Here is a 55,760-nt window from a genome sequence, read left to right as displayed (position 1 = left end):
CCGCTCCTCGGAGGCGCCTTTCTCGTGCGCGTCGCGGCTGGCGATGGCATGGGCGAGCATGGCGTAGAGCTCGCCGGCAAAGCGGCGGTCCTGCGGGCTGAACAGCCGCCGTCCGGACTGGGCATGGGAGAGCTTCAACGGGGACAGGCCGGGCAGGACCGGCAGCAGCAAGGCAAGGCCGTCCTCGGCGATGGCCGGCTTCTCCGGCGCCGGGCCGGCCGCGGCGGAAATCTGCAACGGGCGGAACGCGTCGCGCAGGACCTGGCGCCAGCGGCTTTCCCGGTCGGCCTCGCGGGCGAGGGCGACATCGACGATCTGGCCGAACAGCTCCTCGCGGTCGATCTCCCGCCGGCGCATCAGCCGCCGCGACAGCCAGTCGCGGAACGGCAGGTAGAGGATCGCCACCACCAGCAGCGACAGGGCGAAGGCCTCGGGACGATCCATCGCCACGAAGGAGATCAGCGCCGCATCGACGAGGACGAGCAGCAGGACCGCGCCGAAATAGGACAGGATCGAGAAGGCCCAGCCTTCCAGCTCGAACAGGCGGTAGCGGGCGACACCGGCGGCGACGCCGAGGAACAGCATGCCGAACAGGATGAAGGCATAGCCTTGCGAGATCGTCGGCTGCATGCCGAAGAGGTTCGGCATGAGCACGACGGTGACGAAGGTGCCGGCGCACAGGCCGACCGACAGGGCGAACCAGCGGATCGCCGCGCGCGCAGCCGGGTCCTCGCGGCTGGCCCGGTATTGCAGCAGCGCGCCGAGCAGGATGCCGGCCATCAGGATGACCGTCGGCAGGTGATAGCCGCCGGCAGGGCCGGAAAAGCCGAGCCAGGCGGTGTCCATCACCCAGATCACGCCGTAGACGGCCGGCAGCAGCCAGAGGGCGGAGACGGGCACGAGGCGGCGCGGATAGGACAGGAACAGTGCCACCATGGCGACACCGAATGCCAGCGCGCCGAAATGGTTGGTCGCCGAAAGCGCGTGAAACAACCCGCCGGGCAGGGCGAGCTCGCGCGAGGAATAGACGGCGGCGGGAAAGGCGGCGACGAGAATGCCCAGCCCCGCAAGCGCCAGGAGCTGCGCCGACAGCTCGCCCCGGCGCAGGCTCCACACCCAGGCGCCCACGATCACGCTGACGAGGCCGGTGACGATCTGCACCCAGAAGGCGGGCGGAAGGCTGGATAGCGGCCGTCCGCTTGCAGCCGTCACCTCGACGCGCGCGGGCGAGGCGCCTTCGGTCTCCAGCACCACGCTGTCACCGGACAGCGCCGCATGCAGCGCGCTCTGCCGCTCGAAGAAGCGCTGCAGGGCGTCGTAGCTCTCCGCAACATCCGGCTCCTCGACCAGATCGTTCGCTTCCAGCCCGATGCCGCCGACCGCCGCCAGAGGCGTGCCGGGCTGCAGGGCGCCGGCCGGGCCATCCGGCGCGACGGTTTCGATCTGCACCAGACCGGCCTGCGGATCGGGCGAAAGACCGAGCCCGAGCCAGGGCTGGTTCAGCGCGGTGACCAGCACGAGGACTGCGGCGGCGAGACCGGCCGTCGCAGCGAGGGCCAGCACCGTGAAGGGGGTCAGTCTCTTGAGCACCTGATTTACGTCTCCGCGCAAAGGTTTATCACGCTGGCCCCGCCTGTCGCTCACCTGTTCAGGTGATGCCGCGCCGCCGCGTACTGCATTAGCTTGTCTGGGAATTTTTCCATGGAATGCGTGTAAGAGGGTACGTTGGCAATGAGGGTTGGGAAATACAAGGGACTTTTTCAGTCTACTGCGCTGGCGTCCCTGTCACTTGCGGCAGCCAGTCCGATTGCCGCACAGGAAGTTGCCGACATCAGCATGTTGAGCCCTGCGCATGTGATCCGGTTGTTCTACGGCGACCCGGATGAGCCCGGCTTCAGCACCGGCCTGACCGACCCCGCGCGCATCGGCGGAATGACGGCAGACGGCGGCACCTTCGTCGGCACGGTGTATCGCAGCTACGGAAGCAGCATCACCAGCGGCTTCGTGTGGACCGGAGACGAGGGCGTGACGCCGCTGGGCGGAGCGGTCGCCCGGCCGCTGGAAGGCAGCCAGTCCTACTCGGCCAACGGCATTTCCGCAGATGGAGGCGTCGTCGTCGGCCGTGCGGGCCGCGGCGTGGTCGGTAGCGAAATGGGACTGCATGCCTATCGCTGGACGCAGTCGGGCGGGTTCGAAACGCTCGGGACGATCGAAGGCAACACCAATCCGTTCTCCGACGCGACGGCGGTTTCCGGCGACGGAAGCGTCATCGTCGGCTATGTCGGCGCGAATGGCGGCGAGGCGTTCCGCTGGACCGAAAGCGGCGGCATGCAGAGCCTCGGCTGGCTCGACGGCCGCGACACGTATGGCAACGACCAGGCGACGGCCGCCTCCTATGACGGCTCGGTGATCGTCGGCGCGGCCCTGTCGAGCACCAACAGGTTCCAGGCCTTCCGCTGGGCCGAGGACACCGGCATGGTGGCGCTGCCGACGCTGTCGGCGCGCAATGCCAGCAACAACACGGCGGCGGCGACCGGCGTGTCCTGGGACGGCAGCGTCATCGTCGGCCATTCGGTGAGCGACTACACCAACCGCGCCGTGCGCTGGGTGGGCGGCGAGATTTTCGAGTTGGGCGATCTGTCCAGCCCGAGCGGCCAGCCGCTGACCAACCAGCTCTCCCAGGCTCTCGGGATTTCCGGCAACGGGGAGGTGATCGTCGGTCAGGCGTATCAGGGCGACAGCACGTTCCACGGGTTCCGCTGGACGGAAGAGGGCGGCATGCTGACCGTCGAGGACTGGCTGCGGGCCAGCGGCGCGACGATCGCGTCGAATTATCCCGGCGGATCAAACATCACCGCGACGGCGGCGGCGACGAACGAGGACGGCTCGATCGTCATCGGCCTGACCCAGGACGACGAGGTCTATATCGCGCGCGGTAATGGTACGGGTCCGACCGGCACCGGCGGCACGGGGGGCACCGGCGGTACGGGTGGAACCGGCGGTACCGGTGGCACGGGTGGAACCGGCGGGACCGGAGGCACTGGCGGAACCGGTGGCACGGGTGGCACTGGCGGAACGGGTGGTACCGGTGGCACGGGTGGCACGGGTGGTACCGGAGGCACGGGCGGAACCGGCGGCACGGGCGGAACCGGCGGCACCGGTGGGACTGGCGGCACAGGTGGAACCGGTGGGACTGGCGGCACGGGCCTCATCACTCTGCAGTCGCTGGGCAGCAGCCTGGGCTCGGCCGGCGCCACCAACACCATGGCCGTCAAGTCCATGGGCGTGATCGTCAACGGCGCGGGATCGCGTCCGCTCGACCGGCGCGCGCCGGAGGGCAAGTTCACCATGTGGGTGGGCGGCGACTGGGGCCGTGACGACCATGGCAGCCGCGACGGCAGCCTGGGTCTCGGCGAGATCGGCGTCGGCTACAATTTCGGTCCGGTGCAGCTGAACGGTGTGGCCGGCTATACCGGCGCCGAGCAGACGACGGTGCTGGGCGGCTCCAGCGAGGTGCAGGCCGGTTACGTCAAGCTGGAGGCGATCGGCCAGATCACCGGCGACGCGAACAGCGGCCTGTGGGGCGTCATGACCGGCACCGGCCTTTGGGGCAATGCCGACATCGCCCGCAACTACCTGTCCGGCGGCCTGGTCGACACCTCCACCGGCTCGACGGATGTGGAAGGTTACGGCGTCCGCGCCCGCCTGCAGTGGGAGAATCTGATCCCGCATATTTCTCCCTATGGCGAGCTGTCCTATGCCCGCACCTGCCTCGGTGCCTACACGGAGACGGGCGGTGCCTTCCCGGCGGCGTTCAACAGCCTGTGCGATGCGAGCACCGAAGTCCGCTACGGCTTCGACGCCCGCTATCCGCTGATGGAGCAGTTCCGGCTGATCGGCACGCTGGAGGGCGTTCACCGCTTCGAGAGCAGCGGGTCGAACGTCACCGGCCAGGTGGTTGGTCTCGGCGCGTTCAACCTGGGTGCGGCGAAGTACCAGCAGGACTGGCTGCGGGCCGGCGCCGGCTTCGAGGTCGACGTCTCGGGCTCGACGCTGTCGGTGATGGGCAACGCCACCACCAAGGGCGAGGCCGCGAGCGCGTGGGTCGCCGCCAACTGGCGCGTGACGTTCTGATCAACCAGCCACACTAGCCGGGCCGGACATTCGCCCCGGCCCGGACCTCACGAAAACCAAGGCGCCGCCGTCCCCTTGAATGGGGGCGGCGGCGGTTTGCAATCAAGTGCTTGACGCTCCCTCGGGGAGACCCTCCATAATTCCCCCAAAATGACCCTCAAGATGCCGGCGGACGAGATCGGCGGCCTGCCGCTGGCGGCGGTTCGCCTCCCGAACCGGTTGTTTGCGCGGGCGCGCATTCCGCCGGCCGGCTTGTTTCAACAAAGCTCAAACAGCGCCATTGGCGACGGGATTTTTGTCAGGTATGCAACCATATAGGGAATGCTGTCGGGGCGGATTGGGGACTGCTTGTGGCACGGTTTGATGCATTGAACAGGCTGTGGGAGGGCGTGCGCGCCTCCAGCCACGATTTTCGCAGCACGACCAATGTGTTTCCGCCGCTGGACCGCGAAAAGATCGCCGTCGATCTGGAGTTGAGGACGCAAGGCGCGGCGCGCGGCAGGCAGGACGAGCCTCCGGCCCTGTCGCAGTCGCTCGACGAGGTGGAGCAGTCGATCGTCACGCGCGTCGAGGAAGAGAAGCTGACCGCCTACCAGGTGCTGGAAGACCAGTTCCAGACCTATGACGAGCGCCTGCGCAATCTCGATTTCGACGACCAGTTCAGCCTGATCCGGCAGGCGAACACGACCAGCCTGTCCGACTTCAAGGCCGAGGTGAAGACCGGCGCCAACGAGCTGCACGGCCTGCGCAAGGGGCTGAAGATCGCCGAGGACGAGCTGGCGCATTTCAAGGAGCAGCACAAGCTGCGGCGGGCGGCGCGCCTGTCGAGCGGTGCGTGGTACTTCCTGAAAATCGCTCTCGTCGTCCTGCTGCTGCTGATCGAGACGATCTTCAACGGCAATTTCCTCGCGGTCGGCAGCCAGCGGGGCCTGCTCGGCGGCGTGCTGGAAGCCTTCACCTTCGCCTTCCTGAACATCACCTTCGCGCTGCTGTTCGGCCTGTTGTGGGTGCGGTTCATCACCCATCGGAACATCCTGCTGAAACTGTTCGGCCTGATCGGCATCGGGGCGTATTTCGCCTTCGCGGTGATCATCAACCTTGCGCTCGCGCATTACCGCGAGCTGGCGGAAGGCAGTGGCCTGGCGGAAGCCGGCCGCGAAGTGGTGACGCGGCTGGCGAGCGATCCCTTCGTGCTGACGCAGCTCAACTCCTGGACGCTGTTCGGCGTCGGCCTGCTGTTCTCCATCATCGCCTTCCTCGACGGGCTGTTCTGGACGGACCCGTATGTGGGCTTCGCCAGCGTGCAGAAGCGGCTGAACGCAGCGCGCGACGACTATGCCGGCGAAGTGGAGGAGCGGGTGGAGCTGCTCCGCGACGTGCGCGAGGAGCACAACGCCAAGGTCCAGGACATCATCCGCGACCTCAGCCAGCGACGGCGCGAGGCGGCCGCGATCATCGAGCACAGGGCGCGCCTCGGGAAGCTCTTCCAGGAACATCAGAACCATCTGGAGAGAACCGCCAACGAATTGCTGACCGTCTATCGCGAAGCCAACCGGAAGACCCGCACGGCGCCGGAGCCGGCGCATTTCTCCGAGAGTTTCGTGCTGGAGCGTGCAACGGTCTCTCCGCCGTCGATGGACGAGAGCCACGCCGAGCGGCTGTCCCGCAAGATCGAACAGGCCCAGGAAGAGCTGTCGGGCCAGATCGCCAATATCGGCCAGGCCTTCGAAGAGGCGATGGCGCAGTATCACCAGCTGGACGACATCGCACCGGAGGCCCGCAATGGCGCGACGCAGACGTCGTAAGTCGTCGGCAGGCTCGCTCGGGCTCGTCGCCGGCGGCGTTGCAGCGCTTCTGGTCTCGGCGGGGATCGTCGCCGGGATGGGCTATCTCTATCTGCGCGAGGCCGAGCGGCCGGTGCTGGACGAACAGACGCTATGTCCGGTGACCGGGCCGACCAGCGCAACGGCGGTGCTGCTCGATACCACCGACCCGATCTCGACGACGACGGCCATCGACCTGCGCAACGAGTTCCAGAAGCTGGTCGAGGGAATCCCCGCCGGCGGGTTGATGGAGGTCTATCTGCTGACGGAGCGGGAAGGCGAGTTGACGCGCACCTTCTCGGGCTGCAACCCGGGGGCGGGCGACAGCGTCGACGAGTGGACCAGCAATCCGCGAATGGTCCAGAAGCGCTGGGAAGAGGGCTTCCAGAAGCCGCTGGACCAGATCGGCAGCACGCTGGGAACCGCGAGCGGGGCGGAGCGCTCGCCCATCATGGCGGCGATCCAGGCCATCAAGCTGACCGTCTTCGCCCGTCTCGACGAGCGCATGCCGAAACGCCTGATCGTCGCGTCCGACATGCTGGAGCATACCGACGCCTTCTCGGTCTATCGCAACGGGCTGGACAACGACGCCTATCGGGGCAGCAGTGCCCACGACCGCTTCCGCACGAATCTGGAGGGCATCGACGTCCGGTTCCTGGCGTTCCAGAGGGAGGGCGGCCGGTTCCCGATGACCGAGCTCGCCTCGTTCTGGAAGATCTGGATCGAAACCAACCGGGGCACGTTCGCAGGCTTCGTGCGGCTGGAGGGCATGTAACATGGCGCGCCGCAACGGGGCCGGACGGTTCGTCCGCGACCAGGGACCGGTCTTCCTCTTCGTCCTGGTGACGCTGGGCGGCATGGCGTTCATCTGGACGGCCAAGCTGTGGCAGCTGGAGACCTGGTTCGTGACGAGCGTGCCGATCCTGCTGATGGGCACCTATTTCCTCGTCTCGCTCATCGCCAGCGGCCTGCGGCTGCACAACGAGCAGGCCGGCGACAACCTCTATTACATGGGCTTCCTGTTCACGCTGTGCAGCCTCGGCGTTTCGCTCTACCGCTTCGGTGCGGAGGCGAGCATCGACGACATCGTGCGCAATTTCGGCGTCGCCATTTCCTCGACCATCGCCGGCATCGCGCTGCGGATCTTCTTCAACCAGATGCGGCGCGATCCGATCGACATCGAGCGCAGCGTGCGCCACGAGCTGGCGGAAATGACGCGGCGCGTGCGCACCGAGCTGGATACGTCGGCGCGCGAATTCGCCAACCATCGCCGGGTCAGCAACCAGATGCTGTCGGAGGGTTTCGAGGAGATCGCCCGGCAGGCCGAGACGAACGGCGAGATGATCCGCCAGGCCATCGACGCGCTGTCGAAGGATGCGATCAAGCCGATCCAGCAGGCGGCGGAGAAAATGGCGAATGTGCTGCAGGCCCATCATGAGCAGGTGGCCCGGCAGGCGGCCGCGTCGAACGAGGCGGTCGACACGGCGACGCGGCGGCTTGAGGAGACCGCCGGCAAGGTCAACGGCGTGGTCGAGGGGCTCGGACGCACCGTCGACAATCTGAGGCAGCGCCTCGACGGGCTGCGCTCGCCCGACCAGGTCATCGAGATGAAGCTGCAGCCGATGCTGAAGACGGTGCAGAAGTCGGTCGATGCCCAGGTGGAGACGATGAACGCGCAGCTGAAGCTGAGCACCGCGCAGGCGGAGAAGATGGAGAGCGCGCTGACGCCCATCGCCGAGGCGGCAGCTGCGCTGAAGGCCTCCGCCGAGTTGATGGAGAAGGCCTCCGCTGCGAGCCTTGAGAGCAAGGCGGCGGTCGATCGGCTGGTCGAGCGTCTGGACAGGCAGGAAGAGAAGCAGCCGGAAACGGCAGAGACAACGCCGCAGGTGCGGGCCGAGATCGCCGCGGTCCAGCCGATTGGCCGCGGATGGGAGGAGGTCGTGGAGGCGCCCGCCGCGCCGCAGGCGGACGAGCCGCACGGCCCGCAGGCGCCGGATGCCGCAGCGGATGCCGCGCCGGGCGCGCCGAGGGATGGGCCGTCCGCAGAGGCGCCGGGCGGGAGCTGGTTTCTCCGTCTGACGGGCAGGTAGGTCGCCGATGAGCAGCGCCAAGCTCGAGCACAAGGGCTACAACCGGGGTCTGATCCTCGGCCTGACGATGGCCGAATCGATGATCCTGCTGGTGTTCTGCCTGCTGCTCGTCGCCGCTGCGATCATCCTTGCCGAGCGGGAGAAACGGCAGGCGGCGGAAGTGCAGGTGGCGGAACTGCGCGAGCAGCTGGCCGATGTCCGCCGCGACAGGGACGACCTGGGGCGCCGGCTGGCGCTGGTCGCCAATCCGTCGGACCGGGCGGCCGTCGAGGAGGAGTGGCGCGAGCTGGTCAGCGCGCGCGAAGCCCGGCTGCAGATGGACAAACAGGGCATCGCGGTGGAGGAGCTTGCCGATCTGGCGACGGCGCGCGAACTGCTGCGCGCCGGCGGCTACGACCTGCAATCCGTCGACAAGCTGATGGAGCGCCTCGCCGAGCTGCAACAGAAATTGCAGGAGAGAGCCGAGAGCGGCGAGCAGCCGCATCAATGGCCGCCGATCATCAGCCTGAGCGATGCCGACGACTACAGTTTCGAGATCGGCAGCGCCGAGCTGACGCCGTCCTTCGAGCAGTCGCTGAGGGGCGACATCACCCGGACCATCGCGGAAAGCCTCGATGAATACAACGTCGATATCGTCGAGGTGATCGGCCATACCGACGAGCAGCGGATCGCGCGCAAGGAAAGCAATTTCGACCAGACGGTGCTGGATGTGCTGGCGCGGCGGAAGGCGGTCGACACCATCGTGCCCGGCGACAATGCCGGGCTGGGGCTCGCTAGGGCCATCGCCGTTGCCAATGTGCTGCGCTCGGAGCCGGCGCTGTCGGGCATGACGGTGCTGCCGCTGTCGGCCGGCCAGTTGATCATGCCCGGCGACCGGCTGACCAGCGGGGAAGCCGGCGACATGCGCGAGCGGCGGCGGATCGAAATCCGCATCCGCCGGCGCGATACGTCGGACGCGCCCTGATCCGCGGCTGATCCGCAGCCGGCGCGTGGCCGGCATCTTGAGAAAACCCAGCAGCTACAGGCACCTGGCACCGACGCAAGGTCCTTGCCGGTGATCGGCGAGTGGTCCGATGGACAGACCAAGCCCCCGGTCGCCGCATCCCGGCTCCCCGAGTAACACTGCCGACGGCATGCAGGTTCGCCTGCGGGCTGCGGTCCTGCATTCGTGCTCCGACCGGCTGGCCCTGCAGGCGAGCAGAGCGAAGGACGAGGGGAAGGATGATCTACGAGGAACGCACCTACTCGCTGGTGCCGGGCAAGGTCGGCGACTACCTGGAGCGGTTCGAACGGGACGGCCTCGCCATCCAGACGCGCTTTCTGGGCGACCTGAAGGGCTATTTCACCACCGAATCCGGTGCGCTCAACCAGGTGGTCCATATCTGGCGGTTCGAGAGCTTCGAGGACCGGGCGCGGCGCCGCGCACAGCTGTGGAGCGATCCGGAGTGGATCGCCTATGCGGACGGCGTGCTGCCGCTGATCACCAGCATGGAAAACCGGTTTCTGCAGCCCACGCGCTTCTCGCCGATGACCTGAAGACACTTTGGCAGGACATACGAATGTACGCTTCATTTGACGGAAAGACCGCAATCGTCACCGGCGGCGCGAGCGGGATCGGGCTTGCCTGCCTGCAGGTACTGGCGCAGGAGGGGGCGAAGCTCGTCTGCCTCGACAAGAGCCTGCCCGATGCGGCGGCGCTGCCGAAGGGGACCCGCTTCGCCGAGATCGACGTGTGCGACCGCGCGGCGATGGAGGAGCTGGCAGGAACGCTGGCCGGCGAGGGGCTGGCGGCGGATTACCTCGTCAACTGCGCCGGCATCGTGCAATCGCCGCACCGTCCGGCCGAGCTGACCAGCGAAGTGTTCCGCCGGGTGCTGTCGGTCGATCTGGAAGGCACGTTCAACGCCTGCGCCGTCTTCGGCACGCAGATGGCCGAGCGCCGGGCCGGCGCCATCGTCAACATCGCTTCCGTCGCGGGCATGCGCTCGATGCCGCTGCATTCCTACTCGCCGGCCAAGGCGGGCGTCATCTCGCTGACCGAATGCCTTGCCGCCGAATGGGGCCGCGCGGGCGTGCGCGTCAACACGATCTCGCCCGGCTACACGCTGACGGCGGCGCTGCAGTCGCAGATCGACCTCGGCAACCGCGACCCGAAGCGGCTCGCCGACAATACCTGCCTCGGCGAGATCATCCGCCCGGATGACATCGCCTCGGCGGTGGTGTTCCTGCTGTCGGAGAAGGCGTCGATGATCACCGGCATCAACCTGCCGGTAGATGCCGGCTGGCTGGCGGCCGGGTCCTGGCACACGTTCGGCGGCGTGCGCGACAGTGCGTCCTGAGCGGAACGGCGGAGCGACGGCGTGAGCGCGATCTGGGATTTCAGCGGCCGCAGGGTGCTGGTGACGGGCGGGGCGAGCGGCCTCGGACTTGCCGGGGCGCAGGCCTTTGCAAGGGCGGGTGCGCGGATCGCCATCGCCGACCTCAACCGCGAGGCGGCCGATGCGGCCGCCGCGGCGCTGGGCGAGGGGCATCTGGCGCTTGGCGGCGACGTCTCGCATGAGGGCGACGTCGAGGCGATGGTGGAGGTGGCCGAGCGCGAACTCGGCGGGATCGACATTCTGGTCAACTGCGCCGGCATTCCCGACGTCTTCAAGCCGACGGTCGAGCAGGACTATGCGCAGTTCCGCAAGCTGGTCGAGATCCATCTCGGCGGCACCTATCTGGTGACCAAGACGGTGGGCCGCGGCATGCTGGCGCGCGGCCGGGGAGCGGTGCTGAACATCAGCTCCATCGGCGGGGTGATGGGCCTGTCGCCGCGCAACGCCTACAGCGCCGCCAAGGCGGGCATCTCGATGCTGACGCGCACGCTCGCCTGCGAGTGGGCGTCGAAGGGCGTACGGGTCAACTGCATCGCGCCCGGCTACATCGTCACGCCGTTCTTCGAGCGGCTGGTGGCGGAAGGAAAGCTCGACGCGGAGCGGATCGTGCGGCGCACGCCGATGGGCCGGCTCGGCCATGCCTCGGAGCTGGTCGACGCGATGCTGTATCTGTGTTCCGACAACGCCTCTTATGTCGCCGGCGTCACGCTGCAGGTGGACGGAGGTTACATGTCCTGGGGCGCCGCCTCGGACGCCTATGCCGGCCCCATCGACGACGGCCTCTCGCCGTCATAAAATCCCGGCAACAGCGCAGCCCGCCGTCGCCCTCAGGCGCCAGACGCGGCAAGGGCGGGCTGGCGCGAGGCCTGGATGATCTCCGGCCATTTCTGCCCGACGATGGCGCCCGCCTCCAGCACATGCTCGCGCATCAGCATTTCCGCCCGCGTGCCCTGGCGCGCGAGGATCGCCTCGACGATCCGCTCGTGGTCGAACTGGGACCGGCGCACCACATCGCGCGAGCCCCAGTAGACGATGCGGTTCGAGGTGAAGGGCATCTCGTGGCAGGAGGCGACGAAATCGGGAAGCTTGGGATTGCCCGATGCCTCCAGGATCGCCGCATGGAAGGTCGCGTTCATGTCCTGGTAGGGGGCATGGTCGGCCGGGTTCAACTGTTCCGCATCGGTGAGGGCGCGGCCCATCTCCACGCACTCGACGAGGATGTCGCGCACCTCCGGGGAGACGCCGTATTCGGCGGCCAGCCGGCAGGCGAGACCCTCCAGCGTGGCGCGGATCTCGTAGCCTGCAAGCACGTCCTCGACGCGGATCTCCCGAACCCAGTAGCCGCGATTCTGCTCGTACTTGACCAGCCCCAGCTTGGTGAGGGTGCGCAGGGCGGTGGCGGCGGGCGTGCGCGAGACCGACATCAGCCGGGCGACGCTGGTCTCGGTCAGCCGGGCGCCCGGCTCGATCTCCCGCGACACGATGAGATCGCGCAGTCTGGCGACGACCGCGTCGGACAAGGTTGGCAGGTTCTGGTCGATCTGGCGCATCTGGCTGTCCCCGTTTGACGGGAGTATAACCTGTTTTGCCCTTATTGCATGCAATTGGTCTTCTTCTCTGGCCAGAGCCTCCCTTGTATGTCAGTTGATGACAAAGCATGCGTTTAATTGCATACAATGACGCCGGAAACCCCGGATCGCGAATTCGTTGGGAGGACCATATGAAGAAGCTGGCAGTATCTCTCGCACTGGCCGCGGCGGCCGTCGCCGCGCCGGCGGCGGCGGACCAGACCGTCACCACGAGCGTCTGGCTCGGCCCGCAGCACCCTGTCGTGTCGGGCGGCTACCAGCCCTTCGTCGACACGGTCGGCAGCAATGAAGAGGCCGGGCTCGATTTCAACCTGCTGCTGGGCGGCTCGCTGCTCGGCCCGAAGGCGACGCTGTCGGGCGTGCGCGACGGGGTGGCCGACATCGGCTTCGTGGTCATGTCCTACCATCCGGCGGAGTTTCCGCATGGGGCGCTGTTCGGCGATCTCGCCATGCGCGCCCGCGGTCCCTATACGACGGCGGCCGCCGTCACCGAGCTGACCATGCTGCATTGTGCGCCGTGCCAGGACGAGTTCAAGCGCAACGGCGTCGTCTATACCGGCAGCTACTCGACCACGCCCTACTACATCATCGCCAAGAAGGAACTGACGACGCCGGAGGACCTGAAGGGCCTGCGCATGCGCACGCCGGGCGGCGCCTGGGACCGCTGGGCGACGGCGGTCGGCGGCGTTCCGGTCAACGTGCCGGCGAGCGAAGTCTACGAGGCGATCTCGCGCAACATCGTCGATGTCGGCCTGCTGCCGATCGGCGACTTCAAGTCCTACAACCTGTTCGACGTCGCGACCCACGCCACGATGATGAGCGTCGGCACGTTCTATTCGAACATCACGATGGCGCTCAATCCCGACTTCTGGGGCGGGCTGAGCCCGGAGCAGCGCCGGGTGATCCTCGACAATGCCGCCCTTGCGGTGGTCGGTGTCGCGGACGCCTACGTCAAGGCGGACGTGGAGGCCGAAGCCACGGCGCGCGAGGCGGGCGTGCAGTTCGTCGAGCCGTCCGAGGCGCTGGTCGCGCAGATGAACGACTTCCGCGAGAAGGATCTGGAGACCGTCCTCCAGCTCGCCCGCGACCGCTACAAGGTCGAGGACCCGGAAGCCTTGATCAAGACCTTCAACGAGCTGCTCGACAAGTATGACGGGCTGTTCGAAGGCAAGCGGGACGACCTGCCGGCGATGCTCGCCATCGTGAAGCAGGAAATCTACGACAAGGTCGACGTGGACAGCTACGGCTTCTGAGGCCGCAAGGACCTGAACGAGGCGAACGGAACCGTGCCGATGGTGCAAAGACTGGATACCCTGCTTGCAGCCATCGGTGCGGCTGCCGCCGCCCTGATGATGCTGCACGTGGTGGCGGAGATCTTCTGCCGCAACGTGCTCGGCATCACGCTTCCCGCGACGCTGGAAATCGTCTCGCTCTACTACATGCCGGCGCTGATCTTCCTGCCGCTGGCGAGCGTCGAACGGCTCGCCGGGCACATCGATGTCAGCTTCGTGCAGGAGGCCTTTCCCGCGCCCGTGCGCCGCGTGACGGAGGTGGCCGCGCTGACCGCCTGCGGTCTCGTCTATGGCGCGATGGGATGGGTCGGCCTGCAGGAGGCCCTGGCCAAGTTCCGCATCCGCGAATTCCTGATGGGCGAGGTGGCCGTGCCGCTGTGGCCCGGCCGCTTCCTCGTGCCCATCGGCTGTTTCGCCATCGCGCTGGTGATCGCCGTCAAGCTCGCGACCCTCTTCCGCTCCCGCAAGAACGACGCAAGATGAGCCCTCTCGAAATCGGTTATGCAGGCGTTCTGGCGCTCGTCCTGCTGATTTTCCTTCGCGTGCCCGTTGCCATCGCCCTGATCCTGCCGTCCATCGTCGGCGTGTGGGCGATCATCGGCTCGCGGGCGTCCTGGGGCCTGCTGCGCTCGACCCCTTACGAGATCGGCGGGAACTGGTCGCTCAGCTCGATCCCGATGTTCCTGCTGATGGGCTATGTCTGCTACCACGCCCGCCTGACCGACGGGTTGTTCAGGGCCTCGCGCGCCTGGCTGAGCGCGCTCCCGGGCGGGCTCGGCATCTCGACCATCGCGGGCGCGGCCGTCTTCTCCGCCGTGTCCGGCTCCACCACCGCCTGCGCCGCCGCGATGGGGCGCATCGCCGTGCCGGAGATGATCAAGGAGCGCTACAATCCGGGCTTCGCCGCCTCGATCTGCGCGGTCGGCGGCACGCTGGGCTCGATGATCCCGCCCAGCATCGTCATGATCATCTACGGCACCTTCGCGGAGGTGCCCATCGGCCAGCTGTTCATCGCCGGCATCGTGCCGGGGCTGCTGAGTGCGGCGATGTTTTCGCTCGTCATCATCCTGATTTCCTGGCTGCGGCCGGACATCTGCCCGCCGAGCAACAGCACGGTCACCTGGGGCGACCGGTTCCGGGCGCTGGGCGACACATGGCCGGTGGTGCTGCTGATCGCCGGCGTGCTGGGCGGCATCTTCACCGGCACGTTCAGCGCCACGGAGGCGGGTGCGGTCGGCGCCTTCTTTGCCATCGTCATCGCCCTGGTGCGCGGCAACCTGACCGGAGCGATCCTGTCGACCGCGATGATCGAGACCGCGCGGATGACCGCGACGATCCTGATCATCGCCATCGGTGCTGCCCTGTTCACGCGGTTCTTGGCGTTGTCGGGCGTTGCGACGCATTTCTCCGAGCTCGCGATCCTCTACGCGACGAGCCCGCTGGTGCTGGTGATCGGCGTCGCGCTGGTCTACCTGCTGCTCGGCATGTTCCTCGACCCGCTCGGCATCATGCTGCTGACGTTGCCCCTGCTGCTGCCGGCGTTCAACGCGGTCGGGATCGACCTGATCTGGATGGGCATCCTGGTGGTGAAATTCCTGGAGATCGGGCTGATCACGCCGCCGGTGGGGCTGAACCTCTTCGTGATGCAGGCCATCGTCGGGCGGGAAGCGTCCATCGACCGGATCGCCAAGGTGCTGGTGTGGTTCATCCTCGCGGACCTTTGCACGATGGCACTCCTGATCGCCTTCCCGTCCATCGTCGTCTTCCTGCCGAGCCTGCTGGGGTAGGCGCGATGGCGGCGCGCCGGCAAAGGACGGGAAGGCTGGTCACACGAGATGACCAATCCGCCGGCCGGCGCGCAGGCGAGGAGCTGCCTCGCCCGCAAGCTATTGAAGTATTTAAGAAAAAGACGGCGCGAGCAGAACGCGTCCGCCACGGCCAGGTTGTACCCGTCGGTTTGATTCCCGGGGGGTTATAGGACAGGGTTCTAACGGCCCGAGGGGCCCGGTCGCCGCGCAGACGGTGGCCGGGAGAGGAACCCGAGGGCAAGTCCGGACCCCCGCGGGGGCAGGGCCGGTCAGACTGTCGGGAGGAAGTTTGGCATGAACGAAATGCTGGATCTGAAGCTGGTTCTCCTGCGCGGAGAAAGCCAGGGTCCCATCGAGATGGACGGGCTCGGCCGCTCCAGCCGGCTGCGCATGCAGTTGCAGAAGAAGTCGGAGCTTTCGGACCGCCTGGCGGTCAACCTGCTCGGGCTGATCGCCGACGGGCGCCTTGCCCCCGGCGCACGCATTCCGCCCGAACGACAGATCGCCGAAACCCTGTCCGTCAGCCGGATCTGCGTGCGCTCGGCGCTCGACCGGCTGAAGGAGAACGGCTACATCGAGTCCGTGCAAGGGGCCGGCACGCGGGTCGTGCGCTCGTCGGAAAAGCTCGACCAGCTCTATGCGGCCAATCTGGAAAACGTCAACGACCTCGGCAATTTCTGCGCCTATCTCGACGAGTTCCTGGCCGAGTGGGTGGACCTTTCGGAACAGGCCGAGGAGGTCGCCACGATCCTGCAGCCGCTGCTGGCGGTCGCGCGGTCCTCGCGCCGGTTCGATCCGGAGACCGAGTACCGGGTGCGCTGCCAGCTGGCGCGCGCCTCGCGCAGCCCGGGCCTCGAGCTGCTGCTGCGCCGGATGGCACGGGGCTATCGCTGCTATTACAACTCGGTGCCGCCCATCGACCGCATCTCCGACCGGCTGGCGGAGGCTGCCGGTGCCATGGTCGCGGCGGCGCGCGCGGGCGAGAAGGCCGCACTGATCCTCGCGATGCGCGACTACAACAGCATCCTGCGCTCGGCGGTGATCGCGGGAGCGGGCGGCCCGGCGCGGCGTGCAGCCGACACCGAGCTGGTGCTGCGGGAGCTGAACGCCCACCAGCCCGAGAAGCTGAGCGACATCATCGCCCGCGAGATCGCCGGCATGCTGGCCCGCGCCGAAGGGCGCGAGGAGGACGTGCTGATCGGCGAGCGCCGGCTGGCGGATGTCTTCGGCGTCAGCCGCGTGTCGATCCGCCATGCGCTGCAGAAACTGAAGGAGGACGGCATCGTCACCTCGCGCGAGCGCTTCTGGACGCGGGCGGCCAAGGGCGACGAGGACGCGGTGAGGGAAGCGCGCGACAGCTTCGAGGCCAGCGTTCGCGAGTTCAAGCTGCTGTGCAACCTGCGGCACTTCCAGGAAGTTTGGGCGGCACGGCGCGCGGCGCGGCATGCGAGCGAGAAGGACAAGGCGGACCTGCGGCGGATCCTTGCCGAGATGCGCCGGCCGATCGACTCGCTCGACCGGTCCATCGATCTCGATCTCAACCTGCACCTCACCATCGCCCGCTCGGCCGGCAGCGCGCTGCATTTCTTCGTCAACGAGGTGCTGCGCGGCACGGTGACGAACTACTTCGTCTACACACTGAAGAACCCGGACCTGCGGGGGCCGCGCGAGGTGCTGCTGAAGCAGCACGAGGCCATCGTCTCGGCGATCCTCGCCGGCGACGAGGACGGCGCGCGCGACGCGATGGAGCGCCATGTGCGCTTCTTCCAGAACAATTACGACGCCTACATGGTGAGTTCGTCGGCGGCCTGAACCGGGCCGTCGACCGCAGCCGAAAACGAAAAACCGGACCCGCGAGGGTCCGGTTTTTGCGTTTGTGCCAAGGCGAGAAGGCGGTCTCCGGAGACCGCCCGTTGGTGAGTTACTTGCCGGTGAAGACCGGCTGGCGCTTGGCGAGGAATGCCTCGACGGCCTCGCGGTGGTCGGCGGTGTTGTTGGACAGGGCCTCGTAGGCGACGCCCGGATCCATCACCGCACCGACGATGCGTCGCAGCTCCAGGTTGGCGAGGGTCTTGGTCCAGCGGATCGCCTTGGTGGCGCCATTCGCCAGCTTGTCGGCGAAGGCATCGACGCGGGCGTCCAGTTCTTCCGGCTCGACCACGTGGTTGATCAGGCCGATGCGCTCTGCCTCCGTTGCCGGCATCAGGTCGCCGGTCATGAGATACTCCTTGGCGCGGGCGTAACCGATCAGCTGGGGCCACAGGGCCGGGCCGCCGTCGCCGGCGACGAAGCCGATGGAGACGTGCGGGTCGCCGATCTTTGCCCGGGACGAGGCGAAGATGACGTCGCACAGCAGCGCCAGCGTGGCGCCGAGGCCGGTCGCGTGGCCGTTGACCTTGGCGATCAGCGGCTTTTCCAGCTCCAGCATGGAGAAGGCGATGCGCTTGGCCTCGCGGGCGGTCTGCTCGAACATTTCCGGCTTGGCGATGGCATCGCGCATCCACGGAATGTCGCCGCCGGCGGAGAAGGCGCGACCGGCGCCGGTCAGGATGATGATGTCGCTGTCGGGGTCGACGGCGACATCGTAGAACACATGCGCCAGCTCCTCGTGCAGCACGGTGTCGGCCGCGTTGAGGAAGTCCGGGCGGTTCATGGTGATGGTCAGCTTGCGCCCGTCGCGGCTGATCTTCAGCGTTTCGTAGCGTTCCTCGAGGGGGTAGGTCTTCATGCTGGGGGTCCCGTTTCAGTGAAAGGAGGCCGGCTTTGCCATGGGCGTGCCGGCGAGGGTCTCGATGGGACGGCGCGCGCCGCCGAACAGGGCCGCGTCCGTCTGCAGACGGCGATAGATACGGCCGAGCTTGTATTCCTCGGTGACGGCGATGCCGCCGGTGATCTGGATGAGCCGGCCGACCGCCCGGACGACGTCGCTGGCGTGGAAGAGGCGGGCATGCGCGACGGCCTGCGGCACCGGAGTGCCGCCGGCAGAAAGAGCGCTGACCATCGCCATGTGCAGGGAGCGGAACTTCTCCAGCTCGCAATAGACGTCCGCGATGGTGTGCTCGACCGCCTGGAACGAGGCGAGCGGCTGCCGGAACTGCTGGCGCGTCTGCACGTAGTCGGCGGTCATCTCGAAGGCGGCCTCGAAGGCGCCGAGCCCCTCGCTGGCCGCACCGCACAGGAGAAGCGCCTCGAGCTCCGCGGCGATGTCGCAGGCCTCGCGCCCCGCGAAGAGGACCGTCATGTCGCCGGTGTCGGCTGCATCGAGGTCGATGCGGGCGGCGGTGCGCCCATCCAGCAGCGGGGCCGGATGGATGCGAAGGCCGGCGGTGCCGCGCTCGGCAAGGCAGAGGCTCGCACTCTCGCCAGAGCCTGCGAGGAACAGGACATGGGTCGCCCGGTCGGCGCCCGGCACCAGGGCCGAGCGGCCCGTGACCCTGCCGTCGGCACCGAGCGAGAAGCCGGTGTCGCCCTGTCCGGCAAGCGCGAAGCGCGCGCGTCCCTCCAGCAGGTCCGGCATCAGGGCCGCGATGGCAGGTGCGCCCTGCGCGAGGCGCGGCGCGACGAGAATGTCGGTCGCAGCGGTCTCGACGAGCAGCGCCCGCCCGGCCTCCTGCAGGACCAGACAGCACTGGTGCAAGTCGGCGCCGAGGCCGCCGCTGTCCTCCTCAAGGCCCATGCCCGGCCAGCCGGCCTCGACAAAGGCGCGCCAGCTGTCGGCCGCATCGGCCCGCGTCTCTTCGCGTTCGCGGGCGAACTCGCGGGCGCTGGCGCGCAGCAGGCTGTCGGTCTCGCTCTGGTCGTGGGAGCGGCGCATGGTCGTCATCCTTTGAAAACGGTCTTGGCGATGATGGTCTTCTGGATCTCGTTGGTGCCCGCGTAGATGGTCACGACCCGGCGGAAGAGATGCTTCTCGGCCCAGTAGGCGCCGTAGCCGTCGTTGTCGTTGGCGAGCGGCAGGCCGGTGGCGACCGCTTCCTCACCGAGCACCTCCATGGCGAGCTCGCTGATCGCCTGCTGAAGCTGCGAGCCGATCACCTTGAGAATGGAGGCCTTGGCGCCGGGATCGCGCCCGTCCGTCTCGTCGGCGAGCACGCGAAGCACGGTGATTTCCAAGGCGGCGAGGTCCGTCTCGATGCGGGCGACCTGCTCGCGCCAGGCGACCGGGATCTCGCCCTTCTCCGCCTCGATGCGCGCGCGCAGGAGGTCGAATTCGCGCCGCGACTTGTGGATCTGGGCGTTGTTGGTGCGCTCGTTGTTGAGCAGGAACTTGGCGTAGGTCCAGCCCTGGTCGACCTCGCCGATCAGGGCCGTGGCGTCGAGCTCCACATCGTCGAGGAAGACGGAGTTGACCGAGTGGGCGCCGTCGATGGTGATAACCGGCTGGACGGTGATGCCGGGCGCATCCATCGGCACGACGAACAGAGAGAGGCCGGCCTGCGGTTTCACCTCCATGTTGGTGCGGGCCAGGAGGATCATGTGGTCGGCGAAGTGGCCCTCGCTGGTCCAGGCCTTCTGGCCGTTGACGATCCACTTGTCGCCGGACCTGCGGGCGGTGGTGCGCAGGCGGGCGAGATCGGACCCCGCATCCGGCTCCGAATAGCCCTGGCACCAGAACTCCTCGCCCGACAGGATGCCCGGCAGGTAGCGCTCCTTCTGCTCCGGCGAGCCGAAGCTGAAGATCGTCGGACCGACGAGATAGATGCCGAAGACGCTGATCGGCGGGGCGTCGGCGCGGGCAAGTTCGGACTCGAAGATGAAGCGCTGGATCGGCGTCCAGCCGGGTCCGCCATATTCCTTCGGCCAGTGATGGGCGGACCATCCGCGCGAATGCAGGATCGCGTTCCACTCCGCCATCACCTCGCGGGGCATGTGCAGGTGCGAGCGGGTGTGCCGGGCCAGATGCTCCGGCAACATCGCGGCGATTTCGGCGCGCACGGTCTCGCGGAATGCGCGCTCCTCGGCGGTGAAGAAGTCATCCATCGGCGTGATGTCCTGTGCGTGTTCGTCGGGGGCAATGGATGCCATTGGCCCGCGTCGGCACAAGGCCGGCGCTGGTGTGGGACGCGGACCAATCGCGGCGTGCTTAAGAGGCCTCGGCCAGCACGAAGGGGGCGAGCGCCCGCCGGTGCGCCTCGTCGAGCGGGCGGGCGCGCCGGGCAACGCCGTCGCCGAGCACGGTCACCGAGGTGGCCGTCGCGGCGATCCGCTCCCCGACGAGCAGATGCTGCTGCATGGCGATGGAGCTGCGCCCGATCCGCGTGATGGCGGTGCCGACGCGCGGTTCGTCGAACATGCGCACCTCCTGCAGGAAGTGCATCTCCAGCATCACCAGCGCGAAATAGTCGCTCGGCTCCACCACGGGCCGCAGGTGGCGCCGCAGCAGCACGTAGCGCCCGTCGTCGAACCACGAGCAGATCACCGAGTTGGTGACGTGATCGTTGGGATCGAGGTCCGCATGGCGGACGATGGCGCCCTGCCACATGGGATAGTCGGGAAGCGGTCCGGCGCTCATGGCACGAGCACGATGGCGCCGGCGGTGCGGCCTGCCTCGAGCTTGGCATGGGCGGCGGCGACATTGGACAGGGCGAAGCGCTCGCCGATGCGCGGGCGCATGTTGCCGCTCAGCACCTGCGCGAACATTTCGTCGGCGGCGCCTTGCAGGTCCTTGCAGGTGCGCAGATGCGCGAAGACGCCGGGAACGGAGACGGTGAGCGAGCGCTGCGGGCCCAGATCGGCCAGCGCCACGCTGTCGAGCGGCTTTCCGACCTGGCCGAGATTGATCGCATGGCCGAACGGCTTCAGGCAGCCGAGCGAGCGGGTGAGGATGTCGCCGCCGAGACCTTCGTATACCGCATCGACGCCCTCGCCGCCGGTGAGTTCGTCGACCGCGGCAACGAAGTCCGTCTCCTTGTAGAGGATGGTCTCGGCGCATCCCGACTGGCGGGCGATCTCGGCCTTGTCGGGCGAACCGACGGTGCCGATCACCCGCACGCCGAGCGAGGAGGCCCACTGGCCGAGCAGCTGTCCGAGGCCGCCGGCGGCCGAGTGCACGAGGATGGTGTCGCCGGCCGAAAGCTTGCGCACCCGCGTCATCAGCATGTGCACGGTCATGCCCTTGAGCATGATCGCGGCGGCCTCCTCGTAGCCGATGGCGTCCGGCAGGCGCACGAGAGCGGCGGCCTTCATGATGCGCATGTCGGCATAGGAGCCGATCGGCGGGCCGGCATAGGCGACACGGTCGCCGGGGGCAAAGGCGGTAACGCCGGAGCCGCAGGCGAGGACCTCGCCGGCGGCCTCGACGCCGACCGGGCCGGGCAGCGCCGGCAGCGGGAAGACGCCCTTGCGGTGATAGACGTCGATGAAGTTGACGCCGGCCGCATGCTGGCGAACCAGCACCTCGCCGGCTTGCGGCTCGGGCAGCTCGACCTGGTCGGCGCGGAACATTTCCGGCCCGCCATAGGCGTGGATCCGCATCTGTCTGGCAATTGTCATGGGTTGCTCCTTTTGCGGCATTTTCTGGCCATCGCCCCCAATGCGGGCAACCTGACCATTGGTCCGCAGAAGAGACCAAAACCCGCCTCCAACCGCCTGATCGATTTGGCAGAGTGCGGCCAAATCACCGACGTCCACGTCGTGGCAGATGAGGCAGGAATGCAAAAACCAGACAAGCTCCTCGAACTGACGGTCCCGGCCCTCCTGGAGTGGCACGCCAAAGAACGGCCGATGGCCATCGCGCTGTCGGCGCGCTCGGTCGCGGGGCATCGCGAGCGGCTGGGCTATGCCCAGCTCGTCGGCCATATGGAGGCCGTCGCGGCGGGCCTGCATGGCTGCGGGATCTGCGCGGGTGACCGGGTCGCCGTCTTCCTCGACAACGATGCCGGACTGGAGGCGATCCTGACGGCGCTTGGCCTGTTCCGCCTGGGGGCGACCATCGCCCCGCTGAACACCCGCTACGCGCAGGGCGAGATCGAGCATGCGATGGAGCTGGTCGACCCGGTCGCCATCGTCTGCCGTGCGGCCGACGCGCCGCGGATGCGGGCGGCTCATGCGCGCGCGCTGTTGCTGGTCGTCGATGCGGATGGCGCAGAGGACGCGAACGCGCGGCCCTGGCCGCGGCCCGAGGACCATCTGACGGGCAAGGCGCCTGCCGGGCCGCAGGATCCAGAAACGCTCGCCTCGCTGCTGTTCACCTCCGGCACCACCGCCAAGTCGAAGGCGGTGATGCACACGCATCGCACGACCATCGCTTCCGGCATGTGCAACTCCGAGGCGCTGGGCCTCAAGCCCGGCGACCTCTACCAGGGCGGCTGGCCGTTCTTCACCTCGTCCGGGCTCAATCTCGGCTGCTCGTCGGCCTGGGTCAGCGGCGCGGGGCTCGTTTTCGAAGGCGTGCTGGACAATGCCGGGCGGCTCAACCTGATCGCACGGGAGCGCTCGACCTTCTATCACGGCGTTCCCTCGGTCGTGCATTTCATGATCGAGGAGTTCGCCAAGGGCGACTACGACGTCTCGTCGCTGCGGCGCATCGGCTATGGCGGCTCGGCGATGCCGCGCGAGGTGGCGGAGAAGCTGGCGCGGCGCTGGCCGCATGTGGAGCAGGTGCAGATCTACGGCATGACCGAGAGCGGGCCGAACGGAACGGTGCTGCTGCCGGACGAGACCTTCGCGAAATTCGGCTCGGTCGGCCGGGCGATGCCCCATGGCGGGATCGCGATCGTCGATGAGGAGGGCAGGGAGCTGCCGAGCGGCGAGCGGGGCGAGATCGTCATCCGCGGACCGGCGGTCGCCGCGGGATATTTCCGCAATCCGGAGGGCACAGCGAAGGCCTTCGATCTCGGCGGTATCCGCACCGGCGATGTCGGCTATCTCGACGAGGACGGCTTCCTGTTCTTCACCGACCGGCTGAAGGACATCATCAATCGCGGCGGGCTGAAGATCGCCTCCATCGCAGTCGAGGAGGTGCTCTATTCCAGCCCGTCGGTGAAGGAAGCGGCGGTGGTGGCGGTGCCGCACCGCTCGCTCGGCGAGGATGTCGCCGCCTGCATCGTGCCAGCGGAGGGCGGCACGGTCGATGTCGAGGCCCTGCGGGCGCTGTGCGGGGAAAAGCTCGCCGACTACCAGTGCCCGCGCCACTGGCGCATTCTCGACGAGCTGCCGAAGAACCCGATGGGCAAGGTGCTGAAGGCGGAGTTGCGCAAACTGTTCGAAAGCCCTGCGTAAGGCCGGGATCGCCGGGCCGGATCGCTCCGGCCCGGTCTCGTATCGCCCTCGATCAGGAGGAGGGCGATGCCTTGCGCATCGCGGCAACGCTCTTGCCGGCTATCGCGAAGTCGCCGGTGGCAAGGTCGCTCACCATGATGCGGACCTGGTCCGGCCGGCAGCCCAGGGTGCGGCAGAGCGCGTCGGTGACTTCCGCATACATCGCCTCCTTCTGGTCCTGCGAAAATCCTTCCAGCATCTTCATGTCGACAATCGGCATCTCGTTCTCCCGTTGCGGATGAGTGCCGCACTGCCTCACGGCCGGATGGCCACCGCAATGCGATGGCTGGCCTCGGGAGCGAACCAATACGCGTCCGGCCGGCCTTCCTCCCCTGTGGTCTGCCGCGAAGGCCAGCAGGGCCGGCGCAAGGCTTGAGACGGTTCGTATAGTGCCCCTGTCCTTCGGGAGGCCCGACTTTCCCCGCCATCCCGAGCCCGTCCCGGACCCGGCATTTGCGCGCTTTCACCCAAGGTGCGGCCGGTCTCCGGATCCGACAATTTCCTAAAGGCAAGGATCCAGTGGCGATGGAACTCCGCAATCACCCGCCGAGCGAACCGGACGTGCCGGCGCTGAAGGCGCGCGCGCTCAACCTGCGGCGCAAGATGATGGGCATGGCGTCCGGCAAGGGCGAGGGCTACATCGCCCAGGGGCTCGGCATCGCCGACTGCCTGGCCGCGCTGTACTTCCACGAGATGCGGCACGATCCGGCAAACCCGGACTGGGACGGCCGGGACCGCTTCCTGCTGTCCACCGGGCATTATTCCATCGCCATGTATGCGGTGCTGGCCGAGGCCGGCTACCTGGACGACGGCGAGCTGCCGACCTACGGCCTCAACGGTTCGGCCCTGCCGATGAGCACGTTCGACGAGACGGTCGGCGTGGAGATCGTCGGCGGCTCGCTCGGCCACGGCCTGGGGCAGGCTGTCGGCATGGCGATGGGTCTGCGGCTGGACAACTCCTCCGCCCGCGTCTTCTGCGAGTTCTCCGACGGCGAGCTGGACGAGGGCTCGACCTGGGAAGCTGCCATGGGGGCCGCGACCTTCAAGTGCGACAAGCTGGTGGCGCTGATCGACTGCAACGGCATCCAGGCCGACGGGCCGGTGACGGTCGCCATCGAGCCGGTCGCCGACAAGATGCGCGCCTTCGGCTTCGAGACCTACGAGATCAACGGCAACGACATGGCGGCGCTGGTCGAGGCGCTGGCAGCCTGCCGCGAGGCCAACGGCAAGCCGAAGGCCATCGTCCTGCGCACCACGCCGGGCTTCGGAATTCCCACAATCATGGCCCGCGAGCGGGCGCATTTCGTGCGCGTCGGCAACGACGAGTGGGACTCGCTGATCGAGGAACTGGAGAGAGAAAATGCCTGAGAGCAAGACCCTCGGTGACCGCACTCGCGGCATGGGCGAGATCGTCGAGGTCGCCGGCAAGGTGACCGAGCTCGCCCCCTTCGGCAACACGCTGGCCGAGATGGCGGCAAGCCGGCCGGAGATCGTCGGCCTGACCGCCGACATGGGCCGCTACAGCGATATCCTGCCGTTCCGCGATGCCCATCCCGACCGCTTCTTCAATGTCGGCATGGCGGAGCAGAACCTGATCATGATCGCCGCCGGGCTCTCGAAGGTCGGCAAGATCGCCTACTGCACCACGTATTCGGTCTTCATCACGCGGCGGGCCTACGATTTCGTCGCCATCGCCTGCGCCCATTCGAAAGCCAACGTGAAGATCTTCGCCGGCATGCCCGGCCTCGTGAACGGCTACGGTGCCACTCACCAGGCGACCGAAGACCTCAACATGATGCGCGGCATCGCGGACCTGACGATCATCGATCCGTGCGATGCGACCGAGCTGAAGCAGGTGGTGCGGGCCGTCGCCGACATTCCGGGCACCGTCTATGTGCGCAACCTGCGCGGCAAGGTGCCGGTGGAACTGCCCGCCGACTACCGCTTCGAGGTGGGCAAGGCGAAGGTGCTGAAGGAAGGCGACGGCGACACCGGCATCATCGCCACCGGCTACATGAGCGCCCGCGCGCTGGATGCGGCGAGGATCGTGGCCGGGGAGGGCCGCGATGTCGGCGTGCTGCATGTGGGCACGATCAAGCCTTTCGATACGGCCGGGGTGCTGGAGTTCGCCCGCCGCCACAAGCGCCTGATCGTCGCGGAGAACCACAAGACGACCGGCGGTCTCGGCACCCTCGTTATCGAGGCGCTTTACGACGCCGGCATCTGCAAGCCGCTGTCGCGCATCGGCCTCGCCGACGGCTTCTTCGAATGCGGTTCGCAGGAATACCTGGAGGCCAAGTACCAGGTCGACCTGCCGCGCTTTCTGGAGGTCATCCGCGAAGGATAGAGCGCTGCCCGAGCCGGCCTGAGGATGCCGGCAAGCGGGAAGCCAGAACGGGAGGGAGAAGACATGGACAGCCGCAACGTTTCGGCAGGGATGGATCCGGCGAAGCAGGCCTATGTGGGGCCGCCGCCGTTCGGAATGATCGACGACGCCTTCGTGCCGGGGGCTCTCGATCTCGACGGGGACGAGCGCGAGTGGGTGCCGCAGGCGAATGGCGTCGCCTTCAAGCCGCTGCTCCTGTGCGTGAGCCAGGGCTATTTCGTCAATCTGCTGCGCGTGCGCAGCTCGGGCATCCTGTCCCGCCACCGCCATGCCGGACCGGTCCATGCAATCACGCTGCGTGGTCGCTGGCGTTATCTGGAGCATGACTGGGAGGCGGTGCCGTCGAGCTACGCGTTCGAGCCGGCCGGCGAGACCCACACGCTGATCGTGCCCGACGACGTGGAGGAGATGATCACCCTGTTCCACGTCACCGGCGGCTATGTCTATGTCGACCCGGAAGGGCGGGCGATGGGCTACGAGGACGTCTTCACCAAGCTGGAGGCGACGCGCCGGCACTACGAGAGCTGCGGTCTGGGCGCCGACCATGCCATGAGGCTGGTGCGATGACGGCACTCTCCGCCTTGCGCATCTTCGGGGCACCCTCGCGCTATCTGCAGGGGCCGGGCGCCATCGACGTCTTGGCAGACCATGCAGCGCCCTATGGCGCGGTGCCGGTGCTGATCGGCGATGCGCATGTGGTGGCGATGCTCGGCGAGCGCGTGACCTCCGCCATGGCGGCCGCGGGCTTGCGGCCGCGCCTACTGGTGCTGGACGGCGAGATCACCCGCGCCGCCATCGCCGGGCTTGGCGATCAGGTCCGGGACGAGGAGGTGAGCCTCGTGATCGGTCTGGGCGGCGGCAAGTCGCTGGACGCGGCCAAGGGCGTTGCGCAGCTGCTCGGCAAGCCGGTCTTCACCGTGCCGACCATAGCCTCCAACGATTCCCCGACCAGCGCGTCCATCGCCATCTACGACGAGCACCACGTGATGGTGGCCGTCGACCGGATGGCGCGAAACCCCGACCTGGTGCTGGTCGATACCGACCTGATCGCCAAGGCGCCGGTCCGCTTCCTGCTGGCCGGCATCGGTGACGCCATCTCGAAGAAGTTCGAGGCCGACGGCTGCCTGGCGGGAACCGGCGTGACACCGTTCGGCACGCGCCCGCTGCTGACCGCCATCGCCATCGCCGACCGCTGCTACACGACCATCCGCCGGCATGGCGCGGCGGCGGTTGCGGCCTGCGGTCGGGGCGAGGCCAGCGCGGACCTCGAAGCGGTGGTGGAAGCGACCGTTCTGATGAGCGGCCTGGGGTTCGAGAATGGCGGGCTATCGCTCGCCCATTCGCTGACGCGCGGGCTGGTCAGGACGCGGGACGCGATGGATGCGATCCACGGCTACCAGATCGCCTGGGCGCTGCTGGTGCAGTGGGCGGCGGAGGAGCGGGGAGACGAGGAGATCCTCGACCTGATGGCCTTTTATCGCGAGATCGGCCTGCCGGCCTCGCTGCCGGACCTCGGCATGAAGGATCCGTCCGGCGCCGAGATCGACCAGATGGCGGAGTGGACCATGGTCGCCCCGCATCTGGCCAATCTGGACCGCCCGGTGACCCCGCAGATGCTTGCCGGCGCGATCCGCCGGGTCGAGGCGCTGGCCGCCAAGACGGCGTCCTGAGAGCCGCGAAGCCGCGGCTCGCCGTCCAATGAGACCATCCGCGCGGGACCTGTTCCGCGCGAGCGATCCCTCCTGTGCGACAGCCGTCGTCTGCACGTCCGCTCCGCTGCCGGAGCAGGCGAGGGGAGAGGTGCGTCCGCACGCCTGTCCGGGAGGACGAAGACAGGGCGAACGCTCCCGGACGTCAGGTCAAGTTGCTGATTTCATGATGATTTCGAAGGGGAGTTCTGGCGGGAACGCGAATTGGTACGTGGTGGAAGCCAGTCACTGCGTTGCCCCGTTTTCAAAGGCCGAAATACTGGCCTCTGGAAGAAATTTCCACGTCCCGGGAAACTGTCCGGGCGGCAAATGGGAGGAGTGAACATGCTTTCTGGAAACCTGGGAAGGGCGCTGCAGCGCGTTCTCTTGGCGGGTGCGGCGATGGCCGCGCTGGGGTCGGTGGCGCAGGCTGCCGATGCGGTGAAGGTCGGCTGCGTGCTGCCGCTGTCCGGCGGCTCGGCGGCGGTCGGCAACCAGACGCGGGTGGGCGCCGAAATCGCTGCCCGCCTGATCAACGAGGCCGGCGGCATCAAGTCGCTCGACGGCGCGCCGCTCGAGGTGCTGTTCGCCGATTCCCAGTCCAAGCCGGACGTTGGCGTGACCGAAACCGAGCGCGTCATCTCGCGCGAGAATGTCTCGGTCCTGTGCGGGGCGTTCAACAGCGCGGTGACCTTCCCGGCGACCGAGGTCGCCGAGCGGATGAAGACCCCGTGGGTGGTGGTCGGCTCGGTCAAGGACGAGATCACCGAGCGCGACTTCAAGTATGTCTTCCGCATCAACAACAAGGCGACCTACGACGCCCGCGAGCAGATCGACGCCATCGACCTGTTGAAGGAGGAGACCGGCGAGGCCCCCAAGACTATCGCCATGCTCTACGAGGGCTCCGACTGGGGCCGCTCGCATGCGGCCAACGTCAAGAAGATCGCGGCCGAGCGCGGCTATGAGATCGTCCTCGACGAGGCAGCCCCGCCGAACCAGACCGACTTCGGCAACCAGTTGCTGAAGATCCGCGCGGCGCGGCCCGATGCGGTGATCGTTGCGCTCTACACGCCCGACCACCTGCTGTTCACCCGCCAGATGATGGAGCAGCGCCTCGACCTGCCTTTCGGCGTCCACTCGGTCGGCGGCGGCATGGAGGATCCCTCCTTCTACAAGGCGCTGCCGGCTGAAGCCGTCTCCTACGCCTTCGTCCAGGAAGACTGGCAGATCGACAAGCTCAAGGTGACCGACGATCCGGTGATCCAGGCCGCGAACGACGCCTCGGTCGAGGCACTGGGCTATGGCCTCTCGGCCTATTCCGCACAGGGCTTCTCGGCGATGTACGTGATCGCGGATGCGCTGGAGCGGGCCGGCTCTGCCGACCGCGAGAAGCTGCGCGAGGCGCTTGTCGCCACCGACCTGCAGGAAGGCCCGGCGCTGATCACCGGCTACCAGCGGATCAAGTTCGACGAGCAGGGGCAGAACACCTTCGCCCATGGCGTGATCTCGCAGAACCTCGACGGCGAGCGCAAGACGATCTGGCCGAAGGCCAATCGCGCCAGCGACACGGCCCCGGTGTGGCCGGTCCCGGCCTGGTCCGAGCGCTGACATCCAGCCTGACGCGCGTCGGCCCCCGCGGCCGGCGCGCCCTTCGGCCCTGCATCCTGCGCTCTGCGCCTGAATTCTCGGGAAGACGAACGAAATGGACGCCTTCATTCTATCCTACGCCGTGGTGAACGGCCTCCTGCAGGGGGCGATCTACGGCGGAGTTGCCCTTGGACTGAGCCTGATCTTCGGCGTCCTGCGGGTGGTCAACTTCGCGCACGGTTCGTTCCTGATGCTCTCGCTCTACATCTCGTTCTGGTGCTGGAGCCTGTTCGGGATGGACCCCTACCTGTCGGCGCTGATCACCGTGCCGGTGATGTTCGCCCTCGGCTACATGGTCCAGTCGGTGGTCATCGCGCCGCTGATCCGGCGCGAGAGCGCGATGGTGGTGGAGCCGCTCAGCGCCCTGCTGCTGACGGCGGGCGTCTTCCTCGTCATGGACAACATGGCGCTGATGGCCTTCGGACCGGACGTCAGGGCGCTGCAGGGCGCATATTACATTCCCACAATCTTCATCGGCGGCATCCCGATCTCCGGCCAGCGGCTGATCGGTGCGCTCGCGGCCTTCGTCGTGGCGCTCGGCATCTCCTACTGGCTGCGCCATTCCGACATGGGCCGGGCGATCCGCGCAACCGCGCAGAACCGCGATGCGGCGTCGATGTCGGGCATCAACGTGCCGGCGGTCTATGCAGTCACCTTCGGCATCGGCTGTTCGATCCTCGGTCTCTTCGGGGCCCTGATCTCGCCGTTCCTGCCGATCTCGCCGTCCATCGGCCTCGCCTTCGGCATCAAGTCCTTCGTGGTGGTGGTGCTCGGCGGGCTCGGCAGCATCTCGGGCGCCATCGTCGGCGGCATCGTCATCGGCGTGTTCGAGGCCGTCGCCTCGCAGTTCGTCACGGCCACCTCGGCATCCATCGGATCGCTGGTGCTGTTCATCCTCATCCTGGTCTTTCGCCCGCAGGGCATCATGGGGCGCGCATGAACCGGTTCGCTGCACTCGACAAGACACCACAGGCACGCGGCCTGCGCCTGACGCAGACCCATGTGCTCCTCGTGATCGTGGCCGGGCTCGCCTTCGTGCCGCTCGTGGTCACCGACAGCTTCACGCTGCACTCGATCATCATGATCCTGTTCTTCGCCTACATGGCGACGTCCTGGAACCTGGTTTGCGGATATGTCGGCCAGCTGTCGCTCGGCCACGCCATGTTCAACGGCGTCGGCGGCTATGTCAGCGTGCTGATGTTCACCCAGCTCGGCCTCAGCCCCTGGCTCGGCATGCTGTTCGGCGGTCTTCTGGCGATGGTGCTCGCCGTGCTTATCGGCCTGCCGACCTTCCGCCTGAAAGGGCCCTACTTCACGCTGACGATGATCGCCTTTGCCGAGATCGTCCGCATCTGGGTGGAGAACACCAACGACTTCGCTGGCATCCCGCTGAAGGGCGCGGAAGGGCTGATCGTGCCGAACCGGGGCGATGATTTCTGGGCGTTCCAGTTCTCCGGCAAGGTGCCCTACTACTATATCATCCTCACGTTCCTGGCGCTGGCGCTGGCCGCCACGGCCTGGATGGAGCGCTCCAAGCTGGGGTTCTGCCTGAAGGCGATCCGCGGCGACCGCGATGCGGCCGAGGCGCTCGGCGTCAACCCGACCCGCTACACCTCCATCGCCTTTGCGCTCAGCGCCTTCATGACGGCGATCGGCGGCAGCTTCTACGCCCAGTTCTTCCGCTACATCAATCCGGAGCGGAGCATGGGCCTGGAACTGTCCATCGACATGGCGGTGATGGCGATCATCGGCGGACAGGGCACGGTGCTCGGCCCGCTGCTTGGGGCGGCGATCCTCACGCCCATCGCGGAACTGGCGCGCGGCGCCTTCGGCGGCGGACTGCTCGGCCTGCACCTGGTCGTCTACGGCTTCGCGCTGATGGCCTGCGTGCTCTACTTCCCCAAGGGCGCCATCGATCCGTTGCGCAAGATCTTCCGCAAGATTGCCGGGGGAGGTGCGAAATGAGCGAGGAAATCCTTCGCGTCGAGGGGCTGAGCAAGTGGTTCGGCGGCCTGCAGGCGGTCAAGGACGTCAGCTTCTCCATGCACCGGGGCGAGATCCTCGGCCTGATCGGGCCGAATGGCGCCGGCAAGACGACGGCCTTCAACATGATCGCCGGCTTCCTGAAGCCGAGCGCCGGCAGCGTCCACTTCGCCGGGCGCGACATGACAGGACGCAAGCCCTGGGATGTCTGCAAGGCGGGCGTGGCGCGCACGTTCCAGCTTTCCAAGCCCTTCGGCGACATGACGGTGATCGACAACCTGATGGTCGGCGGCTTCGCCCGGCACACCGACCGTTCACGCAACCGGGACAGGGCGCTCGAAGTCGCCGACTTCCTGGGGCTCGGGCCGCTGGTGGAGACGGAGGCGCAGAACCTCACCGCCTTCGACCGGCGCCGCCTGGAGCTGGCCAGGGCGCTGTGCACCGAACCCGAGCTTCTGCTGATGGACGAGGTGGTGGCCGGGGCGACGCCCTCGGAAGCGGAAGAGATGGTCAAGCTGGTCCGCAAGGTCCGCGACCGCGGCGTCTCGATCCTGATCGTCGAGCACGTGATGAAGGTGATCATGTCGCTCAGCGACCGGGTGATCGTGTTCGACCACGGCGAGCTGATCGCGGAAGGGGAGCCGGCCGCGGTCGTGTCCAGACCGGAAGTCCTGAAAGCCTATTTCGGAGAGAATCATGACATCCCCGGTGCTTGAGGGCGTTGGTATCAGGGCCGGCTATGGCGATGTCGAGGTCCTGCGCGGGATCGATATCGCCCTGCCGCCGAAGTCCGTCGTGGCGCTGATCGGCGCCAACGGCGCTGGCAAGACGACGCTGCTGAAGACCATTTCCGGCCTTCTGCCGCTGCGCGGCGGCGAGGTCCGCATCAACGGCGAGCCGATCGGCGGGCTGGCGCCGCACAAGGTGGTGGAAGCCGGCTTCGTGCAGTCGCCCGAGGGCAAGCAGTTGTTTCCGGAGATGACCATCGCCGAGAACCTGATGGTCGGGGCGCATTCGAAGCGGGCCCGTGCCCGGCGCGAGGAGACCATGGAGGAGGTCTTCGAGCTGTTCCCGATCCTGCGCGAGCGGGCAAGGCAGCGCGCCGGCACGATGTCGGGCGGGCAGCAGCAGATGATCGCGGTCGGCCGGGCGCTGATGGCGCTGCCAAAGGTGCTGGCGCTGGACGAGCCTTCGCTCGGCCTCGCGCCGATCATGGTGTCGCGGCTGATGGAATCCATCGAACAGATCCGCCACCGGGACCTTTCGATCCTGATCATCGAGCAGAACATCTTCCAGGTGCTGAAGATGGCCGACCACGCCTACGTGCTCGAAAACGGCGAGATCGCCAAGCAGGGCGGCGGGCAGGAGCTGCTTGCCGACCCGCATCTACGTTCAACCTATCTGGGACTCTGACGGCGATGGAACAGCCAGGAAAGATTGCGCTCGTGACCGGTGGCGGCACGGGGCTGGGGCAGGCTTGCGTGCGCAAGCTGCTGAACGACGGTTACCGGGTGGTGTCGCTCGGCCTCGATGTCGAGGAAAAGATCGACCACCCCTTGCACGAGGAGCGCAGGTTCGACGTGACCGACAGCGCGGCCATCGCGGCGCTTGCCGGCGAGTTCGACGGTGTCGACGCGCTGGTCACGGCGGCCGGCATCATCGTCCATGAGGGGCAGGAGTTCACCAACGAGGGCTTCGGCCGGGTGATGGAGGTCAACCTGCGCGGCACGCAGGAGATCTGCTTCGCGCTCGAAGGCGCGCTGAAGGCGCGGCGCGGGGCCATCGTCAACTTCGCGTCCATGTGGTCGACCTTCGGGTCCTCGCGCAACCCCGCCTATTCGGCGAGCAAGGGGGCGGTGGATTCCTTCACCCGTGCGCTCGCCGCCGCCTGGTCTGCCGACGGGGTGCGTACCAATGCCGTGGCGCCCGGCTGGGTGAAGACGCGCATGTCGATCAACGCGATGAACACGCCGGAACGCGCCGGTCCGATCCTCGCGCGCATTCCCATGGCGCGCTGGGGCGAGCCGTCGGAAGTGGCCGAGGCCGTCGGCTTCCTGGTGTCGCCGGCCGCCAGCTACATCAACGGCGTGACCTTGAGGATCGATGGCGGCTTTGCCATCGCCTGAGTTGCCGACCGGGCTTTCGTGTCTGGTCCCTCCCGCGCGGCGGATCCCCTCCCGGTCCGCCGCGCTCCTTCCCTTTCGAAAGACAGCATCATGACCAGAAACGTCGTCATCACCTCCGCCGTGCGCACCGCCATCGGAGATTTCGCGGGCGCTCTCTCCGGCCTGTCTCCGTGTGACCTCGGCGCGGCTGTCGCACGCGAGGCCATCGCCCGGTCTGGTGTCCCGGCGGACGAGATCGGACAGGCGGTGTTCGGCAATGTCATCCACACGGCGCCGGAGGACATGTATCTGTCCCGTGTCGTCGCCTTGCGCGCTGGCGTGCCGCAGACCTCGCCGGCGCTGACGCTGAACCGCCTGTGCGGCTCCGGCCTGCAGGCCATCGTGACGGCGGCAGAGGCGATCATGCTGGGCAACGCGGATGCGGCGCTGGCGGGCGGGGCGGAATCCATGAGCCGTTCCGGCCACCTGATGAGCCAGGCGCGTTTCGGCCAGAAGATGGGCGACGTTTCGGCGACCGACATGATGGTCGGCGCGCTGACCGATCCCTTCGGCAACGGCCATATGGGCATTACGGCCGAGAACATCGCCCGCCAGAAGGGGATCGACCGGGAAGCGCAGGACGCCTTTGCGCTGGAGTCTCACCGCCGGGCGGCCAAGGCCATCGCGGAAGGACGGTTCCGCGAGCAGATCCTGCCGATAACGGTGCGCAAGGGACGCGCGGAAGCCATCTTCGATACGGACGAGCATGTGCGCAGCGATGCGGCGCCGCAGGACATGTCGAAGCTGCGGCCAGCCTTCGACCGGGAGGGGTCGGTGACGGCCGGCAACGCGTCCGGCATCAACGACGGTGCGGCGGCCCTCGTGCTGATGGAGGCGGACCGCGCCGCCGAGCGCGGGCTGGAAAGCTGGGGCCGGATCGTTGCCTACGGGCTCGGCGGCGTCGCGCCCGACATCATGGGCATGGGGCCGGTTCCAGCTGTCCGTCAGGCGCTGACACGCGCGGGGCTGCAGATCTCGGACATGGATGTGATCGAATCCAACGAAGCCTTCGCCGCGCAGGCGCTTGCCGTGGCCCGCGAGCTGGACCTGCCGGACGACAGGACCAATCCGAATGGCGGTGCCGTGGCACTCGGCCATCCGATCGGCGCGTCGGGTGCGATCCTGATGGTCAAGCTGGTGCACGAGCTGAAGCGGATCGGCGGGCGCTACGGCCTCGCCACCATGTGCATCGGCGGCGGGCAGGGCATTGCCGTGATCGTCGAGCGCTGACGGGAAAAGGGCGGGGCTGACAGCGCGCTTCCGGCAGGCTATTTGCGGAGGCAAGGGCGATGCCGCCATGGCGGTGGCATCGTCAGGCCGCGTGAGGAAAGCCGATGCCCTATCTCGTTTCCAGCCACCTGTCCGACCGTCCCGCCGGCGAGCGTTTCCGTGCCCTGGTCGAGCGCGGAGGCATCGCCCGGCTGCCGGGTGCCCATAACGGCATGGCAGCGCTGCAGGCGAAGGCAGCGGGCTTCGAGGGGCTGTATCTTTCCGGCGCGGCGATGACCGCCTCGATGGGCATTCCCGATCTCGGCATCATCACCGTGGACGAGGTCGCCTTCTTCATCCGCCAGATCGCGCGCGCGGCTGGTCTTCCGCTGCTCGTCGACGGCGACACCGGCTATGGCGAGGCGCTCAACGTCATGCACATGGTGCGCACGTTCGAGGAGGCGGGCGCCGGCGCCGTGCATCTTGAGGATCAGCTGCTGCCGAAGAAGTGCGGGCATCTCAACGACAAGAAGCTCGCCGATGCCCGTGACATGGCGGCGAAGGTCGCAGCGGCCGCGAAGGCACGGCGGCATCTCTACATCGTCGCGCGGACGGATGCGGCGGCGAGCGAGGGCATCGACGGTGCGGTGGCGCGGGCGAAGCTCTACATGGAGGCGGGTGCCGATGCGATCTTCCCCGAGGCGCTGACGACGGCCGAGATGTTCCGCGAGTTCGCCGCGCGCATGCCCGGCGTGCCGCTGCTGGCCAACATGACCGAGTTCGGCCGCACGCCCTTCTTCACGGCGAGCGAGTTCGAGGAGATGGGCTACCGGATGGTGATCTGGCCGGTGTCCTCGCTGCGTGTCGCCAACAAAGCGCAGGAGAAGCTCTACGCGGCATTGGCGCGGGACGGCTCGACCAAGGCGATGCTCGACGAGATGCAGAGCCGTGCCGAGCTCTACGAGACCATCGGGCTTGGCCAATACGAGGCGCTCGATGCGTCCATCGTCGCCACCGTGCTGCCGGACGGCGCGACCTGAGCGGAGCCACTATTCCCGTCGTCTTTTGCCCGGCGCTCGTGTAGACTTTGCCGATGACGACGAACGGAACGGATGCAGGACGCCCGCTCCGCCCGGGGCGATGGATCATCGCGTTCCTGGCGGTGCTCTTCGCGTTTGCCGCAGCCATTCCCTATGGCGCGCGCTATCCGACGCCGAAACTCGCCGAGATCGTTCTCACCAACGATACAGGGTCCGGTGCCTCGGCCGTCCTGCCGAAGCTGGATCACGATGTCCGCCAGCGGTCGCTTCCGGTGCCGCCGCCCTCGGGCAGCGATCACGACGAAGCGATCATCCTGGCCTCGCCGATGCCCGCCGATGTGGTGGCGGAGATCGGCCTCGCCCTCGTCGACTGCTGCGCGGCCGTTCCCGGCCGTGCCGGCGCAGCGCATGCGCCGCGCGCTCCTCCCGTTTCCGCCTGAAACCTGCCGATGCCGCCTTCCGGCGGATGAGTGATTTCAGGGCACGCGCCGCAAGAGGATGCGGATGTGCCGACGCGGAGAGTTCCGATGCAGATCGTCATTGGGCTGGTCATTTTCGTGGCCGCAATCTTTTCCATCGTCTACAGCACCCCTCGCGAGAAGGGCATGTTCGCAGTTCTCGCCGCCCAGCCGGGCATGGCCTCGGTCATGGCGCTGGCGATCACCGCGCTTTTGATGGCCGGGCTGATCCTGACGGTTTCCGGGGTTGCCGAAATGGTGATGCCGGCCGCGGCGGGCTGACGCTCGCCCAAGGCCATCCGGCACCACATGATCGGCTTGCGGATTGCCGGGCGGCGTGATCGCGCCGTCGGGACAGGCTCGTTTTCCTGGCTGCTGCTGCCTGCGCTGTTGCTCCTGCTGGCAGCGGCGGGTGGCGGAGCTGTGCCTGGAGGCAGTCCGGAAGTTTCCTCCCAGGCTAGCGGCGAAAGTCGTTCGGACGGCAGAGCGACGCCCCCCCGTGCGGTCCTCGACCGCGACCGGGCGCGCCATCAGCTCCAGACGAGCCTGCGTCGCCAGGGCCTGACCACATCGGCGGGTCCGGATCGGCATGACCAGCTGGCGTCGGATCCCGTCGATCTGTCTGGACGGCGCCTCTTGTCTGTCAATGCGACGGAGCAGGAGGCTGCGTGCGCGTCCGGTCCGCTTTATGCGCAGGCGCGCGGACCACCCCTTCCTGTCTGATCGTCCGGCTTTCCGAGCCGGTTCCTGCCGGGCGTCCCGCGGGCGCCCGCCCGATCTCCTTTGCTTCGGATCAGACAATGAAAACGTCCCGATGGGTCCTTGTGACCTATACCCTCATCATTCTCTTCGGGCTGCTTGCCGCATTGCCCAACGTGTTCACCCCCGCCCAGCTCGAACGGATGCCGGGCTGGTTCCCCAAACAACAGGTCACGCTCGGTCTCGACCTGCGCGGCGGGTCGCATCTCGTCCTCGAGGTCGACGCGGATGCGCTCAAGGCCGACCGGCTCAAGAGCCTTGTCGCCGAGGCGAGGGCGCTGCTGCGCAAGGAGCAGGCGCAGGGCACCGTGCGCCAGGTCGGCGAAACCGTAGTGGTCTCCGTGCCCGATGCGGCGGCCCGCGCCGGCATCGTCAAGCAGCTGCGCGATCTGGCAACGCCGGTCGCCAATGGCGGCTTTGGAGCGCAGGTCTCCGATATCGAGATGACGAGCGAAGGCGATCTCATCCGACTCGGCTTCAGCGAGGCGGGCTTTCGCGACCGGCTGAACCAGGCGATCGACCAGAGCCTGGAGATCGTCCGCCAGCGCGTCGACCAGGTCGGCGTTGCCGAGCCGACGATCCAGCGGGTGGGTGCCGACCGGATCCTCGTCCAGCTGCCGGGCCTCAACGACCCGACCCGGCTGCGCGAGCTGCTCGGCTCCACCGCGCAGATGTCCTTCCACATGGTTGCGGACGTCGTGCCGGGCGCCCGGTTGCCGGCCGGCGTGAGCCTGCTGCCGGAGGAAAAGACAGGCCGCACCGTTGCGGTCGAGGACCGTGTCGCGCTCGGCGGCGATCATCTGACCGATGCCCGCGCCGGCTTCGACCAGCGCACCAGGGAACCCCTCGTCAGCTTCCACTTCGATACGTCGGGCGCACGCCAGTTCGCGCGCATCACCAGCCAGAATGTCGGCAAGCCCTTCGCCATCGTGCTCGACGGCAAGGTGCTGAGCGCTCCCGTGATCCGCGAGCCGATCACCGGCGGGACCGGGCAGATCAGCGGGTCCTTCACTGTCGAGGATACGGTGGTGCTGTCGGCGCTGCTGCGCGCCGGTGCACTTCCGGTGCCGCTCGTCGTCATCGAGGAGCGCACGGTCGGCCCGGATCTCGGCGGCGACGTCATCGAGATGGGCGTGGTCACCGGTCTTGCCGGCTTTGCGGCGGTGGTGGTGTTCATGGTCGCGCTGTATGGCGGCTGGGGCCTCTTCGCCAATTTCGCGCTGTTCCTCAACGTGGCGCTGACCGTCGGCCTGCTCAGTCTCTTGGGCGCGACGCTGACCCTGCCGGGCATTGCCGGCATTATCCTTGGCATCGGTCTTGCGGTGGATGCCAATATCCTGATCAACGAGCGCATACGCGAGGAGGCCAAGGCAGGGGCCAGCGCCTTCGCCGCCCTCGACCGGGGCTTCGGGCGGGCCTATTCCACCATCGTCGATGCCAATGTCACCTCGCTGATCGCAACGGGTCTGTTGTTCCTGTTCGGCTCGGGACCGGTGCGCGGGTTCGCGATCACCATGATGATCGGCATCTGCGTGTCGATGTTCACCGCCGTTGCGGTGGTGCGCATCCTGATGACCGAGTGGGTGCGCCGGCGCAAGCTCAAGACCATCTCCGTCGAGCCGCTGATCCGCATCGTGCCGGACGGGACCTCGATCTCGTTCATGAAGGCGCGCTTCTTCGGCATTGGCCTGTCCATCGTGCTGTCGCTGGCCTCCATCGGCCTGTTCATCAAGCCGGGCCTCAACTACGGCATCGACTTCAAGGGCGGCATCCAGGTGGAGGCATCGACGCCCGCGAGCGTCAGTCTCGGCACCCTGCGCGACGAACTCGGCAAGCTCGATCTCGGCGAGGTGTCGCTGCAGCAGATCGGCGACAACGTGCTGATCCGCGTCCAGCGGCAGGAGGGCGGAGAGACGGCCCAGACGCGTGCGGTGAGCGAGGTCCGCGACACGCTGCAACGGATCGATCCGGGCATCGGCATCGAGCGGACGGAAGTGGTCGGGCCGAAGGTCAGCGGCGAGCTCGCGCGCAACGGCGTCATCGCCGTGGTTCTCGCGAGCCTTGCCATGCTGGTCTACATCTGGTGGCGGTTCGAGTGGAATTTTGCCATCGGTGCCATCGCGACACTGGTGCTCGACACCACCAAGACCGTCGGGTTCTTTGCCCTCTTCGGGCTGGACTTCAACCTGACGGCGATTGCCGCGCTTTTGACCATCATCGGCTATTCGGTGAATGACAAGGTGGTGGTCTACGACCGCATGCGCGAGAACATCCGCATGTCGAAGAAGCGGGACCTCAGGTCGATCATCGACCTCAGCATCAACCAGGTGCTGGCCCGCTGTCTCTTCACCTCGGCCACCACGTTCCTGGCGATGCTGCCGATGGCGATATGGGGCGGCAATGCGGTGGAGAACTTCGCCCTGCCGATGCTGTTCGGCGTGGTGATCGCGACGAGCTCGTCGATCTTCATCGCAGCTCCGATCCTGCTTCTGCTCGGCGACTGGTGGACGCGGAGGAAAGAGGCGGCAGCCGCTGCCGCACCGGAGGCCGAGCGCACGGCCTGAGGCGGGAAACATGCTCCCCGGGGACCTGTTTGCAGGCCCCCGAGGAGCACCTCTTCACTTCATTCCGCGCCAGGCGAGCAGGCGCATCGCGTTGGCGGTCACCAGAACGGTGGCGCCTGTATCGGCAAGGATCGCTGGCCACAGGCCGGTGACGCCGAGCACGGTGGTCACCAGGAAGACGGCCTTCAGGCCGAGCGCGATGGTGATGTTCTGCCAGATGTTGCGCATGGTCGCCCGCGACAGGGCGATCATGTCGGCAACGTCGGTGACGCGGCCATGCAGGATTGCCGCGTCGGCGGTTTCCAGCGCGACGTCGGTGCCGCCGCCCATGGCGATGCCGATATCGGCAGCGGCAAGCGCGGGGGCATCGTTGATGCCGTCGCCGACCTTGGCGACGCGGTAACCCTTCGCACGCATCTCCCCGACGATCCGCTGCTTGTCTTGCGGCAGCAGCTCGGCATGGACCTCGATGCCGAGCGTCCCGCCAATGGCTTTCGCGGTGCGGGCATTGTCGCCGGTCAGCATCACCGCCTCTGCCCCCAGCCGGCGCAGGGCCGCAAGACCCTCGACCGCATCCTCGCGCGGCTCGTCGCGCAGGGCGATCAGGCCGGCGATCGTGTTGTCCACCAGCAGCAGCGAGACGGTCTTGCCGTCGTCGTTGAGCGCGGCGATACGCGTTTGCAGCGCGCTGTCGAGCGGAGCGGTCTCGGCGGCGGCACGAGGCGAGGCCAGCAGCAGCCGGCGCCCCTCCAGCGTTCCGGTGACGCCCTTGCCGCCAAGGGCGGCCGCATCGGAGGCCGGCGTGATGGCGATGCCGTCGCGTTCGGCGCGGCCGAGGATGGCGCGGGCCAGCGGATGGCTCGATCCCGCCTCCAGGGCGGCGGCAAGGCGCAGCACCTCGCGCTCGTCCATGCCGATGCCGGCAATATCCGTTACCTGCGGCTTTCCTTCTGTGAGCGTGCCGGTCTTGTCGAAGGCGGCATGGTCGATGCGGCCGAGCCCCTCCAGCACGGCGCCGCCCTTCATCAGGAGGCCGCGGCGGGCGCCGGCCGAAAGGGCGGCGGCGATGGCGGCCGGGGTCGAGATGACGAGGGCGCAAGGGCAGCCGATCAACAGGACGGCAAGGCCGCGATAGATCCAGGTGGCCCATTCCGCTCCGCCGACGAGCGGCGGGAGCACGGCGATCAGTGCGGCAACGACCATGACGCCCGGCGTGTAGTAGCGCGAGAAGCGGTCGATGAAGCGCTCGGTCGGTGCCTTGGACTCCTGCGCCTCCTCGACGAGAGCAATGACGCGGGAGATGGTGTTGTCGGCGGCTGCGGCGGTAACCTCCACCCGCAGGACGCCCTCCTGGTTCACGGTGCCGGCAAAGACCGTGTCGCCCGGCTCCTTGCGCTTTGGCACGGATTCACCGGTCACGGGAGCCTCGTCGACGGCGCTTTCACCGGACAGGACGGTACCGTCGGCCGGAACCCGGTCGCCGGGACGCACCAACACCACAGCTCCGACGGCGAGGCTGTCGGCCGGGACGGTCTCGGTCTTGCCCTCCCGTTCCAGCAGCGCGGTTTTCGGCATCAGGTCGGCAAGGGCGCGGATCGAGGCGCGGGCGCGGCCGGTGGCGATGCCCTCCAGCAGCTCGCCGATCAGGAACAGCACGACGACAACGGCCGCTTCTTCGGCGGCATCGATGACCACGGCGCCGGCCGCGGCCACCGTCATCAGGGTCTCGATGGAGAAAGGGCTGCCGTTCATCGCACCGGCAAGCGCGCGGCGGGCAATCGGCACCAGTCCGACCGCCATGGCGAGGGTGAAGCTCCAGAATGCGGTCTGGGGGAAAATGTGGGCAACTGCGAAGGCGACGGCCAGCGCAGCGGCGCAGAGTATGGTCAGGTGCGCCTTGGAGCTGCGCCACCAGGGGCCGTCGATCCGGGCGTGGTGATGCTGGTGCCCGTGATCGCTCGCGTGATCGTCGTCATGATCATGGTCGCCGTGATCATGACCGTGTCCGCCGCAGCAAGCCGTTGCGCCGGTCGGGTTTTCGTCTGTCTTGCCGTGCGCAGGCTCGCGGGCAAGCAGCGAAGTCCGGTATCCGAGGCTGTCGACCTTGCGGGCGACTTCGGCAAGATCTGCGTCTTCGCCATGGATCACGGTCATGGTGCCGGCGACCACGGACACGCGGACATCGTCGATCTCGGGCAACCGGCGGACAGCGCGGTCGATCTTGCTGGCGCAGCTGGCGCAATCCATCCCTTCCACGCGGAAGCGGCTGAGGCGGTCGGTGGCGCTCATATGGTCAACTCCTTTGGTCAGGAGCAGGACCATAAGACCTCTAGCGACTAGAGGATCAAGGGCTGCAACGCAGTTTTTTCCTCAAGCGATATCGGAGGAGGGCCGGGGTCAATGGTCGGTGCTGCACATCTCGTGATTGGCCAGCGAGCGGATCACGTAGCAATCCCTGACGTGATCGCCGTGACAGGTGCCGACCATGCGGGCCAGTTCGCCTTCCAGCCGCTGCAGCCGCGCGATCTTGTCGCGGACGATATCGAGCTGTCGTGCGGCAATCTCGTCGGCATGGGTGCAGGGGCGCTCCGGATGGCCGCTGAGGTCGATCAGCTCGCGGACCGCCTCCAGGGTGAAGCCGAGGTCGCGCGCATGCTTGATGAAGCCGAGCCGGTCGAGATGCGCCGCGTCGTAGCGCCGCTGGTTGCCTTCCGTGCGGCCCGCGGCCTCCAGCAGGCCCATCTGCTCGTAATAACGGATCGTCGGCACCTTGACGCCGGTCTGCCGCGAAAGATCGCCGATAGAGTACATCGCAAACCTCCAGTTTATGGAGATATGGTCCTTCAGGCGGTGCGGCGTCAAGTTCACGCAATCGCGAATTGCGGCGCGAGCAACTTGGCATTAACCGTGTCCGGCGAGACTGGACATCTGTCGGCGGGCGGGGCGGCACGAACGAGATCCTGGCAAGCGAATGATGTTTAAACCAGCAAAAGCGGCTGCCTTCCTGGTTATCGCAGCCCTGTTGAGCGGCTGCGCGACGAGCGAGTATGCCGATGACGGCCGGGGATCGAAGCCGATCCCCTCGAAGCTTCTTTCGATGATGTCGGAGAAGTCGATGTCGCCGTCCGCGCCCGTCGTGGTGCGAATCTTCAAGCAGGAGAGCGAGCTCGAGGTCTGGAAGCAGGATCGTTCGGGCCGGTTCGCGCTGCTCAAGACCTATCCGATCTGCCGCTGGTCCGGAAAGCTGGGGCCCAAGCGCAAGCAGGGCGACCGCCAGGCGCCGGAGGGCTTCTATCACGTCAATGCCGGCCTGCTGAACCCGCGTTCGCAGTACTATCTGGCCTTCAACCTCGGCTTTCCCAACAAGCTGGAACGGGCGCTCGGCTATTCCGGCAGCGCTCTGATGGTCCACGGCGCCTGTTCCTCTTCGGGCTGCTATGCGCTGACCGACGAGGGTGTGGAGGAAATCTACCCGGTGGTGCGCGACGCGCTGAAGGGCGGGCAATCCGCCTTCCAGGTCCAGGTGTATCCGTTCCGCATGACGCCGGAGAACATGGCACGGCACCGGAACGACGGGAATTTCGCGTTCTGGAGCAATCTCAAGACCGGCTACGACATTTTCGAGGTGACCCGCCAGCCGCCGAAGGTTTCCATGTGCGGCGGACGCTATGTCTTCGACAAGGAGTTCGTCGGCGGCGAGCCGAAGGATCCGCTTGCTGCCTGTCCGCCGGCGGTCAGCAAGGTGCCGGAGGCGGTGGCCAGCAAGTCGGAGGCGGACCGGGTGGCGATGCAGTCGCTGATCTCCAGCGGTCTTGCCCTCACCGCGCCGTCCTATTCCGACGGCGGCATGCATCCCGCGTTCCGCCGCCTGCTGCAGCGGGATGGGGAGGACGCGCTGTCCCGGCGCACCTCGCGCACCTCCGTGCCGGTCAGCCGACCGAGCGCAGCGCTCGCCGACCCGCATATGGCGAAGGATTGATTACGTATAATTGACAGTACTCCCGAGGCTTAAGGCGATCGGGGAGAGCGTCGCTGCGGTGAGCGTGCGGCGCTGTCCCCGGCTCGTGAAGAGCGCCCGGGTGTTACGGTGCCCGTCTTTTGAAAATTCGCGCCAATTCTTCTGTATTCGGCTGGATATTCGAGATTATTTTCGTATCAAGTCTTTCGTTATCTCGTGTTTTTAGACGGTAAATTGCAATAATTCATTGGAATGCATTTTTCTGAAAGTCGTCGTTGATATGCTCCGGATTGTCGCCTAATTCTCATCTGGCTTGCCGCGAGGGGAGCTGGTTTGCGAAATGGGCTGTGAGGGGCGCCATGTCCTTGAGCGTTGAAACCTCTCCCGAGGGGAAAGTCGCCGGACGGCACGGTGCGGGGGCCCTGGCTACACCCCTGATGATCGGTCTGGTGGTTCTGGCCGCCTGCCTGTTCGGCATCTACACGCGGCCGGCCGATTTTCTTGCAACGCTCTGGCCTGCCAACGCGATTCTGCTTGCGATGATCATCCGCATGCCGGGAGCGGCGCGGCCGACCACCTGGATCTGCGCTGCTGTCGGTTACGTCTCGGCAGATCTGCTGACCGGCTCCTCGTTCACGATGACGGCAGTTCTCACCGCTGCGAACATGTTCGGCGTGGCGGTGGGGTATGCGGTGCATTTGTGGCATCCGGACAGGATACGCTCGTTGCGGGAGCCGGCCTCCGTGCTCTGGCTGGCCTTTGTCGCCGCCGCTGCTGCCGCTTCCGCCGGCCTTTTCGGCATGCTTGCGAACCCGCTGCTGTTTCAGCGCAGTGTGGCCGCCGGCTGGTCGTTCTGGTTCGCCACGGAGTTCGTCAACTACGTCACCATCCTGCCTGTCCTGCTTTCCGCGCCGCCGCTGGCAATCATGGTCGCGCGCTGGAAGACGTCGCGGCTCGCCATCCGGGGCGCCGATATCCTGCCTGTTCTGGCGGTGATCGCTGCGGGAGGCGCCGCCGCGCTGATCGGCGGGGCCGGATCCGTCGCCTTTCCGGTTCCCGCCCTGTTGTGGTGCGCCATCGTCTATCCGATCTTCCCGACGGCGGCGCTCACCCTGATCTCGGGAGTATGGACGCTGGCCGCCGTGTCCACCGGCCTCGTCGGCAGCCAGTTCGTTCCCGACAACGAGATCGATCTCGTGTCCGTCCGGCTGGGAATTTCGCTGGTGGCGCTGGCGCCGATCATGCTGGCCTGCGTCATGCAGAGCCGCAACGAGTTGCTGGCGCGGCTCCATCACATGGCGATGCACGATCCGCTCACAGGTGCGCGCAACCGCATTTCCTTCAGGGCAACAGCCGAACACATCCTGCAAGAGCGCCGAGATGCGCCTTTCGCCTTGATGATGATCGATCTCGATCACTTCAAGGCGGTGAACGACCGGTTCGGACATGCGGCCGGCGACAAGGCTCTCGCCTCGTTCGGAGAGCATGCAAGGGCGTGTTTGCGCGCCGACGATCTCCTGGGGCGGCTCGGGGGCGAGGAATTCGCCATCCTCGTGTCGAATTGCAGTCCGCAGCACGCGGTAGGGCTTGCCGAGCGCATGCGCAATCTGGTTCGCACTCCCATTGCCCTGGATAACGGCGGCTCGCTGGAGGTGACTGCGAGCATCGGCCTACTGGTCATTCAACCGGGAGACGGTCGCAGCATCGGCGAGTTGCTGCCGGTGGCCGACAAGCTGCTGTATGCGGCCAAGGAAAAGGGGCGCAACAGGGTGGAAACCGGCGGCGCCGCGACCGCCTGAGAGGCCGGGCTTGCAGAGGCCGCCGGTCAGGCCTCGATCCTGAAGATCCGCCCGCGCGGGTTTTCGCCCGCGGCCTCGTGGATCTTGACCATATCGATGCGCTTGCCGTCCCAGTGGCAGGTGAGGTGGCAGGCCTGGATCGGCACGGACATCACATCGGGATGGAAGGCAGCGAAGCAGGCTCCGCCGTCGTGACGCACGCTCGGATAGGCGATGCCGTTGTGGCCTGCAGCTCGGATCTCGGCCGCGAAGGTCTGGGACGGACCGTAGTCGTCCGGGTCGAGCAGGGGGGCGGCAGCCGGGTCTTCCCTGGTCAGGTCGACCATGTCCGCATCGATTTCGCCAACGAGTTCGCGCATGTCGGCGATCCAGCCGGGCGCTTCGCCGGTGGCTGCGAAGAACCTTGCCTGGTGGTGGGCGACCTCGAACAGCGCGGTGTCGAAGGACCTGGCGGCATAGAAGGCGCCGAAGCTGCCGTCGTGGAACCGCCCCTTGCGCTCCGGAGAAACGTGGGTGAAGGGCGCCATCACATAGGAGGCGCCGGGCCCGCTGACCCTGCGGCCGGCCGGCACGAGGTCGAGCGAGCCGATCGTCTCGGCAACGCGCGGATTGCTTTTCGCCTCGGCGGCAGCGAGCAACTCCCAGTCGGCCGGGTCGGCAATGTCCTCGAACAGGTCGATGGGTGGGTAGGCGGAGCTGATCAGGCGGTGATAGCGCGGCCAGACGAGCCGCGTTGTCGCGAAGCCACCGGGCAGGGCGGTGCTCATCGTCACCACTGGCCGCGCCGGGCATCGAGATAGCGGCGCACGCGCATGAGATCGGTGATACGCCCGTCCAGCATCACGTCCAGCGCCGAGCGGCCGTCGAAATCGGCATTGGCGCGGCTCACCCAGCCGTAGCCGCGCTCCGCATCGCGAAACAGCATGCGCAGCGCCTTGTGAATGCCGAGGAGGTTGGACATGCGTTCGGCAAGGTCGATGCCGGCACGGCCGGGCGATCCCGACTTCCAGCGCTGGTAGGTGCGGACCGAGATGTCGCCGAGAAGACGGCTGGCCTGTTCGTCGGTGAGGTCCCAGCGCTCGAAAAGATTGACCACCGCCTGCTGCATGGCGGCGATCTCCGCGCGGGAGAACTGGGCAACGGGATCCGGTGTTACCGGAGATACGGGACGAAGTGCGGGCATGAGTGCCTCCTGTCATTTGGCATGATATATGAATTTCACGACAAATGACAAGTCGCGCGGAACTTCTTAAGCAATGCGGCGTTTTGGCCAGTGAACGTCGCCGGGATGATCTGCGTCACAGTCCTGCCCTGCTCGCAGGACTAAGCTTTCTCCATCATGATCGCTGATCGCGATGGTGTGCGGCGCCGAGGCGTCGGGTCGTGTCGTGGAGGCCCTGCACGGGCCCCGCGAGAATGTCCGCCCCGCCTTTCCCCCGCCGGCAGCGTGTGCTGCCGGACAGGCGGAGCAGACCGCAAGGCCGAAAGGAGACAGGACCATGCGTTTCAGACACACTTGCGCGGCAGCGGCAATCGCTGTTGCCTCCATGATCGGCTTCGGGTCCGGAACGCCGGCAGAAGCTGCGACAGCCGGTAATGCGGCAAGGGCGCTGGCGCCGCTGGTCGATGTGGCGCCCGACGCCCGCCAGGGCGGCCTTGTCGAGAAGACCTGGCATCGCGGCCGCCCGCACCGGGTGCGTCCGCGTCATCGTTGGCGCCCGCGCCACCGCTGGGGTCCGCCGGTCTATGCGCCGCGCCCGCGCTACCGCGTGCCGCCGCGCGCACATCGAGGTTTCCCGCGCGCGCACTATGCCTGGTGCAATCAGCGCTATCGGTCGTATCGCGCGTCCGACAACAGCTTCCAGCCCTATAACGGCCCGCGTCGCCCCTGCGTGTCGCCCTATATCCGCTAAGGCTTGAAGCGAGTTCGAAGATCGAAGGCCGCCGCCGGCTTCTTCCGGCGGCGGCCTTTTTGTGTTCCGGCCTTTGCGCAAGCCGCGCCATGCGGTATCGCTGCGGAACGCCGGACCACCCGACAGCACTCGCAAGCATGGCTTTCCAGGCATGACCGTCATTCAGCTCGCCACCGCCCAGTCCTTCGATTTCCTCCTGCGCCAGAGCCGCGAGGGCGACGGGCGCTGGGGCGATATCCAGCTTGCGCCGGGCAATGGCACCGGCGAGGAGGCGGACTGGCTGGTGGTCTACGATCAGCCGCCGCGAGGCTTCGCCACGCGGCTGCCGCGTGACCGGCGCATCGTCTTCCTGCCCGAGCCCGTATCGATCAAGCATTACGACCCGGCCTTCATCTCGCAGTTCGGAATTGCCGTGACCTCGTCGCCGCTGCCGGGATTTGGCGGCGAGGCGTTCCACATGCAGCCGTCCTCGCCGTGGTTCTACGGAACGGGACTGGGTGCCTCCGCCGGCGGTCCGCCGCGGCTCGGCTTTGCCGAACTCGCCGCGCGTCCCGTGCCGTGCGAGCCGGTGCGCGGGCTGATCTCGGCGGTCTGCTCGACGAAGGCGCTGAATCGCAACCAGGTGCGCCGGCTCCGCTTCCTGCGGCGCGTCAAGGCGGCGCTAGGCGAGCGTCTCGACATCTACGGGCGTGGCTTTCGCGAGGTCGCGGACAAGGCAGAGGGGCTCGACGGCTATCGCTATCACCTTGTGCTGGAAAACAATCTCGACCCGCATTGCTGGACGGAGAAGCTTGCCGATCCGCTGTTGGCCGGAGCCTATCCGATCGTCGCGGGCGGTCCGGGGCTGGAGGGATATTTCGATCCGCTCGGCTTCACCGCTCTGGACATCACCCGGCCGGACACGGCGATTAAGACGCTGCTCGCCGTGCTGGAGGCGGATCCCGTGTCGCGGCCCGAAGTGCAGGCGGCGATGCGCGAAAACCGCCGCCGGTTGATGGAGGAGCATCAGGTGTTTCCGGTGCTCGAACAGCTGGTCGCCGGGCGCGGGAACGGGGCGCCCGCCCTGCTGGCCGAGGCGGAGGCGATCCGCCCGCCGGCGCGTGCGCCCTATCGCCGCCTGACGCAGGCGCTGAGGCCACTGCGCCGGGCCGCCGACCGGCTGCATGTGGCCGTGTTCGAGCGCGGCTAGGCACCAACGCTGCCTGATCTCACCGGGCGCTGAGGCGCTCCAGGACAAGACCGAGCCCGGCGGCGATCGCTGCCGGGCGCGAGTCATCGCGGCCGGAAGGGTCGGGGAGCTCGACGAGCCGTTCGAGTGTACCGCCGGCAAGCACGGCTGCAGACAGCTCTCCGGTGGATGGCGCGAACAGCGTCCGGGCCCGGCGCAGGCGCTGCACCAGCCCGCGCAAGGCGAGGTCGGAGGGGTCGACGATGTCCAGGCGTTTGTCGGCCACCGCCTTGCGAAGCTCTGCGTGTCCGGCCAGAAGCCGTTCGGCTCGCGCGCTGCCGCCTTCGCACAGCAGCACATCCACCGGCTCGCCTGCGGGCGCTTCTGCCGGATAAACCTCGGCGAGGCGTGCGGCGATCCGGCCGAGAATGCCGGCGTGGGCGAGCGGCCTCTCGATCACATATGTCGTATCGGTGCGGGTGACCCGGCCCTGGCGCATCAGCTCGACCGGGCGCGGGCGGAACACGCCGTCGGTAATCGCGTCCTGGAAATGATCGGTCATGCCCATGGACACCGGGATCACGACGAGCAGGTCCTGCGGCAGGGCGAAATGGTCTAGCGCGAAAAAGCGCGGCAGCACGTCGGAGCAGAACGCGGCGAGCGAGCCGTCGTCGCCGTGATGCAGGACGGTCAGCGGCTCGCGCAGCACCGGCTTCATCCGCAGCCTGCGGGTCACGTCGGGCCGCGCCTGCGGCCAGGGCAGCAGCTCCTCGCCCGGCTGCGGGGCGACCAGGCGGGCGTCGTCGAAGAGGAGGCCGGACAGCGGATCGATGTCGAGCGGTCCGGCAACGCGCAGACAGCCGAGCCGGTCGGTCCCTCGCGCTGTCGTCGTCACCTCCTCGCCGATGCGCTCGACGCGGTGTTCGGCAAGACGGGTGCGCGGCCAAGCGGGCAGCATCAGGCGGCTTGCCAGCGCCCGGTAGGGGGCGGGCATCAGCACGGCGTCCAGCCGCTTCATCCAGCGTCGCGGGACTGGCTTTGACACGTCGGGCCACCTATAAGGCTGCGAATTGGGTCGGGACGCGCCACGCTTACGGTCGGCGCAGTGGGAAAGCAAGCATGGAGTCCGCATGAAGTCCGAGGTCTTCAACCTCAACGTCTTCACCAACGTGGCATCGCGGGATCCCTCGCACTGCCTCGCCCAGCATGCCGTCCGCTCGTTTTTCGATGTCTTCGGCAAGGACAGCCGCCACCGCATCGTCACCCGCATCTTCATCGATCCCAATCCCAACCCGGACATGTTCGAACCTTGGGTCGCGACCATCCGCGACGGGCTGCCGGACATTCCCTTCGAGCTGGTGCAGACCAACGGGATGCTGGACGGCTTCGCCCGCTCGCTCGAAGTGTGCGAGGGCGACTATGCCATGCAGCTCGAGCACGACTTCGTCTTCGTGAAGAGCCGCATCCACCATTCGCTCGACCGGATGGTCGACGAGATGCGGACACGCGGAATCGATTACCTGCGCTTCAACAAGCGACGGAACCGGCCGGCGGCCTTCGATCTGGGGCTGGAGCCGGCGGGCGATGCCGGCTTTCCGCTGTGCCGGATCAGCGGACGCTCCAACAACCCGCACATCCTCGACATCGCGCGGTATCGCGAGGTGGTGCTGCCGCTGCTGAAGGGGCCGGACGGTCGTTCGGTGGGACTGGAAGGCGGGCTCTGCCGCTATGTCGGCGGCGGCTATATCTACGGGCCCTACGGCCACGGGCGCACGGTCGGTCATCTCGACGGCCGCCGGCTGCGCTTCAGCGACGGCATCCGCCGCCGGCTCTACCTGCTTGGCGAGACGCTCTCGCGCAGGTCCCAGCGTTCCCAGACGAACGGATAACGCCAGGCAAGATCGTGGGTCTTCGACAGACCCTCGGCAATGCGCGCATAGCGCTCCCGGCTGGTCTTGTCGATCAGGTGGAACTGCACCACCAGATGGCGGACCTCGTCCATCAGCCCTTCGGCGATCAGGTTTTCCAGGACCGGATATTCGTCGCCCTCGATGTTGAGCTTCATCAGGTCGACCGGCTGGCCAGCGGCGCGCACGATATCGGAGGCGCGGCGCAACTGGACCTCGACGCTCTTGCCCTCCTGCTGCCGCTGGGTGCTGCTGCCGTCATTGTCGTAGACGAGCTTCGCCGTGCCGTTGAAGTCCGACAGGCCGGCGCAGTCGAGCGTCACGTTCGGCATGGCCGTCAGCAGCGGGCGGGCCCGCTCGCAGAACTCGGGCGCCGGCTCGAAGGCCAGCACTTTCGGCGACCCTTTCTGCGAGATCCGGGCGGAGAAGTCGCCCTTGTAGAAGCCGGCATCGACGACCAGCGAGTTTCCGTCAAGCGGCACGTCTGTCAGCAGGCGCTCGTCGCCCTTCGCGAGTTTCCAGCGCTTGACGGCCCGGTAGTGCGGGTCGAGGGCGAAGCGGATCAGGTTGAAGCCCATTGGGGATCGTGCACTCGCGGATAGGGACGGAATGGCTGAGCCATTGCAGCTTGGACGGCGAATTGCAAGTCCGCAGCCTGTTGCAAGACGCTTCAGAACGTATAGCCGAAGGTCTCGATGTCGTCCCTGTGGCGCCGCGCGACGAGGTCTATCCCGAAGTCGTCGTAATACTCGCGGTAGTGGCCATGCGAGGAGGAATTGGCGCGGCACTGCGGAACGGTGACGGCAAGGTCGAGCTCCGTGGCCATTCTGGCCAGGTCGTCCGCCAGTCGCTCCTGCCGCAGGATCCGGTCGACGGCAACGGTGCCGCTTGCGTCGGTGAGGTAGTCGAGCTGCTGCTTGCGGATGTAGCGCGTCGGCGAGGTCGGGGCCTCGTCGTCCGCCAGCCAGCGCAGGTAGTCGGAGAAGTCGTAGTCCTGGAACAGCTCCACTTCGGTCGGCATGCCGGACTGGCCGCGGCCGTAGTCTTCCTTGAGATAATGGAACCAGGAGACGTGCCAGGCCCAGGGATTGCGCACCACGGTGAAGATATGCATGGACGCAAGGTCGACGCGGTGCCGGTCGAAGACCTGCGTGTATTCGCAATATGTCAGGTGACCGCGGGCATCGCGAATGCGGCGCGAAGGGCATCTTCGGATCCAGGGCAGGAAAGCCTGCTCGACAAAGGATCCGCCGCACTTCGGCACGTGCAGAAAGAGGATGTTTCTCCTCGAGCGCCTGAATAGGCTTTCCCTGGTGTTCTGCGGAACAAGCAAGTTCGTGTCCGTCCCGTTGCTGCTCGGTGTTGCCTCGACCGTGCTGCTGCTATCGACCTTTCTTGTTGGGCAAAAATATGACTCGATTTCCCGCACGATCCAACAGGCTTGGCGGGTAATGTCATTTATTACAGTCCGCATGCTTTGCGAGATTGTGCGACTGCTGCGGCCTCTATGCGAAAACGCTCCGTAATCTCAGACCGTTACGGCGACGCGCCGGTTCGGTTCCGGTCTGTTCGGAGCATGCACAAACGACAGGACCGGCGCTGTCTTTCGACATGCCGGTCCCGGGAAGGCGATGATGCGGGGAAAGCCTGCTGCGGCGCTGGCGCCGACGTTTCAGCAGTTGTTGGGACGCTGCGGTCCGAGATCGATCTGGCACTCGTTGGTCAGCGCGCCGATGGCCGCGCCGCCGACGGCACCGGCCGCCATGCCGACCAGAACGGGTCCGCCGGCCAGCGCCAGCGCACCTGCGCCGGCTGCACCACCGATGGCACCGCCCGTCACGCCGCGCTCGAAACGGTTCGAGCCGCAGGCCGCAACAAGGAGGGAAAGAGCAAGAACGCCGGCAAGTCCGGCCGGTCTCGGGATACGCATGACTTGAATCCTTCTGAGCGCCCAGCCCGTCGCCAGAATGCTGGTCGAGGGTGAACGGGAGGTAAACGCGAGGGGGCGCGGCTTCGTGCCGATCCGGCACATCAACGGTGCGGGGCAAGGCGGATGCGGACGAGGCGCGGCGTGGTCCGGGTGGGCCGAAAGGTCCGGCGTCCGGGGACTTTCCCTTGCCCCGAAGGCCGCCATCGACTAAGAAGCGGCCAGTTTCCCCTCATGTCCAGAATGGAGCGGCAAGCACCTATGGCGCGCCAGTTCATCTATCACATGCACGGTCTGTCGAAGGCCTATAACGGCAAGAAGGTCCTCGACAACATCCACCTGTCCTTCTACCCGGACGCCAAGATCGGCATCCTGGGTCCGAACGGCGCGGGCAAGTCGACGCTGCTCAAGATCATGGCCGGTCTCGACAAGGAGTATTCCGGCGAAGCGTGGGCGGCCGAGGGCGCGCGTATCGGCTACCTGCCGCAGGAGCCGCAGCTCGATCCGACCAAGACGGTGCTCGAGAACGTCATGCTGGGCGTCGCCCACAAGCAGGCGATCGTCGACCGCTACAACGAACTGATGATGAACTATTCCGACGAGACGGCGGAAGAGGGCGCCAAGCTCCAGGACATCATCGACGCCGAGGATCTGTGGAACCTCGAGAGCAAGGTCGAGATGGCGATGGAGGCCCTGCGCTGCCCGCCGTCCGATGCTGCGGTCGACAACCTGTCGGGCGGCGAGCGTCGCCGCGTGGCGCTGTGCCAGCTGCTGCTGTCCGAGCCGGACCTCTTGCTGCTCGACGAGCCGACCAACCACCTGGACGCCGAGACGGTGCACTGGCTGGAGCGGCATCTGCGCGAGTTCAAGGGCTCGGTGCTGATCATCACCCACGATCGCTACTTCCTCGACAACGTCACAGGCTGGATCCTGGAGCTCGACCGCGGCCAGGGCATCCCCTACGAGGGCAACTACTCGGTCTATCTGGAGAAGAAGACCAAACGCATGGAGCAGGAGGGCCGCGAGGACATGGCCCGCTCGCGTGCGATTGCCCGCGAGCGCGAGTGGATGGGCATGTCGCCGAAGGGCCGCCAGACCAAGTCCAAGGCGCGTATCCGTGCCTATGAGGACCTGCTGGCCAAGCAGGAAGAGCGTCTGCCGACCATCGAGCAGATCCTCATTCCGGTCGGCGAGCGGCTCGGCAACAACGTCATCGACCTGGAGAACGTCTCCAAGGGCTTCGGCGACCGCCTCCTGATCGAGGACCTGACGTTCAAGCTGCCGCGCGGCGGCATCGTCGGTGTCATCGGCCCGAACGGCGCCGGCAAGACGACCCTGTTCAAGCTGCTGACCGGCCAGGAGAAGCCGGACTCGGGCACCGTCACCATCGGCGACAGCGTGCATCTGGGCTATGTCGACCAGTCGCGCGACAAGCTCGACCCGAACAAGACGGTCTGGGAAGAGATTTCCGACGGCCACGAGATCATCTATCTCGACGGCAAGGAGATCAATTCGCGCGCCTATTGCTCGTCCTTCAACTTCAAGGGCCCGGCCCAGCAGGCGAAGGTGGGCAACCTGTCGGGCGGCCAGCGCAACCGCGTGCATCTGGCCAAGGTGCTGAAGCAGGGCGCCAACGTTCTTCTCCTCGACGAGCCGACCAACGACCTCGACACCGAGACGCTGGCGGCCCTCGAGGACGCGCTGGAGAACTATGCCGGCTGCGCCGTGGTCATCAGCCACGATCGTATGTTCCTCGACCGCCTTGCCACCCACATGCTCGCCTTCGAGGGCGACAGCCATGTGGAGTGGTTCGAGGGTAACTTCGAGGACTACGAGAAGGACAAGGTGCGTCGTCTCGGCGCCCATGCCGCGGATCCGCGCCGCATCAAGTACAAGCCGCTGACGCGCTGAGGCGCCAGCGACACACGATCACGACAGGAAACGGCGGTGCGGGTCTCGCGCCGCCGTTTTCGTTTCCGGGGGCTGCCGGAGGACGGGAGCGGGTTTCCTGCCCGCGGGACTCATTGTATCCCTCGACCTCCCGCGCCGGTTTTGCCCGCGGGCGATCAGGCAGGAAGGTGAGCGATGGCGGATCTGTTCGGACGCGAGCACATGGACGAGCTGCAGAGCATGCCGGCGCGCAAGCTCCCGGCAACGACGGTCAAGGTGCTCGCCACCCAGACGCCGGACGACTTCCGCACCACCTGGACCGCGGCGCTGAAGCTCTGCTTCGAGGGTATTCCCGGCGGTCGCCATACCGGCCACACTCGCCGCTCGGGCTCGCGCGAGCCCTGGTATCCGCGCGGTACCGAGATGTGCAACGAGCGGCAGGTGTCGATCCTGTCCGTGGAGGAACTGGCCGAGGTTGCTGACGACATGGGTCTGCCGCGCATCGAGGCGGAGTGGATCGGCGGCAATATCCTGCTGGAAGGCCTGCCGCGCCTGTCGCTGGTGCCGCCGCGCACACGCCTCGTCTTCGCCGGCGGAGCGGTGCTCCGGGTCGATGGCGACAACATGCCCTGCCGGATCGCCGGGGCCTCCATCGCCGAGCACTATCCCGACCGCGAGGGGATCGACCTGCTGTTTCCCAAGACGGCCCGTCGCCGCCGTGGTCTCGTCGCCTATGTGGAACGACCGGGCGTCATCCGCCCCGGCGAGGCGGTCACCGCGCATATCCCCGAGCACTGGCTCTATCGCTGAGGGACCGTCTCAGTCCTCGCTGATCTCGTCCTCCTCCGCGCTGACCTGCCGCGTCGCGCCCCAGTCGAGCAGCGTGTCGTTGATCGAGGTCAGCGCGAAATAGCGGGCCGCGTCGCGATCGTAGCCTTCGCCCAGCAGCGCGTCGTAGTCGCTATGGGCGTGGCGGACATGGGCGACGAGGGCAAGCCATACGGCCACGGACGGTGGCAGGTGCCGCAGATGTGGGGCGAGCGCCCCGGCCAGCACCGGCTCGGCATCCGCGAAAGGAATGCGTGGCGCGGTGACCCGCAGCGCCTTGCGCATCTCCTTCTGGCGCCGCGTGCCGCCCGAGGATTGTCTCCCCAACATCATGGCCAGAAGATCCGCTCAGGCATCGGGGCGCTGTCCGGTGCGAAAATCCTCGCCGACAGCGAGCGGCGGCAGGAGCTGGGCACCGGGATCCAAAGCTTCGAGAATGCAGCTGCCGAGTGCCTCGAAGTCGCGTTTGCGTGGCGAGGAGCGCCGCCAGACCAGCCCGACCGTCCTTTGCGGCTGCGGTTCCTCGAAGCGCAGCAGCGCCACGCGCTCGTCGCGCACCTCCACCGAGGCGCAGAGTTCGGGAAGCAGCGTCACGCCATAGCCGGCGGCGACCATCTGCATCACCGTCGACAGGCTGGTGGCGCCGAAGCCGGAGCGAGCGGTCGGCTGCAATCCCTCGCAGTAGTTCAGCGCCTGGTCGCGCAGGCAGTGGCCTTCCTCCAGCAGCAGCAGCGAGGAACCGTTGACGGTCCGCGGATCGACGCGCTGGCCTTCGTCGAGATCGGGACGCGACTGCACGGCCAGCAGGAAGCGATCCTGGAACAGCGGGCGGGTTTCGAATTCGGCACCGGCAACGGGCAGGGCCGCCAGGATGACATCGAGCTCGCCCTGCAACAGCTCGCCGACCAGCGCCTGCGTCAGCGTCTCGCGCAGCTGCAGCTCGACATGCGGATGGCTGCGGGTCAGCGCCGGCAGGATGCGCGGCAGGAGATAAGGCGCGATGGAGGGGATGATGCCGAGGCGGAGCGTTCCGCTCATCACCTCGCTGGCATGCCGGCCGTAGTCGAGGAGATCCCGTGTCTCGGACAGGATGCGCTG

54 protein-coding genes (2 of these 54 running past the window's edge) are annotated in these 55,760 nt (G+C 67.2%); 36 read left to right on the top strand and 18 right to left on the bottom strand.

What is annotated here, in order from left to right:
* Positions 1–1,590, bottom strand: partial view of a sensor histidine kinase gene (locus BBX35_RS06850; protein WP_067217492.1) — the 5' portion only. 558 nt of this gene lie to the left of the window's left edge; only the first 1,590 of its 2,148 coding nucleotides appear in the window; the start codon lies at positions 1,588–1,590; the stop codon falls past the left edge of the window.
* Between the two features lie 246 nt (positions 1,591–1,836).
* Here BBX35_RS06850 and BBX35_RS23770 point away from each other — a divergent pair, with 246 nt between their 5' ends.
* The 9 genes from BBX35_RS23770 to BBX35_RS06810 all read left to right on the top strand — a co-directional run bounded on the left by BBX35_RS23770 (position 1,837) and on the right by BBX35_RS06810 (position 11,220).
* Positions 1,837–4,134, top strand: coding sequence for an autotransporter domain-containing protein (locus tag BBX35_RS23770; protein WP_067217490.1), 2,298 nt, complete (start codon positions 1,837–1,839; stop codon positions 4,132–4,134).
* Between the two features lie 150 nt (positions 4,135–4,284).
* The gene (locus BBX35_RS23590) at positions 4,285–4,452 is read left to right on the top strand and encodes a hypothetical protein (protein ID WP_171901394.1); all 168 of its coding nucleotides are present in this window, start codon (positions 4,285–4,287) and stop codon (positions 4,450–4,452) included.
* A gap of 50 nt (positions 4,453–4,502) precedes the next feature.
* Positions 4,503–5,939: a hypothetical protein gene (locus tag BBX35_RS06840; RefSeq protein ID WP_244271568.1), complete on the top strand. Its 1,437-nt coding sequence runs from the start codon at positions 4,503–4,505 to the stop codon at positions 5,937–5,939.
* Complete coding sequence (locus BBX35_RS06835) at positions 5,917–6,732, top strand: hypothetical protein (RefSeq protein ID WP_067217484.1); 816 nt, start codon at positions 5,917–5,919, stop codon at positions 6,730–6,732. Before BBX35_RS06840 ends, BBX35_RS06835 begins: the two co-directional genes overlap by 23 nt.
* 1 nt (position 6,733) lies before the next feature.
* Entirely contained in the window at positions 6,734–8,047 is a 1,314-nt protein-coding gene (locus BBX35_RS06830; RefSeq protein ID WP_067217482.1) for a coiled-coil domain-containing protein, read from the top strand.
* A 7-nt stretch (positions 8,048–8,054) separates the two neighbouring features.
* Entirely contained in the window at positions 8,055–9,011 is a 957-nt protein-coding gene (locus tag BBX35_RS06825; protein WP_067217480.1) for an OmpA family protein, read from the top strand.
* Positions 9,012–9,268: 257 nt separating this feature from the next.
* On the top strand, positions 9,269–9,583 hold the full coding sequence (locus BBX35_RS06820; protein ID WP_067217478.1) for an NIPSNAP family protein: 315 nt from the start codon (positions 9,269–9,271) through the stop codon (positions 9,581–9,583).
* A gap of 23 nt (positions 9,584–9,606) precedes the next feature.
* A complete protein-coding gene (locus BBX35_RS06815; protein ID WP_067217475.1) occupies positions 9,607–10,386 on the top strand; it encodes an SDR family NAD(P)-dependent oxidoreductase in 780 nt (259 codons plus the stop codon).
* 21 nt (positions 10,387–10,407) lie between these two features.
* A complete protein-coding gene (locus tag BBX35_RS06810; RefSeq protein WP_244271567.1) occupies positions 10,408–11,220 on the top strand; it encodes an SDR family NAD(P)-dependent oxidoreductase in 813 nt (270 codons plus the stop codon).
* A gap of 32 nt (positions 11,221–11,252) precedes the next feature.
* Here BBX35_RS06810 and BBX35_RS06805 read toward each other — a convergent pair whose 3' ends face one another.
* Complete coding sequence (locus tag BBX35_RS06805; protein WP_083206054.1) at positions 11,253–11,975, bottom strand: GntR family transcriptional regulator; 723 nt, start codon at positions 11,973–11,975, stop codon at positions 11,253–11,255.
* 170 nt (positions 11,976–12,145) lie between these two features.
* Here BBX35_RS06805 and BBX35_RS06800 point away from each other — a divergent pair, with 170 nt between their 5' ends.
* The 4 genes from BBX35_RS06800 to BBX35_RS06785 all read left to right on the top strand — a co-directional run bounded on the left by BBX35_RS06800 (position 12,146) and on the right by BBX35_RS06785 (position 16,926).
* On the top strand, positions 12,146–13,267 hold the full coding sequence (locus BBX35_RS06800; RefSeq protein ID WP_067217473.1) for a C4-dicarboxylate TRAP transporter substrate-binding protein: 1,122 nt from the start codon (positions 12,146–12,148) through the stop codon (positions 13,265–13,267).
* Positions 13,268–13,306: 39 nt separating this feature from the next.
* Positions 13,307–13,789: a TRAP transporter small permease gene (locus BBX35_RS06795; protein ID WP_067217470.1), complete on the top strand. Its 483-nt coding sequence runs from the start codon at positions 13,307–13,309 to the stop codon at positions 13,787–13,789.
* Positions 13,786–15,093: a TRAP transporter large permease gene (locus BBX35_RS06790; RefSeq protein WP_067217469.1), complete on the top strand. Its 1,308-nt coding sequence runs from the start codon at positions 13,786–13,788 to the stop codon at positions 15,091–15,093. The genes BBX35_RS06795 and BBX35_RS06790 overlap by 4 nt, the downstream gene beginning before the upstream one ends.
* 315 nt (positions 15,094–15,408) lie before the next feature.
* Positions 15,409–16,926, top strand: a complete 1,518-nt coding sequence (locus BBX35_RS06785) for a GntR family transcriptional regulator (RefSeq protein WP_067217466.1) — start codon at positions 15,409–15,411, stop codon at positions 16,924–16,926.
* 109 nt (positions 16,927–17,035) lie between these two features.
* Here BBX35_RS06785 and BBX35_RS06780 read toward each other — a convergent pair whose 3' ends face one another.
* Genes BBX35_RS06780 through BBX35_RS06760 form a run of 5 tightly spaced genes read right to left on the bottom strand, consistent with a single transcriptional unit; the run spans position 17,036 to position 21,606 of the window.
* Positions 17,036–17,842 carry an enoyl-CoA hydratase/isomerase family protein gene (locus BBX35_RS06780; protein WP_067217463.1) on the bottom strand — a complete coding sequence of 269 codons (807 nt, stop codon included), beginning with the start codon at positions 17,840–17,842 and terminating at the stop codon, positions 17,036–17,038.
* A gap of 15 nt (positions 17,843–17,857) precedes the next feature.
* Entirely contained in the window at positions 17,858–18,928 is a 1,071-nt protein-coding gene (locus BBX35_RS06775) for an acyl-CoA dehydrogenase family protein (RefSeq protein WP_067217461.1), read from the bottom strand.
* A 5-nt stretch (positions 18,929–18,933) separates the two neighbouring features.
* Positions 18,934–20,139 carry an acyl-CoA dehydrogenase family protein gene (locus tag BBX35_RS06770; protein ID WP_083206051.1) on the bottom strand — a complete coding sequence of 402 codons (1,206 nt, stop codon included), beginning with the start codon at positions 20,137–20,139 and terminating at the stop codon, positions 18,934–18,936.
* A gap of 58 nt (positions 20,140–20,197) precedes the next feature.
* Positions 20,198–20,626, bottom strand: a complete 429-nt coding sequence (locus BBX35_RS06765; protein ID WP_067217457.1) for an acyl-CoA thioesterase — start codon at positions 20,624–20,626, stop codon at positions 20,198–20,200.
* Positions 20,623–21,606, bottom strand: a complete 984-nt coding sequence (locus BBX35_RS06760) for a quinone oxidoreductase family protein (RefSeq protein ID WP_067217455.1) — start codon at positions 21,604–21,606, stop codon at positions 20,623–20,625. Before BBX35_RS06760 ends, BBX35_RS06765 begins: the two co-directional genes overlap by 4 nt.
* Positions 21,607–21,765: 159 nt before the next feature.
* Here BBX35_RS06760 and BBX35_RS06755 point away from each other — a divergent pair, with 159 nt between their 5' ends.
* Entirely contained in the window at positions 21,766–23,334 is a 1,569-nt protein-coding gene (locus tag BBX35_RS06755; RefSeq protein WP_171901393.1) for a class I adenylate-forming enzyme family protein, read from the top strand.
* 52 nt (positions 23,335–23,386) lie between these two features.
* Here BBX35_RS06755 and BBX35_RS06750 read toward each other — a convergent pair whose 3' ends face one another.
* Complete coding sequence (locus BBX35_RS06750; RefSeq protein ID WP_228185895.1) at positions 23,387–23,632, bottom strand: tautomerase family protein; 246 nt, start codon at positions 23,630–23,632, stop codon at positions 23,387–23,389.
* A gap of 266 nt (positions 23,633–23,898) precedes the next feature.
* Here BBX35_RS06750 and BBX35_RS06745 point away from each other — a divergent pair, with 266 nt between their 5' ends.
* The 15 genes from BBX35_RS06745 (at position 23,899) to secD (ending at position 39,272) form a co-directional block, all read left to right on the top strand.
* Complete coding sequence (locus tag BBX35_RS06745; protein WP_067217449.1) at positions 23,899–24,741, top strand: transketolase; 843 nt, start codon at positions 23,899–23,901, stop codon at positions 24,739–24,741.
* Positions 24,734–25,720, top strand: coding sequence for a transketolase family protein (locus BBX35_RS06740; protein ID WP_067217446.1), 987 nt, complete (start codon positions 24,734–24,736; stop codon positions 25,718–25,720). The genes BBX35_RS06745 and BBX35_RS06740 overlap by 8 nt, the downstream gene beginning before the upstream one ends.
* Before the next feature lie 63 nt (positions 25,721–25,783).
* A complete protein-coding gene (locus BBX35_RS06735) occupies positions 25,784–26,326 on the top strand; it encodes a 2,4'-dihydroxyacetophenone dioxygenase family protein (protein ID WP_341871207.1) in 543 nt (180 codons plus the stop codon).
* Positions 26,323–27,429 carry a glycerol dehydrogenase gene (locus BBX35_RS06730; RefSeq protein WP_067217444.1) on the top strand — a complete coding sequence of 369 codons (1,107 nt, stop codon included), beginning with the start codon at positions 26,323–26,325 and terminating at the stop codon, positions 27,427–27,429. The genes BBX35_RS06735 and BBX35_RS06730 overlap by 4 nt, the downstream gene beginning before the upstream one ends.
* A gap of 363 nt (positions 27,430–27,792) precedes the next feature.
* Positions 27,793–29,055 (top strand): ABC transporter substrate-binding protein, encoded by a 1,263-nt coding sequence (locus BBX35_RS06725; RefSeq protein ID WP_067217442.1) that lies wholly within the window; start codon positions 27,793–27,795, stop codon positions 29,053–29,055.
* Positions 29,056–29,149: 94 nt separating this feature from the next.
* Positions 29,150–30,034 (top strand): branched-chain amino acid ABC transporter permease, encoded by an 885-nt coding sequence (locus BBX35_RS06720; protein ID WP_067217439.1) that lies wholly within the window; start codon positions 29,150–29,152, stop codon positions 30,032–30,034.
* Positions 30,031–31,059: a branched-chain amino acid ABC transporter permease gene (locus BBX35_RS06715; RefSeq protein ID WP_083206049.1), complete on the top strand. Its 1,029-nt coding sequence runs from the start codon at positions 30,031–30,033 to the stop codon at positions 31,057–31,059. The genes BBX35_RS06720 and BBX35_RS06715 overlap by 4 nt, the downstream gene beginning before the upstream one ends.
* On the top strand, positions 31,056–31,793 hold the full coding sequence (locus tag BBX35_RS06710; protein WP_067217437.1) for an ABC transporter ATP-binding protein: 738 nt from the start codon (positions 31,056–31,058) through the stop codon (positions 31,791–31,793). Before BBX35_RS06715 ends, BBX35_RS06710 begins: the two co-directional genes overlap by 4 nt.
* Positions 31,774–32,490, top strand: coding sequence for an ABC transporter ATP-binding protein (locus tag BBX35_RS06705; protein ID WP_083206048.1), 717 nt, complete (start codon positions 31,774–31,776; stop codon positions 32,488–32,490). The genes BBX35_RS06710 and BBX35_RS06705 overlap by 20 nt, the downstream gene beginning before the upstream one ends.
* A 5-nt stretch (positions 32,491–32,495) precedes the next feature.
* Positions 32,496–33,203, top strand: coding sequence for an SDR family NAD(P)-dependent oxidoreductase (locus tag BBX35_RS06700; protein ID WP_067217434.1), 708 nt, complete (start codon positions 32,496–32,498; stop codon positions 33,201–33,203).
* A 90-nt stretch (positions 33,204–33,293) separates the two neighbouring features.
* Positions 33,294–34,472, top strand: coding sequence for a beta-ketothiolase BktB (gene bktB, locus BBX35_RS06695; RefSeq protein ID WP_067217432.1), 1,179 nt, complete (start codon positions 33,294–33,296; stop codon positions 34,470–34,472).
* A gap of 104 nt (positions 34,473–34,576) precedes the next feature.
* Positions 34,577–35,491 (top strand): methylisocitrate lyase, encoded by a 915-nt coding sequence (gene prpB, locus BBX35_RS06690; protein WP_067217429.1) that lies wholly within the window; start codon positions 34,577–34,579, stop codon positions 35,489–35,491.
* Between the two features lie 53 nt (positions 35,492–35,544).
* Positions 35,545–35,931: a hypothetical protein gene (locus BBX35_RS06685; protein ID WP_067217426.1), complete on the top strand. Its 387-nt coding sequence runs from the start codon at positions 35,545–35,547 to the stop codon at positions 35,929–35,931.
* Between the two features lie 87 nt (positions 35,932–36,018).
* Positions 36,019–36,231, top strand: a complete 213-nt coding sequence (locus BBX35_RS06680) for a hypothetical protein (RefSeq protein ID WP_067217424.1) — start codon at positions 36,019–36,021, stop codon at positions 36,229–36,231.
* A 518-nt stretch (positions 36,232–36,749) separates the two neighbouring features.
* The gene (secD, locus tag BBX35_RS06675) at positions 36,750–39,272 is read left to right on the top strand and encodes a protein translocase subunit SecD (RefSeq protein ID WP_067217421.1); all 2,523 of its coding nucleotides are present in this window, start codon (positions 36,750–36,752) and stop codon (positions 39,270–39,272) included.
* Positions 39,273–39,326: 54 nt separating this feature from the next.
* On the opposite strand, the gene BBX35_RS06670 is transcribed toward secD, so the two are convergent.
* Together BBX35_RS06670 and BBX35_RS06665 are read right to left on the bottom strand one after the other, a co-directional pair.
* Positions 39,327–41,561 (bottom strand): heavy metal translocating P-type ATPase, encoded by a 2,235-nt coding sequence (locus BBX35_RS06670; protein WP_067217420.1) that lies wholly within the window; start codon positions 41,559–41,561, stop codon positions 39,327–39,329.
* Between the two features lie 108 nt (positions 41,562–41,669).
* On the bottom strand, positions 41,670–42,083 hold the full coding sequence (locus tag BBX35_RS06665; RefSeq protein ID WP_067217417.1) for a MerR family transcriptional regulator: 414 nt from the start codon (positions 42,081–42,083) through the stop codon (positions 41,670–41,672).
* Positions 42,084–42,243: 160 nt separating this feature from the next.
* On the opposite strand from BBX35_RS06665, the gene BBX35_RS06660 reads away from it, so the two are divergent.
* Positions 42,244–43,251 carry a L,D-transpeptidase family protein gene (locus BBX35_RS06660; RefSeq protein ID WP_067217416.1) on the top strand — a complete coding sequence of 336 codons (1,008 nt, stop codon included), beginning with the start codon at positions 42,244–42,246 and terminating at the stop codon, positions 43,249–43,251.
* A gap of 416 nt (positions 43,252–43,667) precedes the next feature.
* A complete protein-coding gene (locus tag BBX35_RS06655; protein WP_067217414.1) occupies positions 43,668–45,029 on the top strand; it encodes a GGDEF domain-containing protein in 1,362 nt (453 codons plus the stop codon).
* 26 nt (positions 45,030–45,055) lie between these two features.
* Here BBX35_RS06655 and BBX35_RS06650 read toward each other — a convergent pair whose 3' ends face one another.
* Both BBX35_RS06650 and BBX35_RS06645 read right to left on the bottom strand, forming a co-directional pair.
* Positions 45,056–45,796 (bottom strand): RES family NAD+ phosphorylase, encoded by a 741-nt coding sequence (locus BBX35_RS06650; protein ID WP_067217412.1) that lies wholly within the window; start codon positions 45,794–45,796, stop codon positions 45,056–45,058.
* A 2-nt stretch (positions 45,797–45,798) separates the two neighbouring features.
* Positions 45,799–46,212 (bottom strand): MbcA/ParS/Xre antitoxin family protein, encoded by a 414-nt coding sequence (locus BBX35_RS06645; protein WP_067217410.1) that lies wholly within the window; start codon positions 46,210–46,212, stop codon positions 45,799–45,801.
* A gap of 316 nt (positions 46,213–46,528) precedes the next feature.
* Between BBX35_RS06645 and BBX35_RS06640 the strand changes: the two genes are divergently transcribed.
* Complete coding sequence (locus BBX35_RS06640; protein WP_067217407.1) at positions 46,529–46,942, top strand: BA14K family protein; 414 nt, start codon at positions 46,529–46,531, stop codon at positions 46,940–46,942.
* Between the two features lie 151 nt (positions 46,943–47,093).
* Entirely contained in the window at positions 47,094–48,131 is a 1,038-nt protein-coding gene (locus tag BBX35_RS06635; RefSeq protein WP_067217406.1) for a glycosyltransferase family 10 fucosyltransferase, read from the top strand.
* A gap of 19 nt (positions 48,132–48,150) precedes the next feature.
* Here BBX35_RS06635 and BBX35_RS06630 read toward each other — a convergent pair whose 3' ends face one another.
* On the bottom strand, positions 48,151–49,155 hold the full coding sequence (locus BBX35_RS06630; RefSeq protein ID WP_141687824.1) for a hypothetical protein: 1,005 nt from the start codon (positions 49,153–49,155) through the stop codon (positions 48,151–48,153).
* Positions 49,156–49,240: 85 nt separating this feature from the next.
* Between BBX35_RS06630 and BBX35_RS06625 the strand changes: the two genes are divergently transcribed.
* On the top strand, positions 49,241–49,999 hold the full coding sequence (locus BBX35_RS06625) for a hypothetical protein (protein WP_067217402.1): 759 nt from the start codon (positions 49,241–49,243) through the stop codon (positions 49,997–49,999).
* On the opposite strand, the gene BBX35_RS23340 is transcribed toward BBX35_RS06625, so the two are convergent.
* From BBX35_RS23340 to BBX35_RS23585, 3 genes are all read right to left on the bottom strand, one after another.
* A complete protein-coding gene (locus BBX35_RS23340) occupies positions 49,942–50,595 on the bottom strand; it encodes an FkbM family methyltransferase (protein WP_067217399.1) in 654 nt (217 codons plus the stop codon). The two genes, BBX35_RS06625 and BBX35_RS23340, sit on opposite strands and share 58 nt — an antisense overlap.
* A 92-nt stretch (positions 50,596–50,687) precedes the next feature.
* Positions 50,688–51,491 carry a sulfotransferase family 2 domain-containing protein gene (locus BBX35_RS23335; RefSeq protein ID WP_141687823.1) on the bottom strand — a complete coding sequence of 268 codons (804 nt, stop codon included), beginning with the start codon at positions 51,489–51,491 and terminating at the stop codon, positions 50,688–50,690.
* Between the two features lie 198 nt (positions 51,492–51,689).
* The gene (locus tag BBX35_RS23585; protein WP_067217391.1) at positions 51,690–51,947 is read right to left on the bottom strand and encodes a hypothetical protein; all 258 of its coding nucleotides are present in this window, start codon (positions 51,945–51,947) and stop codon (positions 51,690–51,692) included.
* 258 nt (positions 51,948–52,205) lie between these two features.
* On the opposite strand from BBX35_RS23585, the gene ettA reads away from it, so the two are divergent.
* Positions 52,206–53,855 carry an energy-dependent translational throttle protein EttA gene (gene ettA / locus BBX35_RS06600; protein WP_067217389.1) on the top strand — a complete coding sequence of 550 codons (1,650 nt, stop codon included), beginning with the start codon at positions 52,206–52,208 and terminating at the stop codon, positions 53,853–53,855.
* 174 nt (positions 53,856–54,029) lie between these two features.
* The gene (locus BBX35_RS06595) at positions 54,030–54,644 is read left to right on the top strand and encodes an MOSC domain-containing protein (protein ID WP_067217386.1); all 615 of its coding nucleotides are present in this window, start codon (positions 54,030–54,032) and stop codon (positions 54,642–54,644) included.
* Between the two features lie 9 nt (positions 54,645–54,653).
* On the opposite strand, the gene BBX35_RS06590 is transcribed toward BBX35_RS06595, so the two are convergent.
* Entirely contained in the window at positions 54,654–54,992 is a 339-nt protein-coding gene (locus BBX35_RS06590; protein WP_067218313.1) for a DUF2293 domain-containing protein, read from the bottom strand.
* 18 nt (positions 54,993–55,010) lie between these two features.
* Positions 55,011–55,760 carry the 3' portion of a LysR substrate-binding domain-containing protein gene (locus tag BBX35_RS06585; protein WP_067217385.1) on the bottom strand. It continues 213 nt past the right edge of the window, so only the last 750 of its 963 coding nucleotides appear in the window; its start codon lies off the right edge, out of view — the gene reads right to left on this strand; its stop codon occupies positions 55,011–55,013.

The sequence above is a fragment of the Stappia indica genome (assembly GCF_001696535.1).
GTDB classification, from domain to species: Bacteria; Pseudomonadota; Alphaproteobacteria; order Rhizobiales; family Stappiaceae; genus Stappia; species Stappia indica.
The sequence above is the reverse complement of the archived record's forward strand: the minus strand, read 5'-3'. Positions and strand labels throughout refer to the sequence as shown.

What these genes read in the sequence shown, in the direction of transcription:
- BBX35_RS23770 (WP_067217490.1), top strand. Translation starts at nt 1,837, where the DNA reads ATGTTGAGCCCTGCGCATGTGATCCGGTTGTTCTACGGCGACCCGGAT.
- BBX35_RS23590 (WP_171901394.1), top strand. Translation starts at nt 4,285, where the DNA reads ATGACCCTCAAGATGCCGGCGGACGAGATCGGCGGCCTGCCGCTGGCG.
- BBX35_RS06835 (WP_067217484.1), top strand. Translation starts at nt 5,917, where the DNA reads ATGGCGCGACGCAGACGTCGTAAGTCGTCGGCAGGCTCGCTCGGGCTC.
- BBX35_RS06830 (WP_067217482.1), top strand. Translation starts at nt 6,734, where the DNA reads ATGGCGCGCCGCAACGGGGCCGGACGGTTCGTCCGCGACCAGGGACCG.
- BBX35_RS06825 (WP_067217480.1), top strand. Translation starts at nt 8,055, where the DNA reads ATGAGCAGCGCCAAGCTCGAGCACAAGGGCTACAACCGGGGTCTGATC.
- BBX35_RS06820 (WP_067217478.1), top strand. Translation starts at nt 9,269, where the DNA reads ATGATCTACGAGGAACGCACCTACTCGCTGGTGCCGGGCAAGGTCGGC.
- BBX35_RS06815 (WP_067217475.1), top strand. Translation starts at nt 9,607, where the DNA reads ATGTACGCTTCATTTGACGGAAAGACCGCAATCGTCACCGGCGGCGCG.
- BBX35_RS06805 (WP_083206054.1), bottom strand. Translation starts at nt 11,975, where the DNA reads ATGCGCCAGATCGACCAGAACCTGCCAACCTTGTCCGACGCGGTCGTC.
- BBX35_RS06800 (WP_067217473.1), top strand. Translation starts at nt 12,146, where the DNA reads ATGAAGAAGCTGGCAGTATCTCTCGCACTGGCCGCGGCGGCCGTCGCC.
- BBX35_RS06795 (WP_067217470.1), top strand. Translation starts at nt 13,307, where the DNA reads ATGGTGCAAAGACTGGATACCCTGCTTGCAGCCATCGGTGCGGCTGCC.
- BBX35_RS06790 (WP_067217469.1), top strand. Translation starts at nt 13,786, where the DNA reads ATGAGCCCTCTCGAAATCGGTTATGCAGGCGTTCTGGCGCTCGTCCTG.
- BBX35_RS06785 (WP_067217466.1), top strand. Translation starts at nt 15,409, where the DNA reads ATGAACGAAATGCTGGATCTGAAGCTGGTTCTCCTGCGCGGAGAAAGC.
- BBX35_RS06780 (WP_067217463.1), bottom strand. Translation starts at nt 17,842, where the DNA reads ATGAAGACCTACCCCCTCGAGGAACGCTACGAAACGCTGAAGATCAGC.
- BBX35_RS06775 (WP_067217461.1), bottom strand. Translation starts at nt 18,928, where the DNA reads ATGCGCCGCTCCCACGACCAGAGCGAGACCGACAGCCTGCTGCGCGCC.
- BBX35_RS06770 (WP_083206051.1), bottom strand. Translation starts at nt 20,139, where the DNA reads ATGGCATCCATTGCCCCCGACGAACACGCACAGGACATCACGCCGATG.
- BBX35_RS06765 (WP_067217457.1), bottom strand. Translation starts at nt 20,626, where the DNA reads ATGAGCGCCGGACCGCTTCCCGACTATCCCATGTGGCAGGGCGCCATC.
- BBX35_RS06760 (WP_067217455.1), bottom strand. Translation starts at nt 21,606, where the DNA reads ATGACAATTGCCAGACAGATGCGGATCCACGCCTATGGCGGGCCGGAA.
- BBX35_RS06755 (WP_171901393.1), top strand. Translation starts at nt 21,766, where the DNA reads ATGCAAAAACCAGACAAGCTCCTCGAACTGACGGTCCCGGCCCTCCTG.
- BBX35_RS06745 (WP_067217449.1), top strand. Translation starts at nt 23,899, where the DNA reads ATGGAACTCCGCAATCACCCGCCGAGCGAACCGGACGTGCCGGCGCTG.
- BBX35_RS06740 (WP_067217446.1), top strand. Translation starts at nt 24,734, where the DNA reads ATGCCTGAGAGCAAGACCCTCGGTGACCGCACTCGCGGCATGGGCGAG.
- BBX35_RS06735 (WP_341871207.1), top strand. Translation starts at nt 25,784, where the DNA reads ATGGACAGCCGCAACGTTTCGGCAGGGATGGATCCGGCGAAGCAGGCC.
- BBX35_RS06730 (WP_067217444.1), top strand. Translation starts at nt 26,323, where the DNA reads ATGACGGCACTCTCCGCCTTGCGCATCTTCGGGGCACCCTCGCGCTAT.
- BBX35_RS06725 (WP_067217442.1), top strand. Translation starts at nt 27,793, where the DNA reads ATGCTTTCTGGAAACCTGGGAAGGGCGCTGCAGCGCGTTCTCTTGGCG.
- BBX35_RS06720 (WP_067217439.1), top strand. Translation starts at nt 29,150, where the DNA reads ATGGACGCCTTCATTCTATCCTACGCCGTGGTGAACGGCCTCCTGCAG.
- BBX35_RS06715 (WP_083206049.1), top strand. Translation starts at nt 30,031, where the DNA reads ATGAACCGGTTCGCTGCACTCGACAAGACACCACAGGCACGCGGCCTG.
- BBX35_RS06710 (WP_067217437.1), top strand. Translation starts at nt 31,056, where the DNA reads ATGAGCGAGGAAATCCTTCGCGTCGAGGGGCTGAGCAAGTGGTTCGGC.
- BBX35_RS06705 (WP_083206048.1), top strand. Translation starts at nt 31,774, where the DNA reads ATGACATCCCCGGTGCTTGAGGGCGTTGGTATCAGGGCCGGCTATGGC.
- BBX35_RS06700 (WP_067217434.1), top strand. Translation starts at nt 32,496, where the DNA reads ATGGAACAGCCAGGAAAGATTGCGCTCGTGACCGGTGGCGGCACGGGG.
- bktB (WP_067217432.1), top strand. Translation starts at nt 33,294, where the DNA reads ATGACCAGAAACGTCGTCATCACCTCCGCCGTGCGCACCGCCATCGGA.
- prpB (WP_067217429.1), top strand. Translation starts at nt 34,577, where the DNA reads ATGCCCTATCTCGTTTCCAGCCACCTGTCCGACCGTCCCGCCGGCGAG.
- BBX35_RS06685 (WP_067217426.1), top strand. Translation starts at nt 35,545, where the DNA reads ATGACGACGAACGGAACGGATGCAGGACGCCCGCTCCGCCCGGGGCGA.
- BBX35_RS06680 (WP_067217424.1), top strand. Translation starts at nt 36,019, where the DNA reads ATGCAGATCGTCATTGGGCTGGTCATTTTCGTGGCCGCAATCTTTTCC.
- secD (WP_067217421.1), top strand. Translation starts at nt 36,750, where the DNA reads ATGAAAACGTCCCGATGGGTCCTTGTGACCTATACCCTCATCATTCTC.
- BBX35_RS06670 (WP_067217420.1), bottom strand. Translation starts at nt 41,561, where the DNA reads ATGAGCGCCACCGACCGCCTCAGCCGCTTCCGCGTGGAAGGGATGGAT.
- BBX35_RS06665 (WP_067217417.1), bottom strand. Translation starts at nt 42,083, where the DNA reads ATGTACTCTATCGGCGATCTTTCGCGGCAGACCGGCGTCAAGGTGCCG.
- BBX35_RS06660 (WP_067217416.1), top strand. Translation starts at nt 42,244, where the DNA reads ATGATGTTTAAACCAGCAAAAGCGGCTGCCTTCCTGGTTATCGCAGCC.
- BBX35_RS06655 (WP_067217414.1), top strand. Translation starts at nt 43,668, where the DNA reads ATGATCGGTCTGGTGGTTCTGGCCGCCTGCCTGTTCGGCATCTACACG.
- BBX35_RS06650 (WP_067217412.1), bottom strand. Translation starts at nt 45,796, where the DNA reads ATGAGCACCGCCCTGCCCGGTGGCTTCGCGACAACGCGGCTCGTCTGG.
- BBX35_RS06645 (WP_067217410.1), bottom strand. Translation starts at nt 46,212, where the DNA reads ATGCCCGCACTTCGTCCCGTATCTCCGGTAACACCGGATCCCGTTGCC.
- BBX35_RS06640 (WP_067217407.1), top strand. Translation starts at nt 46,529, where the DNA reads ATGCGTTTCAGACACACTTGCGCGGCAGCGGCAATCGCTGTTGCCTCC.
- BBX35_RS06635 (WP_067217406.1), top strand. Translation starts at nt 47,094, where the DNA reads ATGACCGTCATTCAGCTCGCCACCGCCCAGTCCTTCGATTTCCTCCTG.
- BBX35_RS06625 (WP_067217402.1), top strand. Translation starts at nt 49,241, where the DNA reads ATGAAGTCCGAGGTCTTCAACCTCAACGTCTTCACCAACGTGGCATCG.
- BBX35_RS23340 (WP_067217399.1), bottom strand. Translation starts at nt 50,595, where the DNA reads ATGGGCTTCAACCTGATCCGCTTCGCCCTCGACCCGCACTACCGGGCC.
- BBX35_RS23335 (WP_141687823.1), bottom strand. Translation starts at nt 51,491, where the DNA reads ATGCGGACTGTAATAAATGACATTACCCGCCAAGCCTGTTGGATCGTG.
- BBX35_RS23585 (WP_067217391.1), bottom strand. Translation starts at nt 51,947, where the DNA reads ATGCGTATCCCGAGACCGGCCGGACTTGCCGGCGTTCTTGCTCTTTCC.
- ettA (WP_067217389.1), top strand. Translation starts at nt 52,206, where the DNA reads ATGGCGCGCCAGTTCATCTATCACATGCACGGTCTGTCGAAGGCCTAT.
- BBX35_RS06595 (WP_067217386.1), top strand. Translation starts at nt 54,030, where the DNA reads ATGGCGGATCTGTTCGGACGCGAGCACATGGACGAGCTGCAGAGCATG.
- BBX35_RS06590 (WP_067218313.1), bottom strand. Translation starts at nt 54,992, where the DNA reads ATGTTGGGGAGACAATCCTCGGGCGGCACGCGGCGCCAGAAGGAGATG.